The sequence below is a fragment of the Streptomyces sp. JJ38 genome, from assembly GCF_019303475.1.
Classification (GTDB): Bacteria; Actinomycetota; Actinomycetes; order Streptomycetales; family Streptomycetaceae; genus Streptomyces.
Window position 1 is genome coordinate 1 of record NZ_JABLSI010000044.1, and the last position, 42527, is coordinate 42527.

Annotated in this window: 40 protein-coding genes and 1 riboswitch; of the genes, 25 read left to right on the forward strand and 15 right to left on the reverse strand. The window is 73.0% G+C overall.

What is annotated here, in order from left to right; all coding sequences use genetic code 11:
• Positions 1–92: 92 nt before the first annotated feature.
• Both HPT28_RS21265 and HPT28_RS21270 read right to left on the reverse strand, forming a co-directional pair.
• Positions 93–1961 carry an anthranilate synthase family protein gene (locus HPT28_RS21265; protein WP_219092781.1) on the reverse strand — a complete coding sequence of 623 codons (1869 nt, stop codon included), beginning with the start codon at positions 1959–1961 and terminating at the stop codon, positions 93–95.
• A gap of 240 nt (positions 1962–2201) precedes the next feature.
• A complete protein-coding gene (locus tag HPT28_RS21270) occupies positions 2202–2759 on the reverse strand; it encodes a heme-binding protein (RefSeq protein ID WP_219092782.1) in 558 nt (185 codons plus the stop codon).
• A gap of 344 nt (positions 2760–3103) precedes the next feature.
• Here HPT28_RS21270 and HPT28_RS21275 point away from each other — a divergent pair, with 344 nt between their 5' ends.
• From HPT28_RS21275 to HPT28_RS21315, 9 genes are all read left to right on the forward strand, one after another.
• Positions 3104–4255 carry a sensor histidine kinase gene (locus HPT28_RS21275; RefSeq protein ID WP_257579116.1) on the forward strand — a complete coding sequence of 384 codons (1152 nt, stop codon included), beginning with the start codon at positions 3104–3106 and terminating at the stop codon, positions 4253–4255.
• Positions 4245–4907, forward strand: coding sequence for a response regulator transcription factor (locus HPT28_RS21280; protein ID WP_219092783.1), 663 nt, complete (start codon positions 4245–4247; stop codon positions 4905–4907). The genes HPT28_RS21275 and HPT28_RS21280 overlap by 11 nt, the downstream gene beginning before the upstream one ends.
• A 368-nt stretch (positions 4908–5275) precedes the next feature.
• Entirely contained in the window at positions 5276–6454 is a 1179-nt protein-coding gene (locus HPT28_RS21285) for an ATP-binding protein (protein WP_219092784.1), read from the forward strand.
• Positions 6451–6855: a roadblock/LC7 domain-containing protein gene (locus HPT28_RS21290; RefSeq protein ID WP_219092785.1), complete on the forward strand. Its 405-nt coding sequence runs from the start codon at positions 6451–6453 to the stop codon at positions 6853–6855. Before HPT28_RS21285 ends, HPT28_RS21290 begins: the two co-directional genes overlap by 4 nt.
• Complete coding sequence (locus HPT28_RS21295) at positions 6852–7229, forward strand: DUF742 domain-containing protein (protein WP_219092786.1); 378 nt, start codon at positions 6852–6854, stop codon at positions 7227–7229. The genes HPT28_RS21290 and HPT28_RS21295 overlap by 4 nt, the downstream gene beginning before the upstream one ends.
• Positions 7204–7794: an ATP/GTP-binding protein gene (locus HPT28_RS21300; RefSeq protein ID WP_219092787.1), complete on the forward strand. Its 591-nt coding sequence runs from the start codon at positions 7204–7206 to the stop codon at positions 7792–7794. The genes HPT28_RS21295 and HPT28_RS21300 overlap by 26 nt, the downstream gene beginning before the upstream one ends.
• Before the next feature lie 8 nt (positions 7795–7802).
• Positions 7803–9191 carry a cytochrome P450 gene (locus HPT28_RS21305; RefSeq protein WP_219092788.1) on the forward strand — a complete coding sequence of 463 codons (1389 nt, stop codon included), beginning with the start codon at positions 7803–7805 and terminating at the stop codon, positions 9189–9191.
• Positions 9192–9314: 123 nt separating this feature from the next.
• Positions 9315–10580, forward strand: a complete 1266-nt coding sequence (locus HPT28_RS21310) for a cytochrome P450 (protein ID WP_308119419.1) — start codon at positions 9315–9317, stop codon at positions 10578–10580.
• A gap of 52 nt (positions 10581–10632) precedes the next feature.
• On the forward strand, positions 10633–11400 hold the full coding sequence (locus HPT28_RS21315; RefSeq protein WP_308119420.1) for an enoyl-CoA hydratase/isomerase family protein: 768 nt from the start codon (positions 10633–10635) through the stop codon (positions 11398–11400).
• A gap of 58 nt (positions 11401–11458) precedes the next feature.
• Here the strand turns inward: HPT28_RS21315 and HPT28_RS21320 are convergent, their stop codons facing one another.
• Positions 11459–11707 carry an SCO4226 family nickel-binding protein gene (locus HPT28_RS21320; RefSeq protein ID WP_219092789.1) on the reverse strand — a complete coding sequence of 83 codons (249 nt, stop codon included), beginning with the start codon at positions 11705–11707 and terminating at the stop codon, positions 11459–11461.
• A gap of 243 nt (positions 11708–11950) precedes the next feature.
• Between HPT28_RS21320 and HPT28_RS21325 the strand changes: the two genes are divergently transcribed.
• The 7 genes from HPT28_RS21325 (at position 11951) to HPT28_RS21355 (ending at position 17404) form a co-directional block, all read left to right on the forward strand.
• A complete protein-coding gene (locus HPT28_RS21325; protein WP_219092790.1) occupies positions 11951–12541 on the forward strand; it encodes a DinB family protein in 591 nt (196 codons plus the stop codon).
• 217 nt (positions 12542–12758) lie between these two features.
• Positions 12759–13571: a GNAT family N-acetyltransferase gene (locus tag HPT28_RS21330; protein ID WP_219092791.1), complete on the forward strand. Its 813-nt coding sequence runs from the start codon at positions 12759–12761 to the stop codon at positions 13569–13571.
• 92 nt (positions 13572–13663) lie between these two features.
• Entirely contained in the window at positions 13664–13960 is a 297-nt protein-coding gene (locus HPT28_RS21335; RefSeq protein ID WP_219092792.1) for a helix-turn-helix transcriptional regulator, read from the forward strand.
• The gene (locus HPT28_RS21340) at positions 13957–14343 is read left to right on the forward strand and encodes a VOC family protein (protein ID WP_219092793.1); all 387 of its coding nucleotides are present in this window, start codon (positions 13957–13959) and stop codon (positions 14341–14343) included. Before HPT28_RS21335 ends, HPT28_RS21340 begins: the two co-directional genes overlap by 4 nt.
• Before the next feature lie 659 nt (positions 14344–15002).
• Positions 15003–15692 carry a cyclopropane-fatty-acyl-phospholipid synthase family protein gene (locus HPT28_RS21345; protein ID WP_219092794.1) on the forward strand — a complete coding sequence of 230 codons (690 nt, stop codon included), beginning with the start codon at positions 15003–15005 and terminating at the stop codon, positions 15690–15692.
• A gap of 106 nt (positions 15693–15798) precedes the next feature.
• Positions 15799–16587, forward strand: coding sequence for a hypothetical protein (locus HPT28_RS21350; RefSeq protein ID WP_219092795.1), 789 nt, complete (start codon positions 15799–15801; stop codon positions 16585–16587).
• Complete coding sequence (locus HPT28_RS21355) at positions 16577–17404, forward strand: hypothetical protein (RefSeq protein ID WP_219092796.1); 828 nt, start codon at positions 16577–16579, stop codon at positions 17402–17404. Before HPT28_RS21350 ends, HPT28_RS21355 begins: the two co-directional genes overlap by 11 nt.
• A 57-nt stretch (positions 17405–17461) precedes the next feature.
• On the opposite strand, the gene HPT28_RS21360 is transcribed toward HPT28_RS21355, so the two are convergent.
• The gene (locus tag HPT28_RS21360) at positions 17462–19312 is read right to left on the reverse strand and encodes a PhoX family phosphatase (RefSeq protein ID WP_219092797.1); all 1851 of its coding nucleotides are present in this window, start codon (positions 19310–19312) and stop codon (positions 17462–17464) included.
• 240 nt (positions 19313–19552) lie between these two features.
• On the opposite strand from HPT28_RS21360, the gene HPT28_RS21365 reads away from it, so the two are divergent.
• Complete coding sequence (locus HPT28_RS21365) at positions 19553–21388, forward strand: peptidoglycan-binding protein (RefSeq protein ID WP_219092798.1); 1836 nt, start codon at positions 19553–19555, stop codon at positions 21386–21388.
• Between the two features lie 116 nt (positions 21389–21504).
• Here HPT28_RS21365 and HPT28_RS21370 read toward each other — a convergent pair whose 3' ends face one another.
• Together HPT28_RS21370 and HPT28_RS21375 are read right to left on the reverse strand one after the other, a co-directional pair.
• Complete coding sequence (locus HPT28_RS21370) at positions 21505–22092, reverse strand: Uma2 family endonuclease (protein WP_219092799.1); 588 nt, start codon at positions 22090–22092, stop codon at positions 21505–21507.
• Between the two features lie 4 nt (positions 22093–22096).
• The gene (locus tag HPT28_RS21375; RefSeq protein ID WP_308119421.1) at positions 22097–22339 is read right to left on the reverse strand and encodes a DUF397 domain-containing protein; all 243 of its coding nucleotides are present in this window, start codon (positions 22337–22339) and stop codon (positions 22097–22099) included.
• A 254-nt stretch (positions 22340–22593) separates the two neighbouring features.
• On the opposite strand from HPT28_RS21375, the gene HPT28_RS21380 reads away from it, so the two are divergent.
• Together HPT28_RS21380 and HPT28_RS21385 are read left to right on the forward strand one after the other, a co-directional pair.
• Positions 22594–24813 carry an NADP-dependent isocitrate dehydrogenase gene (locus tag HPT28_RS21380; protein WP_219092800.1) on the forward strand — a complete coding sequence of 740 codons (2220 nt, stop codon included), beginning with the start codon at positions 22594–22596 and terminating at the stop codon, positions 24811–24813.
• A 221-nt stretch (positions 24814–25034) separates the two neighbouring features.
• Positions 25035–25937, forward strand: a complete 903-nt coding sequence (locus HPT28_RS21385; RefSeq protein ID WP_308119422.1) for a TIGR01777 family oxidoreductase — start codon at positions 25035–25037, stop codon at positions 25935–25937.
• A gap of 14 nt (positions 25938–25951) precedes the next feature.
• Here the strand turns inward: HPT28_RS21385 and HPT28_RS21390 are convergent, their stop codons facing one another.
• The gene (locus tag HPT28_RS21390) at positions 25952–28036 is read right to left on the reverse strand and encodes an MMPL family transporter (RefSeq protein WP_219092802.1); all 2085 of its coding nucleotides are present in this window, start codon (positions 28034–28036) and stop codon (positions 25952–25954) included.
• A gap of 85 nt (positions 28037–28121) precedes the next feature.
• Here HPT28_RS21390 and HPT28_RS21395 point away from each other — a divergent pair, with 85 nt between their 5' ends.
• From HPT28_RS21395 to HPT28_RS21410, 4 genes are all read left to right on the forward strand, one after another.
• Complete coding sequence (locus tag HPT28_RS21395; protein WP_374226995.1) at positions 28122–28628, forward strand: MarR family winged helix-turn-helix transcriptional regulator; 507 nt, start codon at positions 28122–28124, stop codon at positions 28626–28628.
• A 132-nt stretch (positions 28629–28760) separates the two neighbouring features.
• Positions 28761–30269, forward strand: coding sequence for a cryptochrome/photolyase family protein (locus HPT28_RS21400; protein WP_219092803.1), 1509 nt, complete (start codon positions 28761–28763; stop codon positions 30267–30269).
• 209 nt (positions 30270–30478) lie between these two features.
• Positions 30479–31828 carry a class II 3-deoxy-7-phosphoheptulonate synthase gene (locus HPT28_RS21405; protein ID WP_219092804.1) on the forward strand — a complete coding sequence of 450 codons (1350 nt, stop codon included), beginning with the start codon at positions 30479–30481 and terminating at the stop codon, positions 31826–31828.
• A gap of 191 nt (positions 31829–32019) precedes the next feature.
• A complete protein-coding gene (locus HPT28_RS21410; RefSeq protein ID WP_219092805.1) occupies positions 32020–32271 on the forward strand; it encodes a bacterioferritin-associated ferredoxin in 252 nt (83 codons plus the stop codon).
• Between the two features lie 28 nt (positions 32272–32299).
• Here HPT28_RS21410 and bfr read toward each other — a convergent pair whose 3' ends face one another.
• Positions 32300–32779, reverse strand: a complete 480-nt coding sequence (gene bfr, locus HPT28_RS21415; protein ID WP_219092806.1) for a bacterioferritin — start codon at positions 32777–32779, stop codon at positions 32300–32302.
• Positions 32780–32944: 165 nt separating this feature from the next.
• On the opposite strand from bfr, the gene HPT28_RS21420 reads away from it, so the two are divergent.
• A complete protein-coding gene (locus HPT28_RS21420; protein ID WP_219092807.1) occupies positions 32945–33568 on the forward strand; it encodes a sulfite oxidase-like oxidoreductase in 624 nt (207 codons plus the stop codon).
• Positions 33569–33637: 69 nt separating this feature from the next.
• Here HPT28_RS21420 and HPT28_RS21425 read toward each other — a convergent pair whose 3' ends face one another.
• The 7 genes from HPT28_RS21425 to thiO form a co-directional block, all read right to left on the reverse strand.
• Positions 33638–34543, reverse strand: coding sequence for a deoxyribonuclease IV (locus tag HPT28_RS21425; protein WP_219092819.1), 906 nt, complete (start codon positions 34541–34543; stop codon positions 33638–33640).
• Positions 34544–34591: 48 nt separating this feature from the next.
• A complete protein-coding gene (locus HPT28_RS21430; protein WP_257579111.1) occupies positions 34592–35461 on the reverse strand; it encodes a transglycosylase SLT domain-containing protein in 870 nt (289 codons plus the stop codon).
• Between the two features lie 499 nt (positions 35462–35960).
• Positions 35961–37883 (reverse strand): Stk1 family PASTA domain-containing Ser/Thr kinase, encoded by a 1923-nt coding sequence (gene pknB, locus HPT28_RS21435; RefSeq protein WP_219092808.1) that lies wholly within the window; start codon positions 37881–37883, stop codon positions 35961–35963.
• 127 nt (positions 37884–38010) lie between these two features.
• Entirely contained in the window at positions 38011–38712 is a 702-nt protein-coding gene (locus HPT28_RS21440; protein ID WP_219092809.1) for a DUF4190 domain-containing protein, read from the reverse strand.
• 61 nt (positions 38713–38773) lie between these two features.
• Positions 38774–39610 carry a thiazole synthase gene (locus tag HPT28_RS21445; protein ID WP_219092810.1) on the reverse strand — a complete coding sequence of 279 codons (837 nt, stop codon included), beginning with the start codon at positions 39608–39610 and terminating at the stop codon, positions 38774–38776.
• A 2-nt stretch (positions 39611–39612) separates the two neighbouring features.
• Positions 39613–39822, reverse strand: a complete 210-nt coding sequence (gene thiS, locus HPT28_RS21450) for a sulfur carrier protein ThiS (RefSeq protein WP_219092811.1) — start codon at positions 39820–39822, stop codon at positions 39613–39615.
• Positions 39819–41027, reverse strand: coding sequence for a glycine oxidase ThiO (thiO, locus tag HPT28_RS21455; protein WP_219092812.1), 1209 nt, complete (start codon positions 41025–41027; stop codon positions 39819–39821). Before thiO ends, thiS begins: the two co-directional genes overlap by 4 nt.
• A riboswitch (TPP riboswitch) is annotated at positions 41025–41135 on the reverse strand. Its footprint overlaps the gene before it by 3 nt.
• A 113-nt stretch (positions 41136–41248) precedes the next feature.
• Here thiO and HPT28_RS21460 point away from each other — a divergent pair.
• Positions 41249–42451, forward strand: a complete 1203-nt coding sequence (locus HPT28_RS21460) for an NAD(P)/FAD-dependent oxidoreductase (protein WP_257579135.1) — start codon at positions 41249–41251, stop codon at positions 42449–42451.
• The last annotated feature ends 76 nt before the right edge of the window (positions 42452–42527 follow it).

The following is a 42527-nucleotide window of genomic DNA, read 5'->3' on the forward strand; positions in this document are numbered from 1 at the left end:
TCCAGGCCCGGCCCGGGGGCCCCGCCCGCGCGTCGCCGGCCGCGCGGGCGCGCCGTTGCCGCTCGCGCAGGTCCCCGCGCCCCCGCGCCGCGCTACACGCGGACCGCCGCGAGGAGTTCGGCCACGATCTCCGAACCCTCCAGCGTCAGCACCGACTCGGGGTGGAACTGCACCCCCGCGAACCCCGTGCCGCGCAGCGCGTGGACGTCCCCGGTGCGCGGGTCCCGGCTCAGCTCGACGCCGTCCAGCGCCGGCCCCCGCGCCGCCGCGTCGTCACACCGCGCGGTGAAGGAGTTGTAGAACCCGACGGTGCGTTCCCGTCCGAACAGCTCGATCCGCTCCTGCGCGCCCTGCTGCGGGACGTCCTTGCGCACCAGGGGCAGCCCCAGACGGGCCGCGATCAGCTCGTGGCCGAGGCACACGCCCAGCAGGCCGTGCCGGTGCCCCTCCAGCAACTCGCCGGCCAGTGCGTGCAGGAACCGCATCTTGGGGTCCGCCGCGTCGCGCGGGTCGCCCGGCCCGGGGCCCAGCACGACGGGCCCGGTGTGGGACAGCGCCGCCTCCCGCACGCCCGGTTCGTCGTACCGCCGCACGGTGACCGCCAGCCCCGTCGAGCGCAGCACGTGGGCCAGCATCGAGGTGAAGGTGTCCTCGGCGTCCACCACCAGCGCCTCCCCGCGCAGCGGCCCGCGCTCGCCCTCCGGGCGCATCCGCAGCCAGAACGGCGCGAGGTCCGCCCGGCGGGCGGCGAGGGCCTCGCGCACGGCGGGGTCCGCCGCCAGGCCGGGGGCGGGCTCGCGCTCCGGCCGCCGCCCCTCCCGCACCCCCAGGGCCGTCAGCACCCCGGCGGCCTTGGCATGGGTCTCGGCCACCTCGCTCGCCGGGTCCGAGTCGCGCACCAGCGTCGCCCCGACGGAGACGCGCAGCCGGCCGGTGGCGGCGTCGATGTCGGCGGTGCGGATGAGGATGGGGGAGTCCAGCGTCTGCGCCCCGCCCGCGTCCCGGCCCAGCAGCGCCAGCGCCCCGGCGTAGTAGCCCCGGCCGCCCTCCTCGTAGCGCCGGATCACCCGGCAGGCGTTCTCCACCGGGCTGCCGGTGACGGTGGCGGCGAACATCGTCTCCCGCAGCACCTCGCGCACGTCCAGCGTGCTGCGTCCGCGCAACTCGTACTCGGTGTGGGCCAGATGGGCCATCTCCCGCAGCCGCGGCCCGACGACGACACCGCCCACGTCCCCGACGGTGCACATCATCTTCAGCTCCTCGTCGACGACCATCGACAGCTCCGCCGTCTCCTTGGCGTCCCCGAGGAACTCCAGCAGCCCGGCCGTGCTCGGCCCCTCGGCCGGATAGCGGTAGGTGCCGCTGATCGGGTTCATCACCACGGTCCCGCCGGTCATCCGCACATGCACCTCGGGGCTCGCCCCGACCAGCGTCCGCCCCCCGGTGTGCACGACGAACGTCCAGTACGCGCCGCGCTCCTCGCGGAGCAGCCGTCCGAACAGCGCGAGGGCGTCGCGACGGCCGTAGCCGTCCACGACGCCCTCGAAGGTCCGGCGGACGACGAAGTTGGCGCCCTCCCCGGTCCCGATCTCGTTCTCCACCACACGCCGCACCACGTCCTCGTAGGCGGCGTCGGACACGTCGAAGGCCCCGTCCCGCACCCGCACCGCGTGCGCGGGCAGCGCGGCCAGCGCCTGGGCGACCCCCACCTCGTGCCTCTCCTCCGGAACCAGCACGGCCAGCGGCGTGTTGTCGTCGGCGACGCCGAAGCCGCGCTCGCGGATCTGCCGGAACGGCACGAGCGCCAGCGCGCCCAGCGGCCCCTCGGGTAGCTGTGCCAGCCGCTCCACCTCGCGGACGTCGCCGACCAGCACCTCCACCGTGTCCTGGTCCCGGCCCGGGGTGCGGCGGCGCAGCAGCGCGAAGGGGCGGTCGTCGTCGAGCAGGCTCTCGATCACCATCAGGTCCTCGTCCTTCCGGCCGCCGGAGGGAGGTCACCCGCGAACGCGCAGAAGGCCGCCCCGTCCGGGCGGCCTTCGCGTTTCGTCGTGGATGTACGCGCAGTCAGTGGGCCGCCGGATGAGCGGGCCACCACCAGTCGCTGTGCGTGTGCGCGAACATGATCCGCACCCTACCGGCCCGGTGGTCGGTACGTGGAGACCATCCACATACCGGGCACGGCGAACGTGGGCGGGCGGGCGTCAGCGGGTGATCGCGTCCACGCCCGCCTGGGCGAACTTCTCGTCCAGAGCGCCGCTGGGCGCGCCCGCCACGCCGATCCCGGCGATCGGGGCGCCCTCGTCCGTCACCGGGACCCCGCCGGAGAGGAACAGGGTGCCGGGGATGTCCTCCAGGTTGGGTGCCTGCTCCAGGCGCCCGACGAGCTCGGAGGTCGGGGCGTTCCAGGCGACCGCCGTGAACGCCTTGCGCTCGGCGGACTCGTACGACTGGGGGCCCGCCCCGTCGCCGCGCAGGATGACGATCGTGTTGCCGTTCCGGTCGACGACGGCCACGGTGATCCGCTGGTTCTCCTTCTCGGCCGCCTTCAGCGTCGCCTCGGCGGCACGGGTCGCGGCGTCGACCGTCAGGTGGGTGCTCTCCCGCAGGTGGGCGTCCTTGGCGTCGGCGGACTTCACGGCCACCGCCGTCCGCTCGGCGGTGGCCGGGGCGGCGGCGCTGGCGGTCACCGCGCCGTAGGCCCCGAAGGTTCCGGCGAGCACGGCCGCGGCGGTGGCGGCGCCGATCGCGATCTTCTTCATGGCGGTCTCCCTCATGGTTGCTGGACGTTGCCGGTGCACGGCTGCGCGGCGGTGCACGGCTGCGAGGCGGTGGGCGGACCGTCGCCGTCCCCGGCCGCCTCGCCCCGTCGATCCTCGAGGCGGGAGCCCGCCCGCGGCGTCGGCGGAGCGGCTGCGGCCGCCCGGCCCGACGGCGGACGGGAGGGTCAGCCGATCGGCTGATGCCGGTCCGGCCGGGCCGGGTCACCATGGAGGTGCCGAGGCCCGGTGTGGAGAGCCCGTACGGCTTGGACCGGCACGGAGCACGGCGGAGAGGAGGATGCGGAGTGCGGCACGAGCGGGACCCGGACGCCCACTGGCTGGCCATGGTCATGCACGCGGCGTTCTTCCTGCTGCTCGGTGCCTCGCTCAGCCGCTACCTGCTGCGCCACCCGTGGGCCGAGCGCTCCCCGTGGATCATCGCGCTCTCCGCCGTGCTCGCCCTGCTCTACGTGCTCGGCCCCACTCTCGTGCCGCGGGCCACGCCCCGGCGGCCAGGGCCTGTTGCGCAACAGGCCCTGGGCTGGCTGGCCACGGTCGTCGCCGTGTGGATGACGCTCGTGGTGCTCGCCCCCAGCTTCGCCTGGTGCGCGGTGCCGCTCTTCTACACCGGGCTGCGCACGCTCTCGACCAGGGCGGCGGCCGGGCTCGTGGTGCTCCTGACGGCCTTCGTCGTCGCCGCGCAGCTCCGGCTCTCGGACGAGGGCTTCGACCCGAACCTGGTCCTCGCCCCGCCCGCCGTCGCCGCCATCGCCACCGCCGTCTTCGTCCACGCCCAGCGTCTGACGAGCCGCCAGCGCGCCCTGATCGACGACCTGCTGCGGACGCGGCGGGAACTGGCCGCCACCGAGCGGCGCGAGGGCACCCTCGCCGAGCGCCAGCGGCTGGCGATGGAGCTGCACGACACCGTCGCCCAAGGGCTGTCCAGCCAGCAGATGCTGTTGCAGGCCGCCGACCGGACCTGGGAGAGCGATCCGGCCACGGCGCGCCGCCATCTGCGCACGGCGCAGTCCGTCGCCGAGCACAGCCTCGCCGAGGCGCGCCGCTTCGTGCAGGACCTCGCCCCGGCCGACCTCGCCGACGGGGAAGGGCTGGACGCCGCCCTGCGCACGCTCGCAGCCCGGGAGGGGGCGGGCTTCCGCACCGACGGCGCGGCGGCAGTGCTGCCGGACCGCGTCCAGTCGGCGCTGCTGCGCATCGCGCAGGGCGCGCTGGCGAACGTCCGCGAGCACGCCGGGGCCACCAGCGCCGCGCTGACCCTCAGCTACCTCGGTGACCAAGTCGTCCTGGACGTCGCCGACGACGGCCGGGGCTTCGCTCCGGTGGCCACCGAGCGGCCGGGGGTGCGCGGCCACGGGCTGCCGGCGATCCGGGCCCGCGTCGAGCAGCTCGGCGGCACGCTCACCATCGAGTCGGCGCCGGGCGAGGGCACCGTGCTGTCCGCCGCGATCCCCCTGGAGCCGAGCGATGAGCCCTGACCCGCGCCCCGTGCCGGACCCCGCCCCGCGCGGGCCCGTCCGCGTCCTGCTCTGCGACGACCACGCCGTGGTCCGGGCCGGGCTGCTGGCCCTGCTCGGCAGCGCGGCCGGCGTCGAGGTCGTCGGCGAGGCGGGCGGCGGGGAGGAGGCCGTGGCGATGGCGGACAAGCTCGCGCCGGACGTCGTCCTGATGGACCTCCAGCTCGGCGGCGGCATGGACGGCGTGGAGGCCATCCGGCGGATCGCCTCCCCCAAGGTCCGGGTGCTGGTGCTGACCACCTACGACACGGACGCCGACATCACCCGCGCCATCGGGGCGGGGGCCACCGGGTACCTGCTCAAGGCGGAGCGGCCGGAGGAGCTGTTCGCGGCCATCCACGCGGCGGCGGCGGGACGTACGGCGTTGTCGGCACCGGTCGCCGGGCGGGTCATGGACCGGATGCGGGGCGCGGCCGGTCCGTCGCTGACCGAGCGCGAGCAGGACATCCTGGGCCAGCTCGGGCGCGGGCTCGGCAACCGGGACATCGCGCGGGCCCTGTTCATCAGCGAGGCGACGGTCAAGACACATTTGGGGCGTATTTACGCCAAACTCGGTGTGGACACCCGGGCGGGCGCGGTCGCGGTGGCCAAGGAACTGCGTCTGCTGCCCTGAACCGGGCGTCCGGTGGCGCGGGTACGGGGGCGGGTTCGCGGAAACACGTCCATGAACTCGGCGACAGAGCCGGACATCCATGTGCAGGATGTGAGCGGGTTCGTGACGGATTTCCATACGTATCGTCAAGAGCGGTACATGGACATCCAGTTGGAGCCTTGGCATCCGCGCCGGGTGATACGATCAGCGAACTTTGTCGACCTGCCCGAGGGGGCGTTGGAGCGCAGCGCTCCCTTGCGTGCCGCCGTCGGCAAGACGAGTGAACGCCTCCGGACCAAGGGGGCACCGTTCGGGCGCTGGACTCGGTGCGCCGCTCCCGCTCGACGGGTCCAGCACACCTGGCGGTCCAGTCGCTTGAAGAGAGTCTTATGACGCAATACATACAGGACCCCGCCGTGTGGGGCCTCGTCGTCGGTGCTCCGCTCGCCGCAACCGCCATCGTCCGCGGGCGGAAGACGGCCAAGCGGTTGCGGAAGGAACAGGACGAGCTTCGCGCACACTACGCCGGGCTGGAGAACCAGTACGCGGAGTCGGTGGAGGAGGCCAGACTCCGCGCCGAAGAGGAAACGAAAAGCGCACTCAAGGCGGCCATGCGAACCCTTCAGGGGCTCGCGGGTGAACAGCAGTTGGTCATTTCCAAACTTCAGGACAAATACGGAGAGTCAAGCATTCTCCAGGACCTGATGGAAATCGACCACATGAATTCACAGTTCGGTCGGCGAGCGCAGTCCATCGCCGTCCTCTGTGACGGCTGGCTGGGCCGGCAGCGGGCCGTGGCGTCCGTGTACGACGTCGTCCGCAGCGCCAAGGGCCGCATCCGCCACTACACCCGGGTGGAGATCCGGTCCCAGACCAACTTCGCCATCGTCAGCCGCGCGGTGGAACCCGTCGCCGTCGCGCTCGCCGAACTGCTGGACAACGCGACCAGCTACTCGGCGCCGGAGACGATGATCGAGATCAACATCCGCTCGGTCCCGAAGGGCGTCTGCATCATCATCGACGACGCGGGCGTCGGCATGAACGAGGAGGAGAAGGACCGCGCCACCCGGCTGCTGGCGGGCCAGCGGTCCTCCGGTGTGGCGGGGCTCGGGAACCCGCCCCAGTTCGGCTTCGCCGTCATCGGCGTGCTCGCGGCCCAGTACGGGTTCAGCGTCTCGGTCGACTCCACCTCGCCGTACGGCGGTGTCCGGGCCGTGGTGCTCCTGCCCGACGACCTGTTGACGAGCATGCCCGAGCCGAAGGAGCCGCCCGTGGCCGCCGCACCGTCACCGGCTCCCGGGCCCCGCCCGAGGGGACCGGAAGCCGCCGCACCCGCCTCGACCACGGCCGGAGGGCTGCCCAAGCGCCGTCGCCGCGGCGCGATGGCGATCGTCCCGGACACCGGCGCGGACGCGGGGGCCACCCCCGCTCGCTCCGACGAGGAGACGGCCTCGATCATGGGCGCCTTCCAACGCGGCACCCAATCCGGTCGCGCGTTCCCCACCCGCGACGCGACCGACTCAGGCAATCCCGGCCACGCGAACAGCGAAGGGCATGGCTTTCAGTGAACAACGACATCTCGTGGATGCTCGACAGCGCTCTGGAGGTTCCCGGAGCCCGTCACGCGATCCTGGTCTCGGCCGACGGTCTGCTGATGGCCCGGTCGAGAGACGTCGACAAGGACCACGCGGACACCGTCGCCGCCGCCATGAGCGGCATGCAGTCGCTCAGCCGGACGGTGGCGAGCTTCTGTGACAGCAGCCCCCACCTGCGCTGGCGGCAGACGGTCGTCGAGTTCGACGGCGGCTGGGTCTTCCTGATCTCCGCCGGTGAGGGCGCCTACCTGGCCGTGTCCGCCGCCCCCGACGTCGACATGGCCGACATCACCTTCCGGATGCAGCAGCTCGTCGGCCAGCTCGGCAAGGCGATGACCACCCCGCCGCGCGAGAACGCCGGGCCCCGCTCATGATCGATCCCGACGAGCTGGAGCCGGACTCCGCGGATTTAGTGCGTCCGTACGTCATCACCAACGGGCGGGGTCTCCCGGAGGACGATCAGTTCAGCCTGATCACCCTGGTGACCGCCGCCGCCGACCACGAGCGGCGCATGGCGCGGCTCGACCCGGAGAAGCGGGCGGTGCTGGAGCTCTGCTCGGGCGGCTATCTCTCGGTAGCCGAGATCGCGGGCCACATGCGGCTGCCCCTCGGTGTCGTCAAGATTCTGCTCGCCGATCTCGCCGAGGGCGGACACCTCGTCAGCCGTGCGCCCGCCCCGCGCGCCCAGCTCGTCGACAGACAGCTCCTTCAGGAGGTACTGGATGGACTCCAGGCTCGTTTTGGATGACGGCGCCTACGTGCGCTCGGAAGTGCAGACCTCGGCGAAGATCCTCGTCGTCGGGCACTTCGCGGTGGGCAAGACCACCTTCATCGGAACGATGTCCGAGATCCCTCCCCTGCGCACCGAGGAGACGATGACGCAGGCCGGAGCCGGAGTCGACGACCTGCGCGGGGTCCGGGGCAAGACGACGACCACCGTGGCGATGGACTTCGGGCGGCTGACCCTGAACGACCGCCTCGTCCTGTACCTGTTCGGCACGCCCGGGCAGCAGCGCTTCGTCCAGGTGTGGGAGGACATGAGCCGGGGCGCCCTGGGCGCCCTGATCCTCGTGGACCCCGAACGCCTGGAGGAGTCCTTCCCGATCATGGACCTGGTCGAGCAGTACGGACTGCCGTACGCGATCGCCGTCAACCGCTTCGACGGCAGCCCCGACCGCCCCGAGGCGGAGCTGCGCGAGGCACTCGACCTGCTGCCGGAGACGCCCGTGGTCGCCTGCGACGCGCGGGACCCCAAGTCCTCGGCGCAGTCCCTCATGGTCCTCATCCGCTACCTCCAGACCCGTATCGGCTAGGAGCCCCCATGCACCCCCACTCACACCCTCAGACCCCGCCACCCGGCTGCCCCGCACACGGCGCCGACGGCGGCGGTGGCGACGGCGGCGTCATACCGCTGCACGGTCCCGAGTTCGCCGCCGACCCTCAGGCCTTCTACGAGTACCTCCGCAAGCAGGGCCCGGCGGGCGACGTCGAGCTCGCCCCGGGCGTGCGGGCCACGCTCGTCACCGAGTACGCGGCCGCCCTCAAGGTCCTGCAGAACACCGACCTGTTCGCCCGCGACTCGCGGCGCTGGCGCGCCCTCAACGAGGGCGAGGTACCGGCGGACTCCCCGGTGCTGCCCATGCTCGCCTACCGCCCGAACTGCCTGTTCTCCGACGGCGCCGACCACATGCGGCTCCGGCAGGCCGTGACGGACAGCCTGGCCAGGGTGGACTCGCACCGGCTCGGCCGGCACGTCGAGCACGTCTCGACCTACCTGGCCAACCAGTTCTGCGACCGGGGCTCGGCCGACCTCCTGGCCGAGTACGCCAAGCTCGTCTCGCTGCTCGTCTTCAACGAGCTGTTCGGCTGCCCGGCGGAGATCGGCGACCGGCTGGTCTCGGCCATGTCCGACCTGTACGACGGCGTCAACGCCGAGCAGGCCAACGCGCAGCTGACGCAGAGTTTGCTGAACCTGGTCGCGCTCAAGCGCCGGCGCCCCGACGCCGACGTGACGTCCTGGCTGATGCAGCACCACGCGGGGCTCACCGACGAGGAGATGGTCCACCAGCTCGTCACCCTCCTGGGAGGCGGCAGCGAGCCGGTCCAGAACCTCATCGCCAACTCCCTGCAACTGCTGCTCAGTGACGAGCGGTACTCCGGTGGCCAGCACGGGGCCGGGCTCCTGGTCGAGGACGCCATCAACGAGGTGCTGTGGAACAGCCCCCCGTTGGCCAACTACGCCGCGCACTACCCGACGCGCGACGTCGAGCTGTCCGGCGTCCCGCTGCGCACCGGGGACCTCGTCATGGTCAGCTTCGCGGCGGCCAACACGGACCCGGCCCTCTCCGCGTCCCGCTACACCTTCAGCAAGCGGGCGCACCTGGCCTGGGGGGCGGGGCCCCACGCGTGCCCGGCCAAGGACCCGGCCCAGCTCATCGCGATCACGGCCATCGAGAAGCTGCTCAACCACCTGCCGGACGTCGAACTCGCCGTACCGGCCGAGCAGCTGACCTGGCGCCAGGGCGCCTTCCAGCGGGCACTGGAGAGCCTGCCCGCCCGCTTCGCCCCGGTCCGGCCTGAGCGCGCCCCGCTCAACTCCCCCTGGGCGGCCGGCGTTCGGTCGGCCGCTGCCGAGGCCCCGCCGGAGCCTGTGGCCAAGCCTGCGAAGACTAGCTGGTGGAGCACCTTCCTGTCCTGGCGCAGGCAGTGATCAACTGGTCGCGCAGAGTGTGAGATTGGCAACGATTCGAAACAAATTCGGGATCTGGATGAACGTTCGAGCAGAGGGGTAGGTCGCTTCGCGGTTTCAGCAAGCCCCTGATGAGGAGCCCCCGTGGAGCGAACCGCGCTCGCCACCCGCCCGGACCGCCGGACCGTCGCCGCCCTGATCTCGCGGCTGCGGTCCGTGACCGGACAGACGAACCCCCTGCCCGTCTACGCCGAACTGCGCGCCCTCGGACCCGTGGTGCCCGCCCCCTGGGGCGGGCACCTGATCACGTCCTACGACGTGTGCGACGAGGTGCTGCGGCGGTCCCGCCACTGGCTGACCCCGGACACGGCCTGGCGCAACCGCCAGGGCAACGCCTCCGAACGGTGGGAGAACCATGGCTCCGTGGAGTGGAGCCGCAGTCTCCCCGGACTCAACCCTCCTGAACACACCGCGCAACGCAGCGTCCCTGCCGGGTACTTCGGCAGGGGCGCACTCGAAGCCCTGCAGGCCCCGATCCAGCGGATCGTGGACGGGCTGCTCGACCGGCTGGAGGAGGAGCTCACCGCGCACGGCGAGGCCGACTTCGCCCTCCTCGTCGGCGAGCGGCTGCCGATCTCGGTCCTCGGCCACTGGCTGAACCTGTCTCCGAGGGACTTCGACCTGCTGATCGAAGTCACCCACGACCAGGCGCTGCCCCAGGAACTCGTCCCGACGAAGAGTCAGCTCAGTCAGGCCGACCGCTCCGCCCACCGGCTGGACGAGTACGTCGTCGAACTCGTCCGGGAACGCCGCCGCAACCCGGGCCACGACGCCGTCTCGGACTGGATGCGCCTGTGGGACGCGGCCGAGCCCGACCGGGACCAGGCCGACCGGAACGTCCACTACCTCACCCGGTTCGTCCTCATGGCGGCCCTGGAGACGACCTCCTCCGTCCTGTCCACCATGATCTGGCTGCTCGACCAGAACCCGGAACAGCGCGCCTGGCTGCTCACCCACCCCGAGGACGTGCCCGGCGCCGTCGAGGAGACCCTCCGCTACGACGCCCCCGTCCACGTCCACGGCCGGATAGCCGCCGAGGACACGCTGCTCGGCGGCGTCCCCATCGGCAGGGACGAGATGGTGCACGTCATGATCGGCGCTGCCCACCACGACCCGGAGCAGTACCCGGACCCGGGCACCTTCGACCTCCGCCGGGGCGGCTCCAACCTCGCGTTCGGCGGCGGCATCCACTACTGCCTCGGCGCGCCCCTGGCCCGGATGGAGGCCCAGGCCCTGCTGACCACCGTGCTGCGGCGCTTCCCCACCCTCCGTGTCACCGAGACACCCACCTGGGTGGCCCCCCGCGCCGCCTTCCGCTATCTGTCCTCGCTGCGCGTCACCACCCGCTGAGCCCCCCCACCCCGCTCAGCTCATCCCCACTCGCACCACCAAAGGAAACACCGTGGACCGAGAGCCCATATCCACCAGCGACTTCAAGACCCTGCACATCGAGGAAGACGGCGCCGTCCTCACCCTGCGGCTCGACACCCCCGAAGCCGGCAACGCCGTCGACGAACCCATGCTCGACGAGCTCCTCGCCGTGCTCTCCGCCGTCCACGACCGCCCCGACCTCCGCGTCCTCGTCCTCTCCGGCGCCGGCCAGGACTTCTGCCTCGGCGGTGCCCGCGAGGAGTTCGGCACCCTCCTCGCCGAGGACGCCACCGGCGCCGGTCTGCACGCCGTCGCCAACAAGGCCCGCCGCGTCTGCGACGCCCTCGCCTCCCTGCCCGCCGCGACCATCGCCCGGGTGCACGGCAAGGCCGTCGGCGCGGGCCTCGGCCTCGCCCTGCACTGCGACCTGCGCGCCGCCGCCGACACCGCCACCTTCCGGCTCCCCGAACTGGGCCTCGGCCTCCCCACCACCTGGGGTGGCGCCCTGCAGCGGCTCCTGCACGAGGTCGGCGCCGCCCGGATGCGGGAACTCATCCTCACCGCCCGGGTGTTCGACGCCGCCGAGGCCGAACGGATCGGCGTCGCCCACCGCGTCGTCCCCGAGGCCGAGCTGGACAAGGCCGTCGCCCAGTGGACGAAGCCGCTGCTCCGCCGTTCCCCGACGGCGCTGCGCACGACCAAGGCCCTCCTCAACGCCTACGCCGCGGCCGGCCGTCAGGGAGACCTCACCCTCCTCGACGCCCAGCTCCTGACCTTCTCCGCGGCCGCCCGCCGCTGACCACGGCGCGCGGCGCGCACCCGACGGCGGCGGCCGGCCCCGGCCGCCGCCCCGCCGCTCACACCGAGATCGGCACCTCGTGGATCTCGCTCGCGGGATGCCCCGCACGTTCGTGCACCCGTTGCACGGCGTCCGCCGACGGTCCCTCCGACAGGCAGTACACAGTCCCCGACTCCGGGTCCGCCCACGCCTTCTCGAAGTGGACGTTCTCGTCCTTCTCCAGGGCAAGGTCGGCTTCGTGGGCCTCCCGCAGCCCCTCCTGAGTGATACCGGTCAAGCCGTGGTGGACATCCATGAACCTCGCCATCGCTCCGCGACCTCCTGTCCTGGGGAACGGAGAGCACATTCGACGGCCCTGGCACCAGGCCCGCCGCGGAGCCCTCCACCTACGATGCGCACTTCCCATTCTCCGCCTCCCCCGCCGTGAGCGCCTGCCGGCTTCCCGCCCTGCCGCGACGGTCGCCGGAACGCCGCGCGGCGGCCGCCCCGCCCGCCGCGCGGCGGCGTCGTTCGCCGACCGTGTGTCAGTGCCGGGTGCGAGACTTCCGGGATGATCGAACCAGGCCCGAAAGCAGACCTTCACCGCTATCTCCAGGCCGCGCGCGACGCGTTGCTGTGGAAGCTCGACGGGTTGTCGGAGTACGACGTCCGTCGCCCTCTCACCCCCACGGGAACCAACCTGCTGGGGCTCGTCAAGCACCTGGCCAGCGTGGAGCTCGGCTACTTCGGGGACACCTTCGGCCGCCCCTCCCACGAGCCCCTGCCGTGGCTCGCCGAGGACGCCGAGCCCAACGCCGACCTCTGGGCCACGGAGGAGGAGTCGCGCGAGGGGGTCATCGCGCTCTACCACCGGGCCTGGAAGCACACCGACGCCACCGTCGAAGCCCTCGCCCTGGACGCCACCGGCCGCGTGCCCTGGTGGCCGGAGGAGAGGGCCACGGTCACGCTGCACCGCGTCCTCATCCACGTCACCTCCGAGACCCACCGCCACGCCGGGCACGCCGACATCGTCCGCGAACTCATCGACGGCGCCACCGGAATGCGCCAGGGCAACGAGAACCTGCCTCCGGCCGACGCCGCCTGGTGGTCCGCCTACCGCGACCGTCTGGAAGCCTCGGCCCGCCGCGCCGCCACTTTCTGACCCGGCCGTCCCCGCCCGCCACTCCCTGCCGCACTGTGGCTCACGTCACACGTGGCTCCTGTCGGGAATCGGAGAGCTGTCCCGCTCAGGCCACCGAGAGCAGGCCGACCGACAGGAGCAACCCGCCCGCCGCGCCGCCCGCACCATGCCGCCGACCGGGGCCCACTGGGCCGATAACCCGTTGCGGAGCCGACCGGTGCGGGGGTGGGGTGCGGGGATGAGTGAGCACGAGAAGGTGCGGTGGCTGCGGGCGGCGTACGACGCACGACTGCGCGGCTGGTGCGCACCGCTGCCCAGCGGTGCGCGGGAGGAACGGGACGGGCCGCTGCTGCGCGTGGTCGGGTTGCACGAGGGCTTCGTCATCGGGCCACGCGACCTGGGCGTGCGGGGCGAGGGCCTGGACCGGCTCATCGGGCGCCAGCGGGACTTCTTCGCCGCCCGGGGCGAGGCGGTCGAGTGGAAGACCCACGGGCACGACCTCCCCGAGGACCTGCCCGCGCGCCTGCGTGCCGCCGGGTTCCTGCCGGAGCCGCCCGAGACCGTCGTCATCGGTGAGGCCGCGAGAATCGCCGGAATCGAGGCCGAGCCCCCGCCCGGGGTGACCCTGCGCACCGTTTCGGCCCCCGAGGACCTGGAGCGCTTCGCCCAGATGCAGTCCGAGGTCTGGGGGAGGGACCTGAGCCACCGGGCGCGCGAGCTCGGGGATCAACGCGCCGTGGCACCGGACGCGATGGTGCTGCTGGTCGCGGAGGCGGCGGGGGAGGTGGTGTGCGCGGCCCGGATGACGTACGTCGCCGGTGGCGCCTTCGCCGGGCTGTGGGGCGGCTCGACCCTGGCGGCCTGGCGGGGGCGCGGGATCTACCGGGCGATGGTCGCCGCACGGGCCAGGATGGCGGCGGAACGCGGCGTCCGTCACCTGTACGTGGAGGCTTCCGCCGACAGCGCGCCGATCCTGCGCCGCCTCGGCTTCGTCGCCGTCACCACGACCACGCCCTACCTCTGGTCGCCTCCGGCTCCCCGTCGCGGCTGACCGCGCCGTCGGACGGCTCGCCGTCGCGGCCGGGTGCGTGACGGGCGGGTCGGGCTTGATAGGCAAGTATATACTTGCCTATCATGGGCGGCATGGCTGAGGACGTGTTCAAGGCGCTGGCCGACCCCACCCGTCGGCGCATCCTCGACGAGCTGGCGGAGCGGGACGGCCAGACGCTGTTCGAGATATGCGCCCGCCTGGTGAGCAAGCACGGCCTGGGGATGTCCCGCCAGGCGGTCAGCCAGCATCTGGCCGTACTGGAGTCGGCGGGGCTGGTCGTCTCGCGGCGCCAGGGCCGCTACAAGTTCCACGACCTCGACACCGCCCCGCTCGAGCACATCGTGACCCGATGGCTCAGACCGCCCGACGCACCGGAGAGCACCCCATGAGGATCCACCTGACCAGCGTCTTCGTCGACGACCAGGAGAAGGCGCTGCGCTTCTACACCGACGTGCTGGGCTTCGTCGCGAAGCACGACGTCCCGCTGGGCGAGGACCGCTGGCTGACCGTGGTGTCGCCGGATGCCCCGGACGGCACCGAACTGCTGCTGGAGCCCTCCGGCCACCCCGCGGTGGGCCCCTACAGGGCGGCGCTGGTCCGGGACGGCATCCCGGCGGCCTCGTTCGCCGTCGACGACGTCCAGGCCGAGTTCGAGCGCCTGCGCGACCTCGGGGTTCGCTTCACCCAGGAGCCGCTGGAGATGGGCGGGGTCACCACCGCCGTCCTCGACGACACCTGCGGCAACCTGATCCAGCTCCTGCACAGCGCGTAACCGGGCGGCCCTGGTGACCCGCCGCTCCCGCGGCTCCGCGTCCAACGGCGCCCGGCGGGCAGCCCCGTTCGAGGGGGTGCGGTAGGCGGGAGCGGCGCGGGCGCCGGCCCGCCGGCCGGTCCGCGACACCGCCCTGCGCGCCCTGTCCTGGACCGCTTCCGCTCACATGGGCCCGAAGGCGTACCCGGCCGACCCGTCCGGGCGGCCGGTGCGCACGGACGGGTGCTGACCGGACCCGATCCCGGGCGCCGGGCCGAACCACCTTCCTGCCCGAGCCGTGCGCCAAGGCCGCTGAGAACAACCTGTCGGGCGCGCGGCGGACTCAGGCGGCGCGAGTCACGGCCGTGTGCAGTTCGCGTACACCGGTGGTGCGGGGGTGGCGTTCGGCTAGTTCGGAGACGATCTGGCGGATCGTGGTGCGGTCCCGGACCGTGAGGACCGCGCAACTCGTCGCTGCTGACGGTTGGGAGGTCGACGCGTCCCTGTGGTCCGACGCCGCCGAGTGCGGTCCGTGCCACCCGGGCAACGACTCTCACTGACCTCCGCCCCTCCGCACCGGCCTGGCGCCCCGGCATGATGCCGGGGCGCCAGGCCTGCCTGCGGGTGAGATTGCCGGGCAAGCGTTCCCCGGGTCTGCCGGGCCCTTCAGGATGGAGCGGGTGACCACCACGACAGATCTCTGGCACCACTACGGCCGCACCCGCGCCGAGCATGACCGCGCTGTTCCCGAGACCTTCTACTGGACCTGGGCCCAGGACGCCGGTCCCGGGCCGGACGTCCTCGGGGATCTCACCGGCCTGTGCGTCGGCGACCTCGGAGCTGGGGCCGCCCGGCACGCCGCCCACCTGGCGGTCCGGCACCAGCCGTCCCGCGTCGACGCCATCGACTCCTCACCGGCCCAGCACTCCACGGCCACGAACCTGTTCGCCGGTCTTGCTCCACGCCTGGTCCTCGTCCACGCCGACGTGGTGGACCACCTGAGTACAGCGCCGGAGACCTACGACGTGCTCTACAGCGTCTTCGGCGCCGTCGACTTCACCGATCCCCGCGACCTGCTGCCTGCGGCGGCCTCCGCGCTGCGCCCCGGCGGTCGGCTCGTGTTCTCCTGTCTGGCCCACTACCTGAGCGGCGCACCCGCGCAGCCAGACGTCGTGCACGCCGATGTTCCGGCGAAGACGCCGGACGGCGAGGCAACGACCCTACGCCGCTGGGTACTCCAGGAGCAGGTGTGGACCAAGCTGCTCGGCGAGGCGGGGCTGACCGGCATCACCACCGACGTGCTGCCGGCGTCCGCAGATGGGCAGCGTTGCGCCGACACACTGTTGGTGAGCGCCCACCGCGGAGCCTGATCCGATCGTGCCGTGATCGCACGGTCTGCGCGGCAACCGGCTCAGCGGTGGAGGCGCCGCCGCGATGCCGCGAAGGGCCTGCTCGGCGGCTGTGTAGGCTGTCCGGGTGGGTGAGCGACGTGCGGCGGATCTGTTGCTCCGCCCCCAGCTCGATCCGCGTACGCTGCACTCGGACTGGCTTCCCCGCCCTGCCAGCCGCCCGGAGTCCGGCGGCGACGGGCCGTACGACGCGGGCCGGCATCTCACCTCCCGCCGCATGGAACCGCTCGACCTCAGTGCGCCGCACCGGCCCACCGTCGCCTGGCTGCGCCGCACGGCGGCAGCCGACATCTCCACGTTGAGCGAGCAGCTTGACACGGTTGCCATCAGGGACCAGGAGTGGCGCACGACCATCTGGGAGCGGCTCGACGCGGCGATGCTGCTGGTGGACCGGGACGGCGACCACCGGGTGGACACGGACGCGAGCCCCGAGGCGCTCGTGGCGGCCATCGGTCTCGCCCGCTGCGGCTGGGCCAGGCTCGCCGGCCGGGACACCTACGTCCGGGAGGCGCGCACATCGTCCCTGACGCAGGTGCGTATGAGCGACGTCTTCTGCTACCTGAACCCCATGCACGGTCCTGGGATCCACGAGGTGCCGGGACTGCTGAAATCCAAGGGGCGCCTCCCGGTGCCGGGAGGCGAGGTGACCTGGCGGGGAGGCGAGTTGCAACGCTCGTACTGGTTGTGCTCGTCCTGCCGCCGGGGCTTCGAAGGCCGCCGCCTGTCGGTGCTCGCCCTTCCCGTGCCGGGGCGGCGAAGACGACGGAGCTACCGCGAAGGCGTGGGCGTGCTGAGTCACGCGCCGGAGGTCGGCGCGGTCGTCAAAGCTGCCAGGGAGGTCGCCGGTGTCCGTTGAAACCCCGCTGCTCCTCATCGCGTTCGCGGGCTTCGGCATCGGATTCGCCGGAGCGCTGTACGGGCTGCGCCGACGCCGGGCGCGGCGAGACGGGGGGAGCGGCGGCGACGCGTTCCGCGCCCCCCTCGCCGTGGTCCCCAGTGCCGAGCGGGAGGAGGTGGACCGACTGCGCCAGGAGGCGCACGACGAGATCCTCGCGCTGTCCCGTGTCATCAAGGAGTTCGGGTTGCCACTGCCGGCCTCGCCGCTGGACGGAGACGGCCCCGCCGGCACCGTGTACTCCCACCCGGAAAGGCCCGAGCGGGTCTCCGGTTCGCACGACGGGCTTCAGCGCGCGCTGGACGCCTACGCCGCGGCGGCCACCGTACTGGACGCGGCACGGAGCAGGGCGGACGTCGTCGGTGCTCTCGTCCTCGTGGCCGAGGGCCAGGACGCCCTCACCGAAGCGCGGAACGCTGTCGAAGGACGCACCCCGGGAGTGCGCCCCCGCGTCCCCGCCTGCTTCTTCCACCCGCTGCACGGCCAGGCGTTGCGTACGGTCGCCTGGCGAGTGACCGGGAGCACCCGGTCGCTCGACGTGCGCGTCTGTCAGCAGTGCGCGTGGGACATCAGCTACCGCAGGCCCCCCGAAGTGCTCACCGAGGAGCTCGGCGGCCGGGTGGTGCCGTACTTCCAGGTCCCGGCCGAGCAGAGCCTGTGGGCGGCCACGGGCTTCGGCTCCCTGATCGGGGGCCGTCTGGCGGAGCGCGTTCTCCGGGGCGACTTCACCCGCGCCCGGATGGCGGCGCTGGAGAGCGATGGCGGGGCGGCGGGGTAGCCGTTCCGGCTCCGGGGACGGCGTCGGAGCCGGAGCCGGAACGGGTGGTGCCGGCGGTCAGGTGCCGATGGGGCCGCCGTCGCGGCGGCGGACGGCGACGGTGGCCGAGCGGGCGCGCCCGCCCTGGCGGCCGTCCGGCCAGTTGCTGACGGCGCGCGGGTTGCCGGCATCCGGGGCGCCCCAGCGGGCCGTGCGCTGCCCGGGGTGCTGGACGTTCACGAAGAGGGTGCGGCCGTCCGGGGTGGCGCAGACCCCGGTGATCTCGGCACCCCGGGGCCCGGTCAGGAAGCGCCGGATCTCGCCGCTCTTCGGATCGGCGGCCAGCAGGGCGTTGTTGCCCGCCGCGGCGTGCCCGGTGCCCTCCTGGTTGAGGTCGCGGCCCGAGACGCCGGTGGAGATCCACAGCAGCCCGTCGGCGTTGAACCACACGCCCTTGGGGGCGGCGAACGTCGCGGCCTCGTCCACACCGGACAGCGGGTCGGAGACGAACTCCTCCCAGCGGAAGGTCGTGGCGGCCGGGTCGCCGTCCTCCTCGCGCCAGCGCAGAATCCTGCCGTGCGGGGCGGCCTGACGGGCGTCGCCGGCGTGGTCCGTCTCGCAGCAGGAGCTCTCCGGTCCACCGGCGAGCGCCGCGTAGACGTCGCCGTTGCGCGGGTTGACCGTCACCCGCTCAGGGCGCTCCAGCGGGGTGGCGCCCAGGGCGTCGGCGGCCTGACGGGCGCGGAGCAGGACGTCGCCCTGGTCGCGCCAGCCGAGCCGCTCGGTCAGCGGGTGCGTGCCGTGCCGCAGCGGCAGCCACGTGCCGGTGCCGTCCGCGTCGAGGCGGGCGACGTGGAGGGTGCCGTCGTCCAGGGGGCTCCTGCCCTCGGCGCGCAGCTTCCGCCAGTCCGCCGAACCGACGAACTTGTACAGGTACTCGCCGTCCTCGGCGTCCGCGCTGTAGACGACGACGCGGCCCCCGGACTCGGTGACGGTCGCCCCCGCGTGCGGGTAGCGGCCCAGGGCGGTGCGCTTGACGGGGGTGGAGCCCCCATCCCGCGGGTCGATCTCGACCACCCAGCCGAACCGCTGCGCCTCGGGGACGCCGTCCGCGTCCGCGGCGAGGTCGAACCGGGGCTCCTCCCGGTGCCAGGGGTCGCCGTAGCCGGAGTGGCTCAGGCCGTAGCGGCGCTCGGTCTCGGAGGGCCGCCAGCGCCGGGCGTCGGTGCCGAAGTACGCGTTGGCGTTCTCCTCACAGGCAAGGTAGGTGCCCCAGGGGGTGACGCCGTCACCGCCGCAGGCCAGGACGCCGAGGTGGGGTCCGGTACCCGGGTCGAAGGGGCCGGAGAAGGCCACCGGAGTCGTGCCGGTGACGCGCCGGTTGCGGGCGGAGTCCACGACCCGCCAGGCCCCGCCGGTCTCGCGCACCTCCACCGCCGAGACACCCTGGGCGGCCAGGGCCTTGGCCGCGCCGCCGCCGAGCAGCGCGGCGTCGACCGCCTCGTGACTGATCATCAGCATGCCGCGCCGCTCACCGCCTTCGCCCCCGGGGAGGGGGAGGAAGCGTACGCCGTGGTGGTGACTGCCGATCTGGGCGGACTGCTCGGCGGCCGAGTTGCCGCCGTCCTCCCGCCAGGCGGGTCCGCCGGAGAGGAGGGGACGCCCCCAGGGGGCGAGAACCTCGGCCGTGTAGGCGTCGGGGACGGTGAACGCGTCGGCCTCGCTGACGGGCACCGGGGTGAAGCCGAGCGGCGCTCCCGTGCGGGTGCGGCCCGCCGTGCCCGCGACCCCGGTCGCGGGGGAGAGGGCCGAGGCGCCGGGCGCGGATGCGGCGACAAGGGCGGCCGTCATGGCTGCGCTGCCCGCGAGCACGCCTCTGCGTGAGATGCCGGGCTCGCCCGTCGGTGTCTTGCCCTGAGCTGATTCCATCAATTCATGACCTATCCGAGGAGTTTCCGCCTCAGGGTGCTGCGCGCTGCGGAGCCGACCTGGTCCATTCAAGGCACAGGGTGTGGTCAAAGGTCAACCAGGAGAAGGGCGTTGACCTGCGAACATTGCGCGTGATCTACTTTTTCGGGCCCTCGTTCCCCCTGTGGGCCTCCGCTTCTCGCCGCGAGCTGTTGCGACGCCGACACGTCACTGACAAAGACGACGAAAAGTGGAGTGGTCATGGTTTCCATAACGCCGCGGAGTGCCTGGGCGGGCGAAGACGCTCCCGCGGGCTACACCGACCTCCCTTGGAAGCCGTGGATGGGTGGCGTCGCCATCCACCACGCCGGGAACGGCTCGGTTCCGAGCGAGACCAGGCAGGACTGCCTGGACGAAATCCTCAGCATCTACAAGTACCACACGAGTTCCCTGCCCGTGCTCGGGCAGGGCCTCGACGACATCGGCTACAACTACCTCGTCTGCCAGCACGGTGAGATTTTCGAGGGACGCGGGGCACGACGACCCGAGGCCAACGGCGCCGCCTCCTTCGAAAACCACGAGGGTCAGTCCGTCGGCGCCAACGAGGGCTTCTACACGATCTGCGGGCTCATCAAGTCCGACCAGGAACCGAACATCCTCATGCGGGACAAGATCCGTGAACTGGTCGCCTGGCTGCGGAGCCGCTCCTCCTGGCGGGCGGGCCCCGCGCTCATGGGGCACAAGCAGTTCGGCACCAGCGAGGAGTGCCCGGGAAATCTCTTCGCCTATATGGACGAGTTGAATCCACCGCAGCCGGAGCCCGAGCCGGAGCCCGATCCCGGGCCCGCGCCCGCGCCCACCGGGATCATCACCCGCGGGGAGTGGGGCGCGCGTGCGCCGCGGAGCGTCACCCGCACGACGTGGGCGGAACGCACCGGCTTCACCGTGCACTACTCCTACAGTCCGGCGACGATGACTCCGCGGTCGATCCAGAACTACCACATGGATTCCAACGGCTGGGACGACATCGGCTACAACTTCCTGGTCGATGACCAGGGACGGATCTATGAGGGCCGTGGCTGGCTCACCGTCGGGGCGCACGCCACCGGTTACAACACCAGCCATATCGGGGTGTGTTTCATCGGCTACAACGGTGACGTCACCAGTGCCGCCAAGAACGCCATCCGCGGGCTGTATCTGCACGCGAACGACCTGGCGGGCAAGACGCTGACGGCGACTTATCACGGCGGCCTTCCCGGGAACTCCACGAGCTGCCCGGGCGCGAACCTGCGGGAATGGGTGCTCGGCGGGATGGACGGCCTCGACGTCCCGATCGACGGCGGAGGCGACGGGCACAGTGGGGGCGGCGGTGGCGGCGGGATGACCGCCGTACGCCAGATCGCCGAGCAGCAGAAGGCGGTGAACGAGCTGGGCTACTCCCCGCCGCTGGACATTGACGGCGTCTGGGGGCCGAACACCGACGCGGGGGTGCGCTGGCTCCAGAACCTCGTCGGTGTGACCGCGGACGGCCTGTGGGGCCCGGCCACGGAGGACGCGTACCGCGCCTACGTGGCGGGTGGCGGCGAGGGCGGCATGACGACGATCCGCAGCGTGGCCGCGCAGCAGAAGGCGGTCAACCAGCTCGGCTACTCCCCGCCGCTGGACATTGACGGCGTCTGGGGACCCAACACCGACGCGGGGGTGCGCTGGCTCCAGAGCCGGGTCGGCGTCACCGCCGACGGCCTGTGGGGCCCGGCCACCGAGTCCGCCTACTTCGGCTACATCGACGGTGTCGGCGATCTGGTGGTGGACGGTCAGCTCGGCCCGAAGACCTACGCGGCGCTCCAGAGCCAGATCGGGGTGATTCCCGTCGACGGGGTCTGGGGTCCCCAGACCGCCGCGGCCCTCCAGCGCCACCTCAACCGCTGGTACGGCTCGAACCTCGTGGTGGACGGAGACTTCGGTACGGATTCCGTGAAGGCTCTCCAGGGCCACCTGCGCAAGTCCAACGGCTTCTACGACCTCGTCGTGGACGGCGTCTGGGGCACCGCGACGACGGAGGCCCTCCAACTCGCGCTGAACCGCGGCCGGTTCTAGCCTGGGCCGCAGGCGCGGGCCCGCCGTCCCACCGGCGGCGGGCCCGCACCCGCGTGGGCGCCACGCCCCACAACCCCACGCCGTCCGGGAGGCCCGCTGACGCGGGACGCGGTCAGTTACCCCAGCCGCGTGCTCACCGAGGTCAGGTCCATCGCGAAGGGGAACGGGACGGACGTCTTGAGCTGCTCGTGGTGGATGCCGGTCAGCCCGTAGCAGCGGGAGGCCGGGTCCAGCTCGTACAGGTAAGCGACGGTACGTCCCTCGGCCCGCTCGAAGCGCCAGTAGTGCCTGATTCCGGCCTGGGCGTACTTGCGGGGCTTGGTGTCCCGGTCGCGCTCCTCGCTCTCCGGTGACACCGCCTCCACCGCGAGCAGGACCTGCTCGGGAAGGTAGTACGTCAGCGACTCGGCCCGCTGGAACGCCTCCGCGTCGACGACCACGGCGTCCGGCTCGGGCGCCTGCCGCTTGGACAACCGTACGGTCATCTCCCGGTCGGCGCGCCAACCCTCGGGGGCCTGCCGGTCCAGCTCGTTCACCAGCCGTTGCAGGATGCGGCTGGGCCAGCGCGTCTGCGGGCGCGAGAACACGAAGCTCCCGTCGATGAGCTCCGTGTGCGGAGGGAGCCCGGGCAGCCGCAGCAGGTCCTCGGCCGTGAAGCCCTCCGGGGGCGGGATGACCCAGGACGGGAGTGGTTCGGCCCGCATGGCTTCAGAGTGCGTGCGGGCGAAGATCAGCGGCAGTCGCGGCGCGGACGAAGGCGGTGAAGGCGGCGGGGGAGAGGCTGAGCACGGGCCCGTCCGGCCGCTTGCTGTCCCGCACGGCGACGGCGTGCGGCAACGCCGCCGTCTCGACGCAGTCGCCGCCTCCGACACTCGTCCCGTGAATCTGATGGTTGAGCGCTTCTACCTCGCCCCGCAGCGGTACCGCATGGAGCTGACCGTGGGGGACCACTCGCCGGGGGCTCCCGGCGCCGAGGGACGCCGCACCGGAGGACGAGGACGGGCGCGGGCTCGCGCTGCTGGCCCTGGTCGCGGACCGGCACGGTTGCGGGGCGACGGCCGGGGGCAAGGCGGTGTGGTTCGAGTGCGGTGCGGAGGGCGAGGGCCGGGGCCCGGAGAAGTAAGGGGGCGGCCCGGTCGTGGCGCGGGCGGCGAGGGAGATATCTTGATGTCGAGCAATGTTGCAGACGTGGAGCGGAGCACCCGGTGACAGACTCGACCATCATCTACACGCACACCGATGAGGCGCCGGCCCTGGCGACGTACTCGTTCCTGCCGGTGGTCCAGGCGTACGCCAAGACGGCCGGGGTTCGCGTGGAGACGCGTGACATCTCGCTCGCGGGCCGGATCATCGCCTCCTTCCCCGAGTACCTTCAGGAGTCGCAGCGGATCGAGGACGCGCTGGCGGCCCTGGGGGAGCTGGCGAAGACGCCGCAGGCCAACATCATCAAGCTGCCGAACATCTCGGCCTCGATCCCGCAGCTCAAGGCGGCCATCGCCGAGCTCCAGGAGCAGGGCTACGCGCTTCCGGACTACCCGGACGAGCCGAAGACGGACGAGGAGCGCGAGATCCGCGCCCGGTACGACAAGGTCAAGGGCAGCGCCGTGAACCCGGTGCTGCGCGAGGGCAACTCGGACCGCCGTGCGCCCGCCTCCGTCAAGAACTACGCCAAGGCGCACCCGCACCGCATGGGCGCGTGGACGGCCGACTCCAAGACGAACGTCGCCCACATGACCGGTGACGACTTCCGCTCCACCGAGAAGTCGGCCGTGATCGCCAAGGCGGGTTCGCTGCGGATCGAGCTGAGCGGGGACGACGGCTCCACCACCGTGCTGCGCGAGTCGGTACCGGTGCAGGAGGGCGAGATCGTCGACTCGGCCGTCATGCGCGTCGCGGTGCTGCGCGAGTTCCTGAAGGAGCAGGTGGCCCGGGCCAAGGCCGAGGGCGTGCTGTTCTCCGTGCACCTGAAGGCCACGATGATGAAGGTCTCGGACCCGATCATCTTCGGCCACGTCGTGCGGGCCTTCTTCCCGAAGACGTTCGCCCAGTACGGCGAGACCCTGGCCAAGGCGGGGCTGACCCCGAACGACGGCCTGGGCGGCATCCTGAAGGGCCTGGAGGCGCTGCCCGAGGGCGCCGAGATCAAGGCGTCCTTCGACGCCGAGCTGGCCGAGGGCCCGGAGCTGGCCATGGTCGACTCGGACCGCGGCATCACCAACCTGCACGTCCCCAGCGACGTCATCGTGGACGCGTCCATGCCCGCGATGATCCGCACCTCCGGCCACATGTGGGGCCCGGACGGTGAGGAGCACGACACGCTCGCCGTCATCCCGGACAGCAGCTACGCGGGCATCTACCAGGTCGTCGTCGACGACTGCCGCGCCAACGGCGCCTACGACCCGTCGACGATGGGCTCGGTGCCCAACGTCGGTCTGATGGCGCAGAAGGCCGAGGAGTACGGCAGCCACGACAAGACGTTCGAGATCCCGACCACCGGTACCGTGCGCGTCCTGGACGAGGACGGCGCCGTCGTGCTGGAGCACACGGTCAGCGAGGGCGACATCTGGCGCATGTGCCAGACGAAGGACGTCCCCGTGCGCGACTGGGTCAAGCTCGCCGTCACGCGCGCCCGCGCCACCGGCGACCCGGCCGTGTTCTGGCTGGACGAGGGCCGCGCGCACGACGCGAACCTCATCGCGAAGGTCAGGCAGTACCTGCCGGAGCACGACACCGAGGGCCTGCGCATCGAGATCATGAAGCCGGTCGACGCGATCGCGTTCTCCCTGGAGCGCATCCGCCGCGGCGAGAACACGATCTCGGTCACCGGCAACGTCCTGCGCGACTACCTGACCGACCTGTTCCCGATCCTGGAGCTGGGCACCAGCGCCAAGATGCTCTCGGTCGTCCCGCTCATCAACGGCGGCGGCCTGTTCGAGACGGGTGCCGGTGGCTCCGCGCCGAAGCACGTGCAGCAGCTCGTCAAGGAGAACTACCTGCGCTGGGACAGCCTGGGTGAGTTCCTGGCGCTGGCCGTCAGCTTCGAGCACCTCGCGCAGTCGACGGACAACGCCCGCGCCCAGGTCCTGGCCGACACGCTCGACCGGGCGACGGCGACGTTCCTCAACGAGAACAAGTCGCCCAGCCGGAAGCTCGGCGGGATCGACAACCGTGGCAGCCACTTCTACCTGGCCCTGTACTGGGCCCAGGAGCTGGCGAAGCAGACGGACGACGCCGAGCTCGCCGAGGCGTTCGGCGCCCTGGCCGGAACGCTGACCGAGCAGGAGCGGACGATCGTCGACGAGCTGGTCGCCGTCCAGGGTTCCCCGGCGGACATCGGCGGCTACTACCAGCCCGACGAGGCGAAGACGTCGGCCGTGATGCGGCCGTCGAAGACCCTCAACCAGGCGCTGGCCGTCCTCGGCTGACGCCGAGCCCACCTGCGCTCCACCCCGGCGGGCACCCCGCCGGGGTGGAGCCGTTTCGGCGTCCCGGCGGCGGGCCGGGCCCGGGGCCGGGGGGCCGGGCAAGCGACGCGCAAGCGACGCGCCTTGCCCCGGGCGGGATGTGCGGGAAGCCTCGGAAGACGAGACGCCGGACGGCGGCCTTCGCCCCGACGGCGGTCCGAGCGCGTGACACGGAGGTAACTGTGCGGGTAGTGATCACCGGAGCCGGCGGCCTCATCGGGACCGCGTTGACGCGGTCGCTGCGCGGGGACGGCCATGAGGTCGTGCGGCTCGTGCGGCGTGCGCCGGTGGCGGACGACGAGGCGCGCTGGGACCCGGAGCGCGGCGAGGTGGACCGCGCCGGGCTCCTCGGCGCCGACGCCGTGGTGCACCTGGCCGGGGCGGGCGTGGGGGACCGCCGGTGGACGGCCTCCTACAAGCGGCTGATCCGCGACAGCCGGGTGTACGGCACGGCCACCCTCGCGCAGGCGCTGGCCTCCCTGGAGGTCCCGCCGCGCGTGCTGCTGTCCGCCAGCGGGATCAGCTACTACGGGGACACCGGTAGCCAGGCGGTGGACGAGACGGCACCGAGCGGCGACGGCTTCCTGGCCTCGGTGTGCCGGGACTGGGAGGCGGCCGCGGAACCGGCCCGCCGGGCCGGAGTGCGCACGGTCTTCACCCGCACCGGCCTGGTGGTGTCCGGGGACGGCGGGGCGTGGGGCCGCCGACTGATGCCGCTGTTCCGGGCCGGTCTCGGCGGCCGCGTCGGCCACGGCCGCCAGTACTGGAGCTGTGTCTCCCTGCACGACCACGTCGCCGCCCTCCGCCATCTCCTGGACCGCCCGGAGCTGGACGGGCCGGTCAACGTGACGGGCCCGAACCCGGTCACCAACCAAGAGGTGACGGCCGTCATGGGCCGGGTGCTGCGCCGTCCCACGCTGTTCACGGCTCCCGCGCCCGCCCTGCGGCTCGCTCTGGGCGACTTCGCCGAGGAACTCCTCGCCAGCACGCGTGTGCTCCCGAGCCGGCTGCTGGCCTCCGGCTTCACCTTCGCGCACCCCACCACCGAGGACGCCGTCCGGGCGGCGGCCGCCTCGCGCTCCTGACCCCGGCGAGGAGCTCAGCGGGCCCGCAGGGAGCTGGGCCACCACACCGTGGGGCCGATCCAGCGGACGAGGGCGGGGACGAGCAGGGAGCGGACGACGAGGGTGTCCAGGAGCACCCCGAAGGCGACGATGAACGCGATCTGCACGAGGAACGAGAGCGGGATGACGGCCAGGGCCGCGAAGGTCGCGGCCAGGACGACGCCCGCGGAGGTGATGACGCCGCCGGTCGCGGTGAGCCCCTTCAGGACGCCCGCCCGCGTGCCGGAGCGGAGGGTCTCCTCGCGGACGCGGGTCATGAGGAAGATGTTGTAGTCCACGCCGAGCGCGACGAGGAAGACGAAGCCGTAGAGCGGGACGGACGGGTCGGTGCCGGTGAAGCCGAGCAGGTGCTCGAAGACGAGGGCGGAGACGCCGAGCGTGGCGAAGAAGTTCAGCGCGACCGTCGCCACCAGCAGCACCGGCATGAGCAGGGAGCGCAGCAGGAGGACGAGGATCAACAGGATGATCACCAGCACCACCGGGGTGATCACCGCGCGGTCGCGTTCGGCGGTCGCGCGGGTGTCGTGGGTCTGGGCGGTGTAGCCCCCGACCAGGGCCTCGGCCCCCGGGACGTCGACGGACTCGCGCAGGCGCTCCACGGTCCGCTGGGCGGCGTCGCTGTCCGCGGGGGCGGTCAGCGTCGCGTTGACCAGCACCCGGCCGTCGACGACGAGGGGCTCGCCGGCCCCGGGGCGCGGCCCCTCGGTGAGCGGCCCGGCCTCGGAGACGCCCTCGGTCTCCCGGGCCGCCGCGATCACCTCGTCCAGGGCGTCGGCGTCGGCGATGATGACCGCCGGATTGCCGGAGCCCCCGGGGTAGTGCTCGCTCAGCACCTCCTGGGCGGTCACCGAGGGCGCGTCGTTGACGAACGTCTCGCTCAGCGGCACCCCGTCGGTGCGCAGCTGACCGGCGAAGGCGGCGCAGAGGCACAGCCCCACCGTGGTGACCGCCACGAGGCGGCGGGGACGCCGGTCCACGAGCGAGGCCACACGTTCCCACACGCTGTGCGACCCGCCGCCCGGGGACGTGGGGTCGCCGAGCCGCTTGGGGCGCGCCGGCCAGTAGGCGGCCCGGCCCAGCAGGGCGAGTGCCGCGGGCAGGAAGGTGAGTGTCGTGAGGACGGCGCAGGCGACCCCGATCGCCCCGACGGGGCCGAGCGCCCGGTTGTTGGTGAGGTCGCTGAGGAGCAGGGCGAGCAGCCCGAGCGCGACCGTCGCGGCGCTGGCCACGATCGCTCCCGCCGACCGGCGCGTCGCCGCGGCCATGGCCGTCAGCCGCGGCCGGCCTGCGGCGAGCTCCTCGCGGGCCCGGGCCGACAGCAGCAGGGCGTAGTCGGTGGCGGCACCGATGACGAGGATGAACAGGATGCCCTGCACCTGGCCGTCCACGCGCACGATGTCGTTCTCGGCGAGCCGGTAGACGATCGCCGAGGCCGTCGACAGCGCCAGGACGGCGCTGGTCATGACGACCAGGGGCAGCAGCACGCTGCGGTACACCAGCAGGAGGATCAGGAGGACCACGCTGAGCGCGACGCCCAGCAGCAGTCCGTCGATCCCCGCGAAGGCCTCGCCGAGGTCGGCCTGGGTGGCGGCCGGCCCGGCGATGTAGACGGTGGCGCCGGGCACGGCGTCGGCGGCCTCCCGCACCGCGTCCACGGCGGCGCCGGTCTCCTCGCCCAGGTCACCGCGCAGTTGGACGACGCCGCGCAGTGCCTCGCCGTCGTCGGAGGGCAGCACCGGCGACGCCGATCCCGTCACGCCCTCGACGTCGGCGACGGCCGCCATGGCGGCCTGAGCCTCCCGGCGCTGGTCCGCGGAGACGGAGCCGTCGTCGGCGGTCCACACCACGATCGCCGGGACGGTGTCGTCCTGCCGGAACGCCTCCTGCTCCTCCAGCACGCGGGTGGACTCGGCGCTGCGTGGCAGGAAGGACGTCTGGTCGTTGGTCGCGACCTCGCCCAGCTTGCCCGCGGCGGGACCGACCACGCCGCCGAGGGCGAGCCAGGCCACGAGCAGTACGGCGGGCAGGAACCAGCGCAGAACGCGTGGTGAAGGGCGCACGGCACACCTCTCGGTCGGACGTGGCCGCCGGACACGGCCGGGAGCAGGTTATCTCAATCATTGAGAGATCTCGTAGGGTGGAGGGGTGAGAGCACACGAGCCCCGGACCCCCGGTGGCGTGGACGGGCCGCCCGACGGCCAACTGCACACCCTGGCGGTGCTGCTGCGGGGCATCACCGGGAGTGTCACCCGGGCCGGGCAGGAGTTCGCCCGCGCCCACGACCTGCACCACACCGACCTCCTCGCCCTCATCGCGATCCTGGACGGGGACGGGCACGGCGGCCCGCTGACCCCCGGCCGCCTGCGCGAACACCTCAACCTCACCTCGGGGGCCGTCAGCGCGTGTCTGGACCGCCTCGAACGCGGCGGGCACATCACCCGGGTCCGCGACGAGAGCGACGGCCGCGTCGTCCACCTGCACTACGCCCCGGCGGGCCGCGCCATCGCCCGCGAGGCGTTCCTCCCGCTCGCCCGGCACACCGACGCCGTGCGCCGCCGCTTCGCCCCCGAGGACATGGCCGTCGTCCTGCGCTTCCTCGGTGAGCTGAACGCCGCGCTGGACGAGCGGCCGGACGAGGCGCCGGCCGGGTAGCGGCCGGACGAGGCGCCGGCCGGGTAGCGGCCGGCCGAACCGGCTCGCGGGCGACCGGCGCGCCGCCGCCGTCCGCAGGGCCGTCGCCCTCACACTGACCGGTGACCACCGAGCGGGTAAGGGGGCGGCCACATGAGCGCCGGCGCGGCGGACCAGGCTCCCTTCCACTGGCTTTTCGGCGACCAGCTGGGCCCGCACTTCCTCCGCCCGGGCGCCACCGCCGTCATCATCGAGGCCACGTCCGTCCTGCGACGCAGACGATTCCACCGCGCCAAGGCCCACCTCGTGCTGTCCGCCATGCGCCACCGCGCGGCCGAACTCGGTGACCGGGTCCGCTACGTCCGGGCCGACACCTACCGCGAGGGGCTCGCCCGGGCGGTCGGCGACGCGCCCGTCACCGTCCACCACCCCACCTCCCACGCCGCGCTGCGCCTGGTGCGGTCGCTGCCGGGCGTCCGGGTGCTTCCCCCGCGCGGGTTCCTGGTGCCCTTCGAGGACTTCGGCCGCTGGGCGGAGTCCAGCGGCGGGAAGCGGCTGCGGATGGAGGACTTCTACCGTCGCGTCCGCCGGGAGCGCGACCTGCTCATGGACGGCGGCGAGCCCGCCGGAGGCCGGTGGAACCTGGACGCAGACAACCGCGAGCCCCCGCCCCGGCGAGAGCCCGAGCTGCCGGTGCCCGGCCCCTACCTGCCCCGCGAGGACGCCATCGACGACGAGGTCCGCGCGGACCTCGACCGGTGGGAGGAGGAGGGGCTGATCCACTGCGTCGGCCGCGACGGCCCCCGTCTCTTCCCGGCCAGCCGGGCCGAGGCCCGCCGGGCCCTGCGCGCGTTCGTCGACCGCCGGCTGCCCACCTTCGGCCGGTGGGAGGACGCCATGCTCGCCGGGGACTGGGCCATGAGCCACAGCCTGCTCTCCGCCCCGCTCAACCTCGGCCTGCTCGACCCGGCCGAGTGCGTCGAGGCGGCCGAGCGGGCCTACCGCGAGGACCGGGCCCCGCTGAACTCCGTCGAGGGCTACGTCCGCCAGGTCGCCGGCTGGCGCGAGTACATGTGGCACCTGTACTGGCACCTCGGCCCCGCCTACCGGGACCGCAACGCCCTCGGCCACCACGGGGACCCGCCGGCGTGGTTCACCGAGCTGGACGCGGACGCCGTGGAGGCCCGGTGCCTGTCCACGGTGCTGGCGCAGGTCCGCGACCGGGGCTGGGTCCACCACATCCCGCGGCTGATGGTGCTCGGCAACTGGGCCCTCCAGCAGGGCTGGCACCCGGCCCGGGTCACGGACTGGTTCCACCGCTGCTTCGTCGACGGTTACGACTGGGTGATGCTCACCAACGTCGTCGGCATGTCCCAGTACGCCGACGGCGGCCAGATCACCACCAAGCCCTACGCCGCCGGGGGCGCCTACATCAACCGGATGAGCGACCTGTGCGGCCCCTGCGCCTACCGCCCGGGTGACCGCACCGGGCGGCGGGCCTGCCCCTACACCGCCGGGTACTGGGCCTTCGTGCACCGGCACCGCGACCTGCTCGCCCGCAACCACCGCACCGCCCGGGCCGTGCGCCAGCTCGGGCGCCTGTCCGACGTCGACACCCTGCTCCGGGAGGCGGCGGAACGACCCGGCACGGCGCCGCCGTGACGGGGGCCCCGTCCCGACGGTGATCCCGGTTACACTCGCGGCCCCACGCCGGCGGGTCCGGCCCGCTCGCGGCCCCGGCCGGCGGCGCCTGACCTGCGCTCCGAGGCGGGCGGGGCGGGGTCGGGTCTTTCGGGCGCTTTCGTGGGACAGGCGTCTCATCAGGCGGTCGCGCGACAAATCGCTCGCGACGACACCGTAATCTGGTTTCCGTGACCGTGAACGCTGAGAGCAGCACCTCGACCGCCACCTGGCGAGACCTTCCCGCGGCGCAGCAGCCTGACTACCCGGACCCGAAGGCTCTGCGCGATGTGATCGCGGACCTCGAGTCCTATCCGCCGCTGGTCTTCGCCGGCGAGTGCGACCAGCTCAAGGACCGCCTGGCTGCCGTCGCCCGGGGCGAGGCGTTCCTGCTTCAGGGCGGTGACTGCGCCGAGGCCTTCGACGCGGTCTCCGCCGAGCACATCCGCAACAAGCTGAAGACCCTTCTCCAGATGGGCGCCGTCCTCACCTACGCCGGGTCGGTCCCGGTGGTGAAGGTGGGGCGCATCGCCGGCCAGTACAGCAAGCCCCGCTCCAAGCCGACCGAGACCCGGGACGGGCAGACGCTGCCCACCTACCGGGGCGACTCCGTCAACGGCTTCGAGTTCACCGCCGAGGCGCGCCGCCCCGACCCGGAGCGGCTCAAGCGCATGTACCAGGCCTCGGCCTCCACGCTGAACCTGGTGCGCGCCTTCACCACCGGCGGCTACGCGGACCTGCGCCAGGTGCACGCCTGGAACCAGGACTTCGTCAGGAACTCGCCGTCGGGCCAGCGCTACGAGGCACTGGCCCGCGAGATCGACCGGGCGCTGAACTTCATGAACGCCTGCGGGGTGGACCCGGAGGAGTTCAAGACCGTCGAGTTCTTCGCCTCCCACGAGGCGCTCCTCCTCGACTACGAGGCGGCGCTCACGCGGGTCGACTCGCGCAGCGGCAAGCTCTACGACGTCTCCGGACACATGGTCTGGATCGGGGAGCGCACCCGTCAGCTCGACCACGCCCACGTGGAGTTCTGCTCGCGGATCCGCAACCCGATCGGCGTCAAGCTCGGCCCGACGACGACGCCCGAGGAGGCGTTGGCGCTGATCGACAAGCTCGACCCGGACCGCGAGCCCGGGCGGCTCACGTTCATCGCGCGGATGGGCGCCGACAAGGTGCGCGACCGCCTCCCCACGCTGGTGGAGAAGGTCACGGCCTCCGGGGCGCAGGTGGCGTGGGTGTCCGACCCCATGCACGGCAACACCTTCGAGGCGGCCTCCGGCCACAAGACGCGCCGCTTCGACGACGTGCTGGACGAGGTCAAGGGCTTCTTCGAGGTGCACAAGAGCCTCGGCACGCACCCGGGCGGCATCCACGTGGAGCTGACCGGCGACGACGTCACCGAGTGTGTGGGCGGCGGCGACGAGATCTTCGTCGACGACCTGCACCAGCGCTACGAGACGGCCTGCGACCCGCGGCTCAACCGGAGCCAGTCGCTGGACCTGGCCTTCCTGGTCGCCGAGATGTACCGGCACCAGTAGTCGGCCGGGCGCCCGGCCGCGGCATGCGGCCGGTTCCGCCGAACGGGGTACGACGCCACTGGGGCGTGGGTCACATCGATCCACGCCCCAGCTGTCTTTTGGAGCCGCCCTCGGCAGGGTAAGGTTAGGTTAACCTTATTGATCATGCGGCTCGCTCGTCGGGCCCGGCGCGCGGCCAGGGAGGTGTTCACGTGTTCGTCTGCTCGTGTTTCGGCATCACCGAGCAGCAGGTGCGTGAGCACGCCGACGCCGGGGCGTGTACGCCCCGGCAGATCGCCTCGGCCTGCAAGGCCGGCACCGACTGCGGCTCGTGCGTCCGCCGCATCCAGGGCATCCTCGGTCGAGGTGCCTGCCCACGGCGCGAGCGCGCGGACGACGGGCTGCCGGCCCTGGCGGCGGAGCCCCAGCCGCAGTCGGCCGGACGGGTCGTCGAGGCGGCCTGACCCGCGAGGCCCCCCGGAAGGGGGAGGACTACTCGCTCGGCTGCTCGATGAGCTGGGCGATGTAGAGGGGCTCGCCGAGCTTCTCGATCAGTTCGAGCTGGGTGTCCAGGTAGTCGATGTGGTGCTCCTCGTCCTCGAGGATGTCCTCGAAGAGGTTCGCCGAGGTGATGTCGCCCTTGGTGCGCATCACCTCGATGCCGCGCCGCAGCCGGTCGATGGCCTCGACCTCGATCTGCCGGTCCGCCTGGAACATCTCCGTGACGGTCTGCCCGACCCGCACGTGGAACAGCCGCTGGTAGTTGGGCAGGGCGTCCAGGAACAGGATGCGGTCCGTGAGCCGCTCGGCGTGCTTCATCTCGTCGAACGACTCGGCGCGCGTGTACTTCGCGAGCTTCGTCCAACCGAAGTTCTCCTGCATCTTGGAGTGCAGGAAGTACTGGTTGATCGCGGTCAGCTCGGCGGTGAGCTGCTCGTTGAGGAATTCGATGACCTCGGGGTCGCCCTGCATGGCGCGAGCTCCTTCCAACAGCGAAGATCGGTAGGCGGTGCGCGCATCTTTGCACCCCACGCCGACTACGTCCAGTAAGTGAAGGCTTACCGAAATGCCCTGATTCCAGGGGCTGGACGGGGGCTCGGCGTCCGGCCGCCGAGGCGGGTCTGTCACCATGGAGACATGGGTCAGCCGGAGAGCCGCGCAGCGGAGAACGCAGAGCTCCCGCCGGGTCAGCGAGTCCAGCGCGGCTGGCCGGTGACGCACTACGGACCCGTCCCGAAGTTCAAGCCGGAGCGCTGGGACTTCCGGGTCTTCGGCGCCACGGCGGACGGCGACAAGCGCGCCTGGACGCACGAGGAGTTCACCGCCCTCCCCTACGACACGGTCACCGCCGACCTGCACTGCGTGACGAAGTTCAGCATGCGCGGCGTGGAGTGGGGCGGAGTGCTGGCCCGTACCGTCCTCGACCTCGCGCCGCCCGCCGAGGACGTCACCCACGTCATGGTGTGGGCGGAGTACGGCTACAGCGCCAACCTGCGGCTCGCCGACTTCTCCGCCGAGCACACCGTCTTCGCCACCCACCGGGCGGGCGAACTCCTCACCGCCGAGCACGGATTCCCCGTCCGCCTCGTCGTGCCGCACCTGTACGCCTGGAAGGGGCCCAAGTGGGTGCGGGGCGTGGAGTACATGACCGCCGACCGGCGCGGCTTCTGGGAGGAGCGCGGCTACCACAACCTCGGGGACCCCTGGAGCGAGCAGCGTTACTCCTACCAGGAGGAGCCGGGGGAGGGCCCCGAGCTGTGAGCCGTCGGTGCGCGGGGGCCGTCCCGCGCATCCCGTTGCGGCCCCCGGCCGCGTCCGTCGGCGTCCCGGTCAGGAACGCAGGGCCTTGAGCCGGTCCACGTCGGCCCGGTGACCGTCCTTCCCGCCCGGCGTCTCGATCACGAACGGCACCCCCGCCGTGGCGGGGTGGCGCAGCAGCTCCCCGAACGCCTCGGCGCCCACGTGACCCGCCCCGATGTTCTCGTGCCGGTCCTTGTGCGCCCCGACGACGTCCTTGGAGTCGTTGGCGTGGACCAGCCGGAGCCGCCCTTCCCCCGCCACGTCGACGAGCTCGTCGAGCAGCTCCTTCGCGCCGCCCGGTGCGGCCAGGTCGTGCCCGGCCGCGAACGCGTGGCAGGTGTCCAGACACACCCCCACCCGCGGGTGCCGGTCCAGGGCCTCCAGATACGGCCCCAGGTCCGCCATCAGCGAGCACAGCGAGGCCCCCTGGCCGGCCGTGGGCTCCAGCAGCAGCCACGGGTCGTCGTCGTGCGTCAGCTCCGCCAGCAGCGGCCGCACCAGCTCCCGCACCTGGGCCAGCGCCACGGACCGCTCCCGGCCCCCCGTCGCCGACCCGGTGTGCACGACGACACCGCGCGCCCCGATCGCCCGCCCCCGCCGCAGCGAGTGGCGCAGCGACGCCACCGAGCGCTCGGCCGTGGCCGGGGTGTGCGAACCGAAGTTGATCAGGTAAGGCGCATGCACGTAGACCGGGACGTCCTCGGCCGCGCACGCCACCCGGAACCGCTCGTCCTGTACCGGGTCGCCGGAGGGCGTCGCCCAGCCGCGCGGGTTGGCCACGAAGACCTGTACCGCCTCGGCGCCCAGCTCCCGGGCGTAGGGCAGGCCGGTGGCGGCCAGTCCGCCGGCAACGGGGACGTGACCGCCGATGGGATTGCGCGCGCGGCGCCCGGCCGAGCCGGACGCCGCGCGGTCGTCGTGCTGTTGTCGGGAGATGCTCACCCGCTCAGGGTGTCATCCCCGCTTCCGTCCGCCCAGGGCGGCTCAGTACGCGCTCCACACGTTGTCGATGGAGCCGTAGCGGTCGGCGGCGTAGTTGCAGGCCGCGACGATGTTGGCCACCGGGTCGTACTGGTCCTTCTCGGTGCCGGGCACCCAGTAGGCGTCGAACGTCGGCTTGATCACCTGGAGCAGGCCCTTGGAGGGCACGCCGTTGCGGGCGTTGATGTCCCAGTCGTTGATGGCGTTCGGGTCACCGCTGGATTCCCGCATGATGTTCCACTTGATGCGGTCGTAGCTGCCCGGGATGTCGTGCTTGTCCATGATGTCCATGGCCTCGCGGATCCAGCCGTCGAGGTTGTCCGGGTACTGCTTCTCCGGCTTCGCGGCGGGCTTGGCCTCCCGCTTGCTGCGGTCGGCGGCGGCCTTGGATTCGCGCTCCTTCTCGGCCTTGGCCGCGGCGGCCTCCTTCTTGGCCTTCTCCTCGGCCGCCTTCTCCTCGGCCTGCTCGGCGGCCCTGCCCTCGGCGGCCTTCTGCTGGCTCTCGATGCTCCCCAGCTGGTGGCCCGCGCCGTGGTTCAGGGTGACACCCGCGGGGCCCTCGGCCACGACGGTGTTCTCCTGGGCGGAGCTGGTGGACGGGACGAGCGCCAGGGCGACGGCCGCGGCGGCGGCGCCGGATATGGCGACCGCGGAGTGGCGCTGGTCGCGGCTGAGGTTCCGGGCGAAGCCCGGGAGGTCGCGAAGGTGGGCGGGCGTCTCGCGCAGGCGCTCGGGCACCTCACGGAGCTGAGCGGGGACGGCCTTGATGTTCGCCTTGAGCTCCTGGAGGTAGCCGGGGAGCTCGTTGCGGAGGTGCTCCGGGATCATGCGGAGCTCGGTCGAAATCTTGGATTCCGGCTTGATGCTGGGCATGCGGGGTCGAACCTTCCGATCGCTGAGTCGCAGGCCTGAGCGGCGCGGAACCGTTCACGTCTACGGCGCCATGCGACGAGGACGATTGTTAGCGACCGGAAATCTGGCTGGCAAAGGTGTGACGTACTATCCGGCGTCGTAGTGGAGCAGGGCTGGTTTGTCCGATTCGACCCATAGATACGGGCGACATGTCCACTAAGCCCGGTCGTACGTGACGTGGGCCCTATGCGGCGGATCACAGCGGCGAGGGGCGCGCTCAACGCGCTGAAGTTGCTTCCGCACTCTCCGCTGACCGGTTTCGCGCCCCGTCGGGGCCGCGCGGCGCGGGCCCGGGAAGGCGGCCCGGACCAGCCCCTGCCCGGCGGGCGGGGCCCGTATGCCAGTGGGGTCTGACACGCCCTGACAGAGGTGCGGGGAACTGCGCGCCCGGCCGGGGGCACGGCGCGGCCCGCGACGCACGGCCGGGGGCAGCCCCTGCCCGGTAGACGTCGGCCAGGACCTAGCGGACCCAGAGGGTGATGGTCGAGCCCTTGGGGGCCTTGTCGCCCCCGTCCACGGACTGGCTGAAGACCTCACCCGTGAAGAAGATCTTCCGCACGGTGACCTCGAACCCGGCCGCCTCCAGCGCGGCGACCGCGTCGCCCTCGCTGCGGCCGGTCACGTCCGGCACGGTCACCATCTCGGGGCCCTTGGAGATCGTCAGCGTCACGGTGTCGCCATGGGCCCCGACGGCTCCCGCCTCCGGGGACTGTGCGGCCACCGAGCCCGCGTCGTGGCCCGAGTGCACCTGGTCCTGGGCGAAGGTCACCTTGAACCCGGCCTTCTCCAGCGCGTCCCGGGCGTCGCCCCGGTCCGCTCCGGTGACGTCCGGGACCGGGATTTGCTCGCCCTTGGACACGACGAGCTCGATCGCCGTGCCCGGCCGCCGCTCCGTCCCGGCCGGCGGCTTCGTGCGGATCACCGCACCGCGCTCGACGGAGGTGCTGAACTCCCGGGTCGTCGTCGTCGGCTCCAGCCCGGCGTCCTTGAGGGCCTGCCGGGCCTCCGCCAGCCGCACGTCCCGGAGCTCCGGGACGGCCACGACCTCGGGGCCCAGCGAGACGCTGATCGTCACCGTGCCGTCGTCCCGGATGCGGGTGCCCGGAGCCGGATCGCTGCCGACCACCAGACCGCGGTCGACCGAGGCGCTGTGCACCTCCTCCACCCGCACCCGCAGGCCCGCGTCGGTGAGCGTGCGCTTCGCCTCGGCGCTGGGCATCCGCAGCACGCTGGGCGTCTGCGTGAACTGCCCGGAGTTGACGTACCAGACCCCGGCGCCCACCCCGGCGATCAGGAGCAGCACCAGGGCGGCGAGGAGGAAGGGGGAGCGGCGCCGCGGGGTCCCGTGGCCCGGCGTCGGCTCGGCGGGCTCCGGCTCCTCCAGGCGCGGCAGCAGCGGGACCGGGGGCAGCACGCTGGTGTGCTCCGGTGCCGCGTCGGCCCGTCCGACCCGGGGCAGGACCGTCGTCGCCGAGTCCTCCCCGGGCTCGGCGCCGAACGTCCGGGCCGCCGGGGGCAGCAGGTCGAGCTCGGCGTCGCCGAGCCGGGCCGTGACGGCCCGCAGCTCGGCCAGCATGGCCGCCGCGTCGGCCGGGCGGGCCGCCCGGTCCCGCGCGGTGCCCCGCGCCACCAGCTCGTCCAGGGCTCCCGCCAGCCCCGGCACGGCCGCCGACGGCGGCGGCACGTCCTGCCGCAGGTGCAGGTAGAGCACCTGCGCCGGGGTGTCACCGGTGTGCGGCTTGGCGCCGGTCAGCATCTCGTAGAGCATCACGCCGCAGGCGTACACGTCGGCGCCCGGGTCCGCGAGACCGTGCTCGATGTGCTCGGGGGCGAGGTAGGACACCGTCCCCATGACCGACGTCGTGGAGAGCGAGGTCTGCGCGTCGACGGCGCGGACGAGCCCGAAGTCCGCGACTTTCACCCGGCCGTCGTCGCCGATGAGGACGTTCTCCGGCTTCATGTCCCGGTGCACCAGCCCGGCCCGGTGGGCGGCGCCCAGCGCGGCCAGTATCGGCTCCAGGATGTCCAGCGCCGCACGGGGCTGCAGCGCCCCGCGCCGCACCAGCACGTCCCGCAGCGTGCACCCGGCGACGTACTCCATCGCCAGGTAGACGTAGGAGCCGTCCATGCCCTGGTCGAAGACGTTCACGACGTTGGGGTGGTCCAGCCGCGCGACGGCCTTGGCCTCCCGGATGAAGCGCTCCACGAAGGAACCGTCGTGCACGAGGGAGGGGTGCATCACCTTCAGGGCGAGGACGCGCTCCAGCCGGGTGTCCACCGCCCGGTAGACGGTCGCCATGCCCCCGGCCGCGATCCGCGCCTCGACGCGGTACCGCCCGTCCAGCACCTGGCCGATCATCGGGTCCTGAAGGGTCGCATCCACAGGGCGAGTCTACGAGCCGGTACCGCCACCGGTGCCGGACGGCCGGTGACCGCGCCGCACTGCAGCGGAACGGTGACGAACCCGATCCCCTCCCGTGTCTCTCGGCCGTGCGGCGGCGGGAACGCCCTCAGTCGACCAGGGACCCTTCGAGCATGCCGCCGCCCTCCCGCGTGTAGGCGCACAGCACGTCACGCTGGTCGCGCTCCCAGCCCTCGGGCGAGGGCAACAGGATGTAGTGGGTCAGGTCCCCGGGCGCCGCGTCACCGGTCGGGTACCCGTAGTGCTCCAGGCAGCCCGTCGAGGCCCAGGGTCCTGCGTCCTCGTGTCCGCTGGACTCGGGGAGGTCCAGGTCGAACACGGCGTACGCCTGCATCTCGTGTGGCTGATCGCAGGGGACGATCTCCATCCCGGAGTGGGAGGCGTCCTGGCTCATGTCGTCGTTGACGGGGTTGAAGCAGTCGCCCACCCGTACCTCGAACGCGTACACGATCTCGGGTGACGCGTACCCCTCGTCCTCCTCACCCTCCGCCGTGTCGCCCCACGGGAGGACGAGGGCGAGGAGGACGCCGGTGGCGAGGGCCTGGGCCCCGGCCACCCAGAGCCCGGCCAGCGCGAGGCCCCGGCCGTCCTCGCCTCTCTTCCTGGTCTGGGACAGCGCGACGAAGCCCAGGACCAGCGCGACCGGCCACAGGAACAGGACCGAGGTGACCAACGCGCCGATCGCCGGGCCGTTGGGCCCCGACGGTGGCGGGACCGCCGCCCACCCCGGCTGGGAGTCGGCGGGCTGCTCGTGCGGTGCGGGGTCCTGCTGCGGCGGGTTGGGTCTCATGGAGTGCGCGGTGTCCTGTTCGGCCGTCCGTCGGGTGGGCGCCGAAGATCGTACGGGCGTCCTAGAACGCCGGACGCTCCGGGTCCAGGACGGCGACGCCCTCCTCCGGGGACGAGGCGCGGGCGAAGTGGCGCCGGGGGATGCGGCCCGCCCGGTGGGCGAGGCGTCCGGCCTCGGCGGCGTGCCGCATGGCGGTGGCCATCAGCACGGGCTCCTGGGCACGGGTCACGGCGGAGGCCAGCATCACCGCCGCGCAGCCCAGCTCCATCGCCAGCGCCACGTCGGACGCCGTTCCCGCGCCCGCGTCGAGGATGACGGGGACGCCGGCCCGTTCCGCGATGAGCTCGAAGTTGTGCGGGTTGCGGATGCCGAGGCCCGAGCCGATGGGGGAGCCCAGCGGCATCACCGCGGCGCAGCCCACGTCCTCCAGCTTGCGGGCGAGGACGGGGTCGTCGTTGGTGTAGGGGAGGACGGTGAAGCCGTCGTCGACGAGGGTCTCGGCCGCGTCCAGGGTCTCCACGGGGTCCGGCAGGAGGGTGCGCTCGTCGGCGATGACCTCCAGCTTCACCAGGTCGGTGCCGAGCGCCTCCCGGGCCAGCCGGGCGGTGAGCACGGCCTCGCCCGCGGTGAAGCAGCCCGCCGTGTTGGGCAGGACGCGGATGCCCAGGCGGTCGAGGACGGAGAGCACCGAGCCCTGGACGCCGGGGTCGACCCGGCGCATGGCCACCGTGGTCAGCTCGGTGCCGGAGGCGGTCAGGGCGCGCTCCATGACCTCCAGGCTCGGGGCGCCGCCGGTGCCCATGATGAGCCGCGAGGAGAAGGTGAGGCCGCCGATGGTCAGCGGGTCCTCGGCGCCCGGGGCAGCCGCCGGATCGGGGGCGGTGGTGTCCGCGGTCATGGTCAGCCTCCTTGGACTGCGGTGAGGACCTCCACGCGGTCGCCGTCGGCGAGCCGGGTGGCGGCCCAGCGGCTCCGCGGGACGACCGTCTCGTTGACGGCGGCGGCGACGCCGGAGGGCGCGGTGGTCAGGGCGGAGACGAGGGCGTCCAGCGTCAGCCCGGCGGGCTCCGAGCGCTCCTCGCCGTTGACGCGGATGGTCACGCGGCTCATGCCGGCAGCTCCTGCCTGGAACGGGGGGTGGGCGAGGACGCGGCGGCGGCGCGGCCCCCCGCGACGCCGGCGGGCGCGAACCGGGCCGCGCCGAAGGGCCGGGCCACCTCCGGCAGCAGCCCCGTGGCCAGCGACTCCGCCAGCGCGTCGCCCGTCACGGGAGCGAGCAGCACCCCGTTGCGGTAGTGGCCGGTGGCGAGCTGGAGCCCCGGGAGGGCGCTCGGCCCGAGCAGCGGGGCGTTGTCGGGCGAGCCCGGGCGCAGCCCGGCGCACGTCTCCACCAGCGGCAGCTCGGTGAGCCCCGGCACCAGTTCGTGCGCGTCCCGCAGCAGTTCGTACACGCCCCCGGCCGTGACGGTGGTGTCCCAGCCCAGCTCCTCGCTGGTGGCGCCGAGGACCAGTTCCCCGCTCTCCCGCGGCACCAGATACACCTGGCCGCCGCGCACCACCGCCCGCACGGTGCGGGAGAGGAACGGCGGGCCGGGCGTCTTCGGCATCCGCAGCCGCAGCACCTGCCCCTTGACCGGCCGCACCGGTGGCACGACGGCCTCGGGCAGGCCGGGCAGCCGGACGCTCTCGCTGCCCCCGGCCAGCACCACCGTGTCCCCGGTCAGCTCGGTGCCGTCGTCGAGCCGTACGCCCGCCGCGCGGCCGCCGCCGTCCCCCGCGAGCAGCAGCCGCCCGGCCCGAGCCCGGCGGAAGGCGACTCCGGCCCGCTCGCCGGCCGTCAGCAGCGCGGAGGCGAGCCGCCTCGGGTCGACCTGGTGGTCGCCGTCCACCCGCAGCCCGCCGCGGACGCCGGGGGCGAGCATCGGCTCCAGCCGTCGGCACTCCCGTCCGGAGAGCCACTGGGCGTCCAACCCGCAGCGCTGCTGCAGCGCGTGCAGCTCCCTCAGGTGCGCGCGGTCGTCGGAGTCCAGAGCGACGGCGAGGGTGCCGCAGGCGCGATAGCCCACGTCCTGGCCGGTGGCCTCGGCCAGCTCGTCGGCGAACGCGGCGTAGCGCTCGGCCGAGGCGAGGTTGAGGGCGAGCAATCCCTCCTCGCCGTAGTGCAGTTCGGTCACCGCGGCGAGCATCCCGGCAGCCACCCGGGCGGCTCCGCCGCCCGGCGCCGGGTCCACGACGCTCACCCGCATTCCGCGTTGGGCCGCCCGCCAGGCCGTCACCAGCCCGATCACGCCGCCGCCCACGATCACCACGTGCATGGGTGTCCAGCTCCTCCCTTCGCCGGCATGACCCGGATCAGGTTCCTACGGTCGGAGGCCTCCGCCTCCCTCTCAGCCCGGCCCGCCGGGCTCCCGCGTGTGCGTTGCGACGAACACCCTACTGCGGGGGCCTGCGGGCACCGAAGCGGGAGTTCTAGAGTGATCGTGTGACCTCACGCAGCCAGCAGACCCGCCAGCGCGTCGTGATCGTCGGCGCCGGAATGGCCGGGGTACAGACCGCGGTGCAACTCCGCGAGCAGGGCTGGCCCGGTGCCGTCACCCTGCTCGGGGCCGAACCGCACCCCCCGTACGACCGGCCGCCCCTGTCCAAGGCGGTGCTCAGCGGCAAGGCCGAGGGCTCCGCCTTCGACGTGGACTTCGGCGCGCTGGACGTCGGGCTGGAGCTGGGCCGCCGGGTCACCCGGCTGCGTCCGGACGCGCGCGAGGTGGACACCGAGCGGGGGCCGGTCGGTTACGACCGCCTCGTCGTCGCCAGCGGGGCCGAGCCGGTGCCGCTGCCCGGCAGCGAGGACGTGCCGGGGCTGCACCTGCTGCGCACCCTGGACGACGCCGAGCGGCTGCGCCCCGTCCTGCGCGAGCGGCGGCGCGTGGTCATCGTCGGCGCCGGCTGGATCGGGGCCGAGTTCGCCACCGCCGCCCGGGAGGCCGGGTGCCCGGTCACCGTCGTCGAGGCGGCACCGCATCCGCTGGCGGGGGCGCTGCCCGGCGGGGTCGCCGACCGGATGCGCGGCTGGTACGCGGAGAGCGGCGCGGAGCTGATCACCGGGGTGGCGGTCGCCCGGGTCCATGCCGAGGCCGAGCGCAAGGTGGAGCTGGCCGACGGCCGGACGCTGCCGGCCGACGCCGTCGTCGTCGGCATCGGCGCCCGCCCCGCCACCGACTGGCTGGCCGGTTCCGGGGTCGACCGCGTGGCGGACGGCTCGGTCCTCGCCGACGAGCGGCTGCGCACCTCGGTGCCGGACGTCTACGCCGTGGGCGACTGCGCGTCCTTCCCGTCCGCCCGCTACGGCCGCAGGCTGCTCGTCCACCACTGGGACAACGCGCTCAACGGCCCGCGCACCGTCGCCGCCGGCATCGTGGGCGAGGTGGCCCAGGCCGTGGCGGCGTTCCCGCCCGTCGCCGTCTATGACCCGGTGCCGTACTTCTGGTCGGAGCAGTTCGGTCGGTTCGTGCAGTACGCCGGGTACCACAGCGCCACCGACGAGGTGCTGTGGCGCGGGGACCCGGACGGCGCCTCATGGGCGGTGTGCTGGCTGGAGCGGGGTGTGCTCAACGCCCTGCTCGCCGTGGGCCGCCCGCGCGACCTGGCCCAGGGACGGCGGCTGATCGAACGCCGTACCGCGCTCGACCCGAAGCTGGCCGCCGACCCCTCCGTGCCGCTGAAGAAGGCGGTGCTCGGCTGACGGCGGCCGGAGGCCCGCCCGGTCCGCCGCCCGGCCGCCCCGCTCGCCGCCCGGCCGCCGCCCCGCGCCGCTCGCC

Excerpts from the sequence above, each read along its gene's own strand:
- HPT28_RS21285 (WP_219092784.1), top strand. The coding sequence starts at position 5,276 with ATGACGCAATACATACAGGACCCCGCCGTGTGGGGCCTCGTCGTCGGT.
- HPT28_RS21325 (WP_219092790.1), top strand. The coding sequence starts at position 11,951 with ATGATCGAACCAGGCCCGAAAGCAGACCTTCACCGCTATCTCCAGGCC.
- HPT28_RS21330 (WP_219092791.1), top strand. The coding sequence starts at position 12,759 with ATGAGTGAGCACGAGAAGGTGCGGTGGCTGCGGGCGGCGTACGACGCA.
- HPT28_RS21440 (WP_219092809.1), bottom strand. The coding sequence starts at position 38,712 with ATGAGACCCAACCCGCCGCAGCAGGACCCCGCACCGCACGAGCAGCCC.
- thiO (WP_219092812.1), bottom strand. The coding sequence starts at position 41,027 with ATGCACGTGGTGATCGTGGGCGGCGGCGTGATCGGGCTGGTGACGGCC.
- HPT28_RS21275 (WP_257579116.1), top strand. The coding sequence starts at position 3,104 with ATGGTCATGCACGCGGCGTTCTTCCTGCTGCTCGGTGCCTCGCTCAGC.
- HPT28_RS21295 (WP_219092786.1), top strand. The coding sequence starts at position 6,852 with ATGATCGATCCCGACGAGCTGGAGCCGGACTCCGCGGATTTAGTGCGT.
- HPT28_RS21300 (WP_219092787.1), top strand. The coding sequence starts at position 7,204 with ATGGACTCCAGGCTCGTTTTGGATGACGGCGCCTACGTGCGCTCGGAA.
- HPT28_RS21430 (WP_257579111.1), bottom strand. The coding sequence starts at position 35,461 with ATGCCCAGCATCAAGCCGGAATCCAAGATTTCGACCGAGCTCCGCATG.
- HPT28_RS21320 (WP_219092789.1), bottom strand. The coding sequence starts at position 11,707 with ATGGCGAGGTTCATGGATGTCCACCACGGCTTGACCGGTATCACTCAG.
- HPT28_RS21370 (WP_219092799.1), bottom strand. The coding sequence starts at position 22,092 with ATGCGGGCCGAACCACTCCCGTCCTGGGTCATCCCGCCCCCGGAGGGC.
- HPT28_RS21280 (WP_219092783.1), top strand. The coding sequence starts at position 4,245 with ATGAGCCCTGACCCGCGCCCCGTGCCGGACCCCGCCCCGCGCGGGCCC.
- HPT28_RS21445 (WP_219092810.1), bottom strand. The coding sequence starts at position 39,610 with ATGACCGCGGACACCACCGCCCCCGATCCGGCGGCTGCCCCGGGCGCC.
- HPT28_RS21265 (WP_219092781.1), bottom strand. The coding sequence starts at position 1,961 with ATGGTGATCGAGAGCCTGCTCGACGACGACCGCCCCTTCGCGCTGCTG.
- HPT28_RS21335 (WP_219092792.1), top strand. The coding sequence starts at position 13,664 with ATGGCTGAGGACGTGTTCAAGGCGCTGGCCGACCCCACCCGTCGGCGC.
- bfr (WP_219092806.1), bottom strand. The coding sequence starts at position 32,779 with ATGCAGGGCGACCCCGAGGTCATCGAATTCCTCAACGAGCAGCTCACC.
- HPT28_RS21400 (WP_219092803.1), top strand. The coding sequence starts at position 28,761 with ATGAGCGCCGGCGCGGCGGACCAGGCTCCCTTCCACTGGCTTTTCGGC.
- HPT28_RS21460 (WP_257579135.1), top strand. The coding sequence starts at position 41,249 with ATGGCCGGGGTACAGACCGCGGTGCAACTCCGCGAGCAGGGCTGGCCC.
- thiS (WP_219092811.1), bottom strand. The coding sequence starts at position 39,822 with ATGAGCCGCGTGACCATCCGCGTCAACGGCGAGGAGCGCTCGGAGCCC.
- HPT28_RS21340 (WP_219092793.1), top strand. The coding sequence starts at position 13,957 with ATGAGGATCCACCTGACCAGCGTCTTCGTCGACGACCAGGAGAAGGCG.
- HPT28_RS21270 (WP_219092782.1), bottom strand. The coding sequence starts at position 2,759 with ATGAAGAAGATCGCGATCGGCGCCGCCACCGCCGCGGCCGTGCTCGCC.
- HPT28_RS21420 (WP_219092807.1), top strand. The coding sequence starts at position 32,945 with ATGGGTCAGCCGGAGAGCCGCGCAGCGGAGAACGCAGAGCTCCCGCCG.
- HPT28_RS21365 (WP_219092798.1), top strand. The coding sequence starts at position 19,553 with ATGGTTTCCATAACGCCGCGGAGTGCCTGGGCGGGCGAAGACGCTCCC.
- HPT28_RS21305 (WP_219092788.1), top strand. The coding sequence starts at position 7,803 with ATGCACCCCCACTCACACCCTCAGACCCCGCCACCCGGCTGCCCCGCA.
- HPT28_RS21360 (WP_219092797.1), bottom strand. The coding sequence starts at position 19,312 with ATGGAATCAGCTCAGGGCAAGACACCGACGGGCGAGCCCGGCATCTCA.